Source organism: Pseudomonas sp. JV241A (assembly GCF_900275665.1).
GTDB lineage: Bacteria > Pseudomonadota > Gammaproteobacteria > Pseudomonadales > Pseudomonadaceae > Aquipseudomonas > Aquipseudomonas wadenswilerensis.
Genome location: NZ_OPYO01000033.1, coordinates 228,168 through 285,372, shown reverse-complemented (window position 1 = coordinate 285,372; position 57,205 = coordinate 228,168). Strand labels below are relative to the sequence as shown.

49 protein-coding genes and 1 riboswitch (2 of these 50 only partly in view) are annotated in these 57,205 nt (G+C 63.1%); of the genes, 25 read left to right on the top strand and 24 right to left on the bottom strand.

Annotated elements, in window-relative coordinates; genetic code table 11:
- A protein-coding gene (gshB, locus tag JV241A_RS22950; RefSeq protein ID WP_115089246.1) for a glutathione synthase crosses the window boundary here: on the bottom strand, positions 1-672 show its 5' portion. It extends 282 nt beyond the left edge of the window; 672 of the gene's 954 nt are visible here — the first part of the coding sequence; it begins with the start codon at positions 670-672; its stop codon lies beyond the left edge, outside the window.
- A gap of 314 nt (positions 673-986) precedes the next feature.
- Between gshB and pilG the strand changes: the two genes are divergently transcribed.
- From pilG to JV241A_RS22915, 7 genes are read left to right on the top strand one after another with little or no spacing between them, the layout of a single operon-like run.
- Complete coding sequence (gene pilG / locus JV241A_RS22945) at positions 987-1,397, top strand: twitching motility response regulator PilG (RefSeq protein ID WP_010221498.1); 411 nt, start codon at positions 987-989, stop codon at positions 1,395-1,397.
- Between the two features lie 42 nt (positions 1,398-1,439).
- Complete coding sequence (gene pilH, locus JV241A_RS22940) at positions 1,440-1,805, top strand: twitching motility response regulator PilH (protein ID WP_045193983.1); 366 nt, start codon at positions 1,440-1,442, stop codon at positions 1,803-1,805.
- The gene (locus JV241A_RS22935; RefSeq protein ID WP_115089245.1) at positions 1,802-2,356 is read left to right on the top strand and encodes a chemotaxis protein CheW; all 555 of its coding nucleotides are present in this window, start codon (positions 1,802-1,804) and stop codon (positions 2,354-2,356) included. The genes pilH and JV241A_RS22935 overlap by 4 nt, the downstream gene beginning before the upstream one ends.
- A gap of 15 nt (positions 2,357-2,371) precedes the next feature.
- Positions 2,372-4,417, top strand: a complete 2,046-nt coding sequence (locus JV241A_RS22930) for a methyl-accepting chemotaxis protein (RefSeq protein ID WP_134064602.1) — start codon at positions 2,372-2,374, stop codon at positions 4,415-4,417.
- A 25-nt stretch (positions 4,418-4,442) separates the two neighbouring features.
- Positions 4,443-9,755 (top strand): Hpt domain-containing protein, encoded by a 5,313-nt coding sequence (locus JV241A_RS22925; protein WP_134064600.1) that lies wholly within the window; start codon positions 4,443-4,445, stop codon positions 9,753-9,755.
- A complete protein-coding gene (locus tag JV241A_RS22920) occupies positions 9,748-10,215 on the top strand; it encodes a chemotaxis protein CheW (protein ID WP_115089242.1) in 468 nt (155 codons plus the stop codon). The genes JV241A_RS22925 and JV241A_RS22920 overlap by 8 nt, the downstream gene beginning before the upstream one ends.
- Positions 10,216-10,270: 55 nt before the next feature.
- A complete protein-coding gene (locus JV241A_RS22915) occupies positions 10,271-10,888 on the top strand; it encodes a hemolysin III family protein (RefSeq protein ID WP_115089241.1) in 618 nt (205 codons plus the stop codon).
- Here JV241A_RS22915 and JV241A_RS22910 read toward each other — a convergent pair.
- Entirely contained in the window at positions 10,885-11,604 is a 720-nt protein-coding gene (locus JV241A_RS22910; RefSeq protein WP_115089240.1) for a 16S rRNA (uracil(1498)-N(3))-methyltransferase, read from the bottom strand. The two genes, JV241A_RS22915 and JV241A_RS22910, sit on opposite strands and share 4 nt — an antisense overlap.
- A gap of 108 nt (positions 11,605-11,712) precedes the next feature.
- Entirely contained in the window at positions 11,713-13,119 is a 1,407-nt protein-coding gene (locus JV241A_RS22905; RefSeq protein ID WP_134064598.1) for an adenosylmethionine--8-amino-7-oxononanoate transaminase, read from the bottom strand.
- Positions 13,120-13,310: 191 nt separating this feature from the next.
- On the opposite strand from JV241A_RS22905, the gene JV241A_RS22900 reads away from it, so the two are divergent.
- The 3 genes from JV241A_RS22900 (at position 13,311) to JV241A_RS22890 (ending at position 16,588) form a co-directional block, all read left to right on the top strand.
- Positions 13,311-15,161 carry a flavin monoamine oxidase family protein gene (locus JV241A_RS22900; protein ID WP_115089238.1) on the top strand — a complete coding sequence of 617 codons (1,851 nt, stop codon included), beginning with the start codon at positions 13,311-13,313 and terminating at the stop codon, positions 15,159-15,161.
- A 263-nt stretch (positions 15,162-15,424) separates the two neighbouring features.
- Entirely contained in the window at positions 15,425-15,976 is a 552-nt protein-coding gene (locus JV241A_RS22895) for a cytochrome b (RefSeq protein ID WP_134064596.1), read from the top strand.
- A gap of 33 nt (positions 15,977-16,009) precedes the next feature.
- Positions 16,010-16,588 (top strand): YceI family protein, encoded by a 579-nt coding sequence (locus tag JV241A_RS22890; RefSeq protein WP_115089236.1) that lies wholly within the window; start codon positions 16,010-16,012, stop codon positions 16,586-16,588.
- Positions 16,589-16,652: 64 nt separating this feature from the next.
- On the opposite strand, the gene JV241A_RS22885 is transcribed toward JV241A_RS22890, so the two are convergent.
- The 7 genes from JV241A_RS22885 to JV241A_RS22855 form a co-directional block, all read right to left on the bottom strand.
- Positions 16,653-18,530, bottom strand: coding sequence for a DEAD/DEAH box helicase (locus tag JV241A_RS22885; protein ID WP_115089235.1), 1,878 nt, complete (start codon positions 18,528-18,530; stop codon positions 16,653-16,655).
- 221 nt (positions 18,531-18,751) lie between these two features.
- The gene (locus JV241A_RS22880) at positions 18,752-19,537 is read right to left on the bottom strand and encodes a transporter substrate-binding domain-containing protein (protein WP_115089234.1); all 786 of its coding nucleotides are present in this window, start codon (positions 19,535-19,537) and stop codon (positions 18,752-18,754) included.
- Between the two features lie 65 nt (positions 19,538-19,602).
- Positions 19,603-20,685 carry a hypothetical protein gene (locus tag JV241A_RS22875; RefSeq protein ID WP_134064594.1) on the bottom strand — a complete coding sequence of 361 codons (1,083 nt, stop codon included), beginning with the start codon at positions 20,683-20,685 and terminating at the stop codon, positions 19,603-19,605.
- 110 nt (positions 20,686-20,795) lie between these two features.
- Entirely contained in the window at positions 20,796-21,641 is an 846-nt protein-coding gene (gene metF / locus JV241A_RS22870; protein WP_115089232.1) for a methylenetetrahydrofolate reductase [NAD(P)H], read from the bottom strand.
- A gap of 93 nt (positions 21,642-21,734) precedes the next feature.
- A complete protein-coding gene (ahcY, locus tag JV241A_RS22865; protein ID WP_115089231.1) occupies positions 21,735-23,144 on the bottom strand; it encodes an adenosylhomocysteinase in 1,410 nt (469 codons plus the stop codon).
- A 21-nt stretch (positions 23,145-23,165) separates the two neighbouring features.
- A riboswitch (S-adenosyl-L-homocysteine riboswitch) is annotated at positions 23,166-23,269 on the bottom strand.
- A 99-nt stretch (positions 23,270-23,368) separates the two neighbouring features.
- On the bottom strand, positions 23,369-23,878 hold the full coding sequence (locus JV241A_RS22860) for a hypothetical protein (RefSeq protein ID WP_115089230.1): 510 nt from the start codon (positions 23,876-23,878) through the stop codon (positions 23,369-23,371).
- Between the two features lie 78 nt (positions 23,879-23,956).
- Positions 23,957-24,463, bottom strand: a complete 507-nt coding sequence (locus JV241A_RS22855; RefSeq protein WP_115089229.1) for an inclusion body family protein — start codon at positions 24,461-24,463, stop codon at positions 23,957-23,959.
- A 338-nt stretch (positions 24,464-24,801) separates the two neighbouring features.
- On the opposite strand from JV241A_RS22855, the gene JV241A_RS22850 reads away from it, so the two are divergent.
- Positions 24,802-25,200, top strand: coding sequence for a hotdog domain-containing protein (locus JV241A_RS22850; RefSeq protein WP_115089228.1), 399 nt, complete (start codon positions 24,802-24,804; stop codon positions 25,198-25,200).
- A gap of 90 nt (positions 25,201-25,290) precedes the next feature.
- Here JV241A_RS22850 and JV241A_RS22845 read toward each other — a convergent pair whose 3' ends face one another.
- Positions 25,291-26,526: a sodium:proton antiporter gene (locus tag JV241A_RS22845; protein WP_115089227.1), complete on the bottom strand. Its 1,236-nt coding sequence runs from the start codon at positions 26,524-26,526 to the stop codon at positions 25,291-25,293.
- A gap of 200 nt (positions 26,527-26,726) precedes the next feature.
- On the opposite strand from JV241A_RS22845, the gene JV241A_RS22840 reads away from it, so the two are divergent.
- Both JV241A_RS22840 and JV241A_RS22835 read left to right on the top strand, forming a co-directional pair.
- Positions 26,727-27,560 (top strand): EamA family transporter, encoded by an 834-nt coding sequence (locus JV241A_RS22840; protein ID WP_134064592.1) that lies wholly within the window; start codon positions 26,727-26,729, stop codon positions 27,558-27,560.
- Positions 27,561-27,585: 25 nt separating this feature from the next.
- Positions 27,586-27,972 (top strand): MAPEG family protein, encoded by a 387-nt coding sequence (locus JV241A_RS22835; protein WP_115089225.1) that lies wholly within the window; start codon positions 27,586-27,588, stop codon positions 27,970-27,972.
- A 6-nt stretch (positions 27,973-27,978) separates the two neighbouring features.
- On the opposite strand, the gene JV241A_RS22830 is transcribed toward JV241A_RS22835, so the two are convergent.
- Positions 27,979-29,130: an MltA domain-containing protein gene (locus JV241A_RS22830; protein WP_134064590.1), complete on the bottom strand. Its 1,152-nt coding sequence runs from the start codon at positions 29,128-29,130 to the stop codon at positions 27,979-27,981.
- Between the two features lie 130 nt (positions 29,131-29,260).
- On the opposite strand from JV241A_RS22830, the gene JV241A_RS22825 reads away from it, so the two are divergent.
- Complete coding sequence (locus JV241A_RS22825) at positions 29,261-29,707, top strand: cytochrome c (RefSeq protein WP_115089518.1); 447 nt, start codon at positions 29,261-29,263, stop codon at positions 29,705-29,707.
- 130 nt (positions 29,708-29,837) lie between these two features.
- Here the strand turns inward: JV241A_RS22825 and JV241A_RS22820 are convergent, their stop codons facing one another.
- Complete coding sequence (locus JV241A_RS22820) at positions 29,838-30,233, bottom strand: DUF1090 domain-containing protein (protein WP_115089223.1); 396 nt, start codon at positions 30,231-30,233, stop codon at positions 29,838-29,840.
- 305 nt (positions 30,234-30,538) lie between these two features.
- On the opposite strand from JV241A_RS22820, the gene JV241A_RS22815 reads away from it, so the two are divergent.
- Positions 30,539-30,982, top strand: a complete 444-nt coding sequence (locus JV241A_RS22815) for a hypothetical protein (RefSeq protein WP_134064588.1) — start codon at positions 30,539-30,541, stop codon at positions 30,980-30,982.
- Positions 30,983-31,047: 65 nt separating this feature from the next.
- Here JV241A_RS22815 and ligB read toward each other — a convergent pair whose 3' ends face one another.
- The 3 genes from ligB to JV241A_RS22800 form a co-directional block, all read right to left on the bottom strand.
- Complete coding sequence (gene ligB, locus JV241A_RS22810; protein ID WP_134064586.1) at positions 31,048-32,727, bottom strand: NAD-dependent DNA ligase LigB; 1,680 nt, start codon at positions 32,725-32,727, stop codon at positions 31,048-31,050.
- A gap of 167 nt (positions 32,728-32,894) precedes the next feature.
- Complete coding sequence (gene metK, locus JV241A_RS22805) at positions 32,895-34,085, bottom strand: methionine adenosyltransferase (RefSeq protein WP_134064584.1); 1,191 nt, start codon at positions 34,083-34,085, stop codon at positions 32,895-32,897.
- A 12-nt stretch (positions 34,086-34,097) separates the two neighbouring features.
- Positions 34,098-35,099: a metalloregulator ArsR/SmtB family transcription factor gene (locus JV241A_RS22800; protein ID WP_115089221.1), complete on the bottom strand. Its 1,002-nt coding sequence runs from the start codon at positions 35,097-35,099 to the stop codon at positions 34,098-34,100.
- A gap of 259 nt (positions 35,100-35,358) precedes the next feature.
- On the opposite strand from JV241A_RS22800, the gene tkt reads away from it, so the two are divergent.
- From tkt to JV241A_RS22755, 9 genes are all read left to right on the top strand, one after another.
- Positions 35,359-37,356 (top strand): transketolase, encoded by a 1,998-nt coding sequence (gene tkt, locus JV241A_RS22795; RefSeq protein WP_115089220.1) that lies wholly within the window; start codon positions 35,359-35,361, stop codon positions 37,354-37,356.
- 154 nt (positions 37,357-37,510) lie between these two features.
- Entirely contained in the window at positions 37,511-38,578 is a 1,068-nt protein-coding gene (epd, locus tag JV241A_RS22790; RefSeq protein ID WP_115089219.1) for an erythrose-4-phosphate dehydrogenase, read from the top strand.
- Positions 38,579-38,590: 12 nt separating this feature from the next.
- On the top strand, positions 38,591-39,754 hold the full coding sequence (locus tag JV241A_RS22785; RefSeq protein ID WP_134064582.1) for a phosphoglycerate kinase: 1,164 nt from the start codon (positions 38,591-38,593) through the stop codon (positions 39,752-39,754).
- Positions 39,755-39,784: 30 nt separating this feature from the next.
- Positions 39,785-40,003, top strand: a complete 219-nt coding sequence (locus JV241A_RS22780; RefSeq protein ID WP_115089217.1) for a hypothetical protein — start codon at positions 39,785-39,787, stop codon at positions 40,001-40,003.
- Positions 40,004-40,054: 51 nt separating this feature from the next.
- Positions 40,055-40,381 (top strand): MliC family protein, encoded by a 327-nt coding sequence (locus tag JV241A_RS22775; RefSeq protein WP_134064580.1) that lies wholly within the window; start codon positions 40,055-40,057, stop codon positions 40,379-40,381.
- Positions 40,382-40,478: 97 nt separating this feature from the next.
- A complete protein-coding gene (fba, locus tag JV241A_RS22770) occupies positions 40,479-41,543 on the top strand; it encodes a class II fructose-bisphosphate aldolase (protein WP_115089213.1) in 1,065 nt (354 codons plus the stop codon).
- Positions 41,544-41,756: 213 nt separating this feature from the next.
- Positions 41,757-43,877, top strand: coding sequence for an EAL domain-containing protein (locus tag JV241A_RS22765; protein WP_134064578.1), 2,121 nt, complete (start codon positions 41,757-41,759; stop codon positions 43,875-43,877).
- Positions 43,878-43,916: 39 nt separating this feature from the next.
- Positions 43,917-44,417 (top strand): M48 family metallopeptidase, encoded by a 501-nt coding sequence (locus tag JV241A_RS22760; protein WP_134064576.1) that lies wholly within the window; start codon positions 43,917-43,919, stop codon positions 44,415-44,417.
- Between the two features lie 17 nt (positions 44,418-44,434).
- Positions 44,435-44,731 carry a winged helix-turn-helix domain-containing protein gene (locus tag JV241A_RS22755; protein WP_115089207.1) on the top strand — a complete coding sequence of 99 codons (297 nt, stop codon included), beginning with the start codon at positions 44,435-44,437 and terminating at the stop codon, positions 44,729-44,731.
- Between the two features lie 95 nt (positions 44,732-44,826).
- Here the strand turns inward: JV241A_RS22755 and JV241A_RS22750 are convergent, their stop codons facing one another.
- Complete coding sequence (locus JV241A_RS22750; protein WP_115089205.1) at positions 44,827-45,279, bottom strand: GNAT family N-acetyltransferase; 453 nt, start codon at positions 45,277-45,279, stop codon at positions 44,827-44,829.
- Positions 45,280-45,511: 232 nt separating this feature from the next.
- Here JV241A_RS22750 and JV241A_RS22745 point away from each other — a divergent pair, with 232 nt between their 5' ends.
- Complete coding sequence (locus JV241A_RS22745) at positions 45,512-46,252, top strand: transporter substrate-binding domain-containing protein (RefSeq protein WP_134064574.1); 741 nt, start codon at positions 45,512-45,514, stop codon at positions 46,250-46,252.
- On the opposite strand, the gene yccS is transcribed toward JV241A_RS22745, so the two are convergent.
- The 7 genes from yccS to JV241A_RS22710 all read right to left on the bottom strand — a co-directional run.
- Positions 46,253-48,436, bottom strand: a complete 2,184-nt coding sequence (gene yccS / locus JV241A_RS22740) for a YccS family putative transporter (RefSeq protein WP_134064572.1) — start codon at positions 48,434-48,436, stop codon at positions 46,253-46,255.
- A 118-nt stretch (positions 48,437-48,554) separates the two neighbouring features.
- Positions 48,555-49,736 (bottom strand): NAD(P)/FAD-dependent oxidoreductase, encoded by a 1,182-nt coding sequence (locus JV241A_RS22735; RefSeq protein WP_115089200.1) that lies wholly within the window; start codon positions 49,734-49,736, stop codon positions 48,555-48,557.
- Positions 49,737-49,833: 97 nt separating this feature from the next.
- The gene (gene dbpA, locus JV241A_RS22730) at positions 49,834-51,171 is read right to left on the bottom strand and encodes an ATP-dependent RNA helicase DbpA (RefSeq protein WP_233673590.1); all 1,338 of its coding nucleotides are present in this window, start codon (positions 51,169-51,171) and stop codon (positions 49,834-49,836) included.
- Positions 51,172-51,276: 105 nt separating this feature from the next.
- A complete protein-coding gene (gene mdtD / locus JV241A_RS22725) occupies positions 51,277-52,704 on the bottom strand; it encodes a multidrug transporter subunit MdtD (protein ID WP_115089195.1) in 1,428 nt (475 codons plus the stop codon).
- A gap of 89 nt (positions 52,705-52,793) precedes the next feature.
- Positions 52,794-54,125 (bottom strand): metallopeptidase TldD-related protein, encoded by a 1,332-nt coding sequence (locus tag JV241A_RS22720; protein ID WP_115089193.1) that lies wholly within the window; start codon positions 54,123-54,125, stop codon positions 52,794-52,796.
- Positions 54,125-55,567, bottom strand: a complete 1,443-nt coding sequence (locus JV241A_RS22715) for a TldD/PmbA family protein (RefSeq protein WP_134064570.1) — start codon at positions 55,565-55,567, stop codon at positions 54,125-54,127. Before JV241A_RS22715 ends, JV241A_RS22720 begins: the two co-directional genes overlap by 1 nt.
- Before the next feature lie 32 nt (positions 55,568-55,599).
- Positions 55,600-57,205 carry the 3' portion of an acyl-CoA dehydrogenase gene (locus tag JV241A_RS22710; RefSeq protein ID WP_134064568.1) on the bottom strand. Its footprint extends 197 nt past the window's final position, so 1,606 of the gene's 1,803 nt are visible here — the last part of the coding sequence; its start codon lies off the right edge, out of view; its stop codon occupies positions 55,600-55,602.

Below are 57,205 nucleotides of genomic sequence, written 5' to 3'. Positions count from 1 at the left end.
CAGGCAGTAAGGCACCGGCTCGCCGTCGATCATCAGGATGCGCTTGTCGCCGTCCTTGATGGCCGGCAGGTAGCCTTGCGCCATGATTTGCTGGGTGCCGTTGCCGGTCAGGGTCTCGAGGATTACCGAGAGGTTCGGATCGCCCGGTCGATGGCGGAAGATCGAGGTGCCGCCCATGCCGTCCAGCGGCTTGAGGATGGTGTCGCCCTGCTGGTTGACGAATTCACGCAGGATGTCGGCGCGGCGGCTGACCAGGGTCGGCGGCGTGCACTGCGGGAACAGCGTGGCGAAGAGTTTTTCGTTGCAGTCGCGCAGGCTCTGCGGACGGTTGACCACCAGCACGCCGGCGGCTTCGGCCTGTTCCAGCAAGTAGGTGCTGTAGACGAATTCCATGTCGAACGGCGGATCCTTGCGCATCAGGATCACGTCCAGCTCGCTCAGGGCGCTGTCTTGTTCGGCTTCCAGCTCGAACCAGTGCTCCGGGTCGGCGAAGACTTTCAGCGGGCGCATGCGCGCGCGGGCTTGGCCGGCGCCCTGGTAGAGGTCCTGCTGCTCCATGTAGAACAGCGACCAGCCGCGCTCCTGGGCGGCCAGCAACATGGCCAGCGAACTATCCTTTTTATAGGAAATGCGCGCAATGGGGTCCATGACAATCCCGAGGCGAACGCTCATGGGCTAAATCCTCTCAGCGGCAATGGGCCGCATTGGCTCGAACGAAAAGTGGCGTCAGGGTGGCGCTCACAGCGCTGGCGGTCAAGGGAAAAACGCATCCTGGGCGGTGCTGCGGCGGGCGTCGGCGCGGGCCGATGGAATGCACCCCCCAGAGTGTGCTAAAAAGGCCTGGCACGTGGCCTGCACGGCCGTCTCCAGCTGCAAGCCACAAGGCATAGGCCACAAGAAAAAGCACGCCGCGTTCACCCTGCTTTTTCTTGCCGCTTGAAACTTGTAGCCTGCCGCTCATAGCGAGCAGCGATGGTAGAGCAATTATGGAACAGCCCGGCGCGGCATTGAAGGTGATGGTGATCGACGACTCCAAGACGATTCGCCGCACCGCCCAGATATTGCTCAGCGAAGCAGGATGTGAGGTCATCACGGCCATCGACGGTTTCGATGCCCTGGCCAAGATCATCGACCACCAGCCGCAGATCATTTTCGTCGACGTGCTGATGCCGCGTCTGGACGGCTACCAGACCTGCGCCCTGATCAAGCAGAACAGCACCTTCAAGGACACGCCGGTGATTCTCCTGTCGTCCCGCGATGGCCTGTTCGACAAGGCCCGTGGCCGCGTCGTCGGATCTGATCAATTTTTGACCAAGCCTTTCAGCAAGGAAGAACTGCTGGACGCAATCAAGGCCCATGTGCCCGGATTCGCCGCAGAAGAACAACACGCACCCTGACGCTGCGCCGCCGCAGGCGTCTATTCCTTCATGGGGAACAGCATGGCCCGAGTTCTGATCGTCGACGATTCGCCGACCGAAATGTACAAACTGACCGGTATGCTCGAAAAACACGGGCATGAAGTGCTCAAGGCCGAAAACGGCGCCGATGGCGTGGCCCTGGCCCGCCACGAAAAGCCCGATGCGGTACTGATGGACATCGTCATGCCCGGGGTCAACGGCTTCCAGGCCACTCGCCAGTTGAGCAAAGACCCGGAAACCGCGCACATCCCGGTGATCATCGTCACCACCAAGGACCAGGAGACCGACAAGGTCTGGGGCCAGCGCCAGGGCGCCAAGGACTACCTGACCAAGCCGGTGGACGAAGACACCCTGATCAAGAAACTCAACGACGTGCTCAAAGGTTGACCACCCGGCCCATGGGCGAGTCGCTGACGGCCTTCGAGCTGCTGCTGGACATCGACCGGCGCTGCCGGCTGCTGGCCGCCGACCTGCCGTTGCAGGAAACCCGCCTGCAGAGCTGGAGCGGCATCGGCTTTCGCATCGCCGAGCAATGGTTCGTCGCGCCCATGGGTGAAGTCGCCGAAGTGCTGCACGAGCCGCGCCTGAGCCGCATCCCCGGGGTCAAGCCGTGGGTCAGCGGGGTGGCCAACCTGCGTGGCCGGCTGCTGCCGGTGATGGACCTCTGCGGCTTTTTCGGCCTGGGCCTGTCGGCCCCGCGCAAGCAGCGGCGGGTGCTGGTGCTTGACCACGACGAGCTGTTTGCCGGCTTGCTGGTCGATGAAGTGCTGGGCTTGCAGCATTTTCCGCTGCACAGCCTCGACCTGTCGCCGCCAACGCCGTTGCTCAGCGCTGCCGCGCCCTTTGTTCAGGGGCATTTTCAGCGTGAGCGCAGCTGGGCGATCTTCAGCCCCTTCGCCCTGGCCCAGGCGCCGGGTTTCCTCGACGTCGCGCTGTAAAGGAATGCCACCTCCGTGACCACGACCAAGACGGCTCCATCGACCCAGGGTTCCCGCAGCAGCGCGCAGATCGCGGCGCTGTTCGTGGTGCTGATCCTGTCGATCATCCTGCTGTTCGCCAACTTCGCCTACCTCAACACCCAGGCCAACTACGACAAGCAGTACATCGGCCATGCCGGTGAACTGCGGGTGCTGTCCCAGCGCATCGCCAAGAACGCCACTGAAGCGGCGGCCGGCAAGGCCGTGGCCTTCCGCCTGTTGAGCGAGGCGCGCAACGACTTCGAGCAGCGCTGGGGCTACCTGAAAAAAGGCGATGCCAGCACCGGCCTGCCCGCCGCGCCGCCGGCGGTGCGCAAGGAAATGGACGCCGTGCTGCGCGACTGGGAAAACCTGCGCAAGAACAGCGACGCGATTCTTGCCAGTGAGCAGACCGTGCTGTCGTTGCACCAGGTCGCCGCGACCCTGGCTGAAACCGTGCCGCAGTTGCAGGTGGAGTACGAGAAGGTCGTCGAGATTCTGCTGCAGAGCGGCGCCCCGGCCAGTCAGGTCGCCGTGGCCCAGCGTCAGTCGCTGCTGGCCGAACGTATTCTCGGCTCGGTCAACACCGTACTGGCCGGGGATGAGACCGCCGTGCAGGCCGCGGATGCCTTCGGCCGCGACGCCAGCCGTTTTGGCCAGGTGCTCGAAGCCATGCTTGGCGGTAACGAGGCGATCCAGGTTACCCGCGTGCAGGACCCGGACGCCCGCGCGCGGCTGGCCGAGATCGCCGAGCTGTTTCAGTTCGTCGCCGGCTCCGTGGACGAAATCCTCGAAACCTCGCCTGAACTGTTCCGTGTGCGCGAAGCCACCGGGAGCATCTTCGGCCTGTCGCAAACCCTGCTCGATGAAGCCTCGCGCCTGGCCACCGGTTTCGAGAACCTGGCCAACGGCCGAACCCTGGATACTGTCGGCGGCTACGTGCTGGGCTTGCTGGCGCTGGCCTCGATCATCCTTATCGGCCTGGTGATGGTGCGTACCACGCACCGGCAACTGCGCGAAACCGGCGAAAAGAATGAACGCAACCAGCAGGCAATCATGCGCCTGCTCGACGAAATCGAAGACCTAGCCGATGGCGACCTGACCGTGACGGTCTCGGTGACCGAGGACTTCACCGGCGCCATCGCCGATTCGATCAATTATTCCATCGACCAGTTGCGCGACCTGGTGGCGACCATCAACCTCAGCGCCGAGGAAGTCGCCGCCGCCGTGCAGGACACCCAGAACACCGCGCGTCAGCTGGCCAAGGCCTCCGAGCACCAGGCCCAGCAGATCAGCGATGCCTCGGTGGCGGTGGGCGACATGGCCGAGTCCATCGACCGGGTGTCTACCCACGCCTATGAGTCGGCGAAAGTGGCCGAGCGTTCGGTCGCTATCGCCAACAAGGGCAACGAGGTGGTGCACAACACCATCAACGGCATGGACAACATCCGCGAACAAATCCAGGACACCGCCAAACGGATCAAGCGCCTGGGCGAGTCGTCCCAGGAGATCGGCGATATCGTCAGCCTGATCGACGACATTGCTGATCAGACCAACATCCTTGCCCTCAACGCGGCGATCCAGGCCTCGCTGGCCGGGGAAGCCGGGCGCGGCTTTGCCGTGGTTGCCGACGAAGTACAACGCTTGGCCGAGCGCTCGTCGTCGGCCACGCGCCAGATCGAAGCGCTGGTGCGCACCATCCAGGCCGACACCAACGAGGCGGTGATCTCCATGGAGCAGACCACTGCCGAAGTGGTGCGCGGTGCGCGTCTGGCCCAGGATGCCGGGGTCGCCCTGGCCGAAATCGAAGGCGTGTCGCAGACCCTCGCCGACCTGATTCACAGCATCTCCGATGCCGCCCAGCTGCAGACCTCTTCGGCCGGGCAGATCTCGCATACCATGGCGGTGATCCAGCAGATCACCTCGCAAACCTCGGCCGGCTCTACCGCCACCGCCGAGAGCATCGGCAACCTGGCGCGCATGGCCAGTGAAATGCGCCGCTCGGTGTCCGGCTTTACCCTGCCGCCGACGTCGCCGCGTTGAGGGCATCATGGTGATGGGAGCAGTTATGGCGGATCGGCACGATACGGTGGCGCTGGCCTGGGTCAAAGGGGCGATTGCCGATTGCCTGGGCCAGGCGCGCCTGACCCTTGAACACTTCGCCGCCGAGCCCGGGGACGAAGCCGTGCTCGACGGTTTCGTCGAACAGCTGCATCAGGTGCGTGGCTGCCTGCTGATGCTCGAACTCAACGGCGCGGCCCTGCTCGCCGAAGAAATGGAACAACTGGGCCTGGCCTTGCGTCAGGGCCGCGCCAGCCAGCGCGGTGAAGCGCTGGGCGCGCTGTTTCGCGGCCTGGAGCAGCTGCCGCTGTACCTTGAGCGCCTGCGCAGCGCCCGCCGTGACCTGCCGCTGGTGGTGCTGCCGGTGCTCAACCAGTTGCGCGCCGAGCGCGGCGCCCAGGCCCTGGCGCAGGACAGCCTGCTAGCCAGCAGCCCCGCCGACGCCGAGGAGCTGGCCAACCTCGACCTGTACCTGGGCACCTGGCGCGATCGCCTGCAGGCCGGACCTGACCGCGATGCCTTGCGCTCCGTTGTCGCCGCCCTGTGCGAAGACCTCAAGCGGGTCAAGGAGCGCCTCGACCAGTTCGTGCGCGGGGATCGCCAGCAACTGGATGAACTGGAGCCGCTGCTGGCGCCGTTACGGCAGATCGCCGATACCTTGGCAGTGCTCGGCTTTGGTCAGCCGCGGCGGGTGATCATCGATCAGGTGCTGGTGCTGCAAAGCCTGGCCCAGGGCCAACGTGAGCCGGCCGATGCGTTGTTGATGGATACTGCCGGCGCGCTGCTGTATGTCGAGGCAACCCTGGCCGGGATGGTCGGGCCGCTGGAGCAGAACAGCCAGAGTCCGCTACCGGGCACCGATCTGGCCGAGATTCGCCAGCTGGTGCTGGAAGAAACCTTTGCCGTGATGCAGCAGGTCAAGGACCTGATCGGCGATTGCCTCGACGCCGGCTGGCAGCCCCAGCGCCTGCAGCCGCTGCCGGGCTTGCTGCAACAGGTTCGTGGCGCCCTGGCGATGCTGATGCTGCCGCGCGCAGCGGCGTTGATCGGTCATTGCGGCGACTATGTGCATGAGCAACTGCTGGGCAGTGAAACCCTGACAGATCCTGCTGCCCTGACCGAACTGGCCGAGGCCCTGAGCGCCTGCGAGTGCTACCTGCAATGGCTGATTGCCGACCCCCAGGCCAATCCCTCGCGGTTCCTCGAGGCGGCTCAGCACAGCCTTGCTGCCTTGGGTTATCGCCTTGAGCCAGAACCTGCGGCGCTGGTAGTGCCTGCTGTAGTGGCGCCCGAAGAAACGCCGATCGATGACGAGTTGCGCGAGATATTCCTTGAAGAAGCCAACGAGCTGTTGCCGTTGCTCGATGAAATGTGGGCGCGCTGGCAAGCCGACGGCGCCGATCGCGACGCCCTGATCGAACTGCGCCGGGGCCTGCACACCCTCAAGGGCAGTGGGCGCATGGTTCGAGCGCAGGTCCTGGCAGAGCTGGCCTGGGCGGCAGAGCATTTTCTCAATCGAGTGCTGGAAGGCCGGGTAGAGATTGGTGATGCACCGCTGGCGGCGTTGCAGCAGGCCCTGAACAAGCTGCCAGCACTGCTCGGTGAGTTCGCCCAGGCCCTGGCGCCGGCCCATCCCGAGGTCGAACAACTGGCCGCGCACCTGCATGCACTGGCCATGAACGATCCGCACAGCGAGACCGAGGCCGACGAAGCCATCGACCCGCAACTGCTGGAGATATTCCGCAACGAGGCCCTGGGGCACCTGGACAGCCTCGAAGCCTTCTTGCACGAGGCCGACAAGCACCTGCCGCTGCCGGTCAGCGACACCCTGCAGCGTGCCCTGCACACGCTCAAGGGCAGTGCGGCGATGGCCGGGGTAGTGCCGATTGCCGAGCTGGCCGGTGCCCTGGACTTGCTCGCGCGTGAGTTCAAGGCTCATCAGCTGGCCTTCGATCTGGAGGAAATCTACCTCCTGGAAACTGCAGAGCCGCTGCTGCGCCGTGGCGTGCAGCAGTTATCAAGCACGCCGCTGGCAGCGATAGCCGGGGCGGCGATGCTGATTGACGATGTTCACCAGGTGGTCGATGCACGCCTGCAAGCGTTGCTCGATGCGCCGAGCCAGGGCCTGCGGGTCAAGCGCGACCCGCAACTGATTGCCAGCTTCCTGGCCCAGGGCATGGACATCCTGCTCGACGCCGAGTCGTTGCTGCTGCGCTGGCAGGAGCACCCGGGCGAGCGCCAGGAGCTCAATGCCCTGCTCGATGAACTGACCACCCTCGGCCAGAGCGCGCACCTGGCCGACCTGTGGCAGGTGGATGAATTGTGTGAGGCCCTGCTCGATCTTTATGGGGCAGTGGAAGAAAGCAGCCTGGCGGTCAGCCCGCGATTCTTTAACGAGGCCCAGAGCGCACATGAAGCGCTGATCGACATGCTCGACCAGATCGCCGCCGGCCAGGAAGTCGACCCGCGCCCGGAACGTCTGCAGGCCCTGCGTGAACTGCTCGACGAAGGCCTCGACCCGTCGGCCATGGGCCTGGTCAGCAGCCAGGGCGGAGCCGTCACCGAGCTTGCCAGCGCCACCGCCGAACTAGCGGCCCAGGCTCCGGACTTAGCCATGGTCGAGCTGTTCCTCGATGAAGCCAGCGACATTCTCGACAGCGCCGACCAGGCCCTGGCGCGCTGGCTGCTGGATACCGACAACGCCTCGGCACTGTCGTCGCTGGCCCGTGACCTGCAGACCCTCAAGGGCGGCGCGCAGATGGCTGCCATGGGTGCGTTCGAAGTGCTGGCGCAGGAGCTTGAACTGCTTTACGAGGGCCTGGTGGACCGACGCTTCAGCGCCGGTGCCGAGCTGTTTGCCCTGCTCAAGCGCAGCCATCAGCAATTGGCGCAGATGCTCGAACAATTGCAGCAAGGCCAGGTGCCCGCCGCCCAGGTCGAGCTGCTGGCGGCGCTGTGCGAGTTTCGTCATGACGCACCGCCGCCAACGCCAGTGGACAAGCCAGTCGAAGCGCAGCAGGACGCTGGCGACAAAGAGTTGCTGGAGATCTTCCTCGAAGAAAGCCTCGACCTGGTCGAAAGCTCCAGTGCGGCCTTGCTGCGCTGGCAGGCCGAGCCGCGCAATGGCGTCGAGGTGGAAAACCTGCTGCGTGACCTGCACACCCTCAAGGGTGGTGCGCGAATGGTCGAGATCGCCCCGATCGGCGACCTGGCCCACGAACTGGAATTTCTCTACGAGCTGCTCGCCGCCGGCCAGTTGCAGCCCAGCCCGGCGCTGTTCAGCCTGCTGCAGAACTGCCATGACCGCCTGGCCCACATGCTCGACGCCGTGCGCCTGCAACAGCCGCTGCACGCGGCCACGGCGCTGATCGACTACATCCGCAATTTCAGCAGCGCAGCACTGGCCGACACCGCCGCCAGCCAGGCGCACCCGGACACGGCACCGCCGGAGCTGCCGGTGACCGCGCCTGAACGTGGCGCTGGCGATATGGTCAAGGTGGCCTCGGAACTGCTCGATGATCTGGGCAACCTGGCCGGGGAGAACTCGATCATCCGTGGCCGCATCGAGCAGCAGGTCAACGATGCGCAAGTGGCCCTTAACGAGATGGAAACTACCCTGGAGCGCATGCGCGACCAGTTGCGCCGCCTGGATACCGAAACCCAGGGGCGCATCCTCAGCCGCCAGGCCGATGGCGACGGCCAGGCCTACGACGACTTCGACCCGTTGGAGATGGACCGCCATTCGCAACTGCAGCAGTTGTCGCGGGCGCTGTTCGAGTCGGCCTCCGACCTGCTCGACCTCAAGGAAACCTTGAGCGTACGTGCCCATGACGCGCAGAGCCTGTTGCAGCAGCAGGCGCGGGTCAACAGTGAACTGCAGGAAGGCCTGATGCGCACGCGCATGGTGCCGTTCGAGCGCCTGGTGCCGCGTTTGCAGCGGGTGGTGCGGCAGGTGTCCAGCGAGCTTGGCAAGCAGGTCGAACTGGTGATCGGCAATGCCGAGGGCGAGATGGACCGCAGTGTGCTGGAACGCATGATGGCGCCGCTTGAGCATATGCTGCGCAACGCCGTCGACCATGGCCTGGAGTCGCGTGAGGCGCGCCTGGCGGCCGGGAAGCCGGAGCAGGGGCTGATCTCGCTGAACCTGCTGCATGAGGGCGCCGATATCGTCATCGAGATGACCGACGACGGTGCCGGGGTGCCGCTGGAGGCCGTGCGGCGCAAGGCGATCAAGCGCGGCCTGCTCGACCCTGCCGCCGTGCTCAGCGACCACGAGATCATGCAGTTCATCCTCCAGCCGGGGTTTTCCACTGCCGAGAAGATCACCCAGATTTCCGGGCGCGGCCTGGGCATGGACGTGGTCCATGAAGAGGTCAAGCAGCTTGGCGGTTCGATGATGATCGAGTCGAACCCGGGCAAGGGCGCGCGCTTCCTGATTCGCCTGCCGTTCACCGTGTCGATCAACCGGGGCTTGATGGTTCACTACGGTGACGAGCAGTACGCGATTCCGCTGAACACCATCGAAGGTATTGTCCGCGTGCCACCGGCCGAACTGGAAGCGTGTTACCAGCTCGACCCGCCGCACTACCAGTACGCTGGACACCGCTATGAGCTGCGCTACCTGGGCGAATTGCTGCAGGGCGCGACGCAACCAAAACTTTTGGGCCAGAGCCTCCCGCTGCCGGTGTTGCTGGTGCATTCCCATGATCAGCAATATGCCGTGCAGGTCGATGGCCTGGCGGCCAGCCGCGAGATCGTGGTCAAGAGCCTTGGGCCGCAGTTTGCTGGGGTCCAGGGGTTGTCCGGGGCGACTTTGCTGGGTGATGGCCGGGTGGTGTTGATTCTCGACTTGCTCGGTCAGTTACGCGGTTTGCAGCAGCAGTTGGTCCTGCACCACCGTGGCAGCGATGGTCAGCGTCGGGAAAACCTCGGCAGCGTGCCGGCGAGGCCGCTGCTGGTGATGGTGGTGGACGATTCGGTCACCGTGCGCAAGGTTACCGGGCGCCTGCTCGAACGCCACGGCATGAACGTGCTGACCGCCAAGGACGGGGTCGACGCCATGGCCCTGCTGCAGGAGCATCGTCCGGACATTCTCCTGCTGGACATCGAGATGCCGCGCATGGACGGCTTTGAAGTCGCCACGCAGATTCGCCACGATCCCAAGCTCAAGGACTTGCCGATCATCATGATCACTTCGCGTACCGGCCAGAAACACCGCGACCGGGCCATGGCCATTGGCGTCAACGACTACCTGGGCAAACCCTATCAGGAATCGGTACTGCTGCAGAGCATTGCCCAATGGAGTCGCCGCGATGCTTGAGCAGCCCGCCCGGCATAACCGGCGCAGCAGCCTGACCGGCTTGCTGTTGTCCTTGAGTGACCGCTGCCTGGTGCTGCCCAATGTTGCCGTAGCCGAGCTGATCGGCTTTCAGCCCGGCAGCCCGGCGCTGGAGCCGCCTGAGTGGTTGCTTGGCTGGATCGACTGGCGTGGCCAGCGCTTGCCGCTGCTCAGCTTCGAGTCGGCCTGCGGTGGCCAGCTACAGGTTGGCGAACGGGCGCGGATCGTCGTGCTCAATGCTCTGGGCAGCAGCCCGTTGCGTTTTGTTGCCTTGCTGGTGCAGGGCATCCCGCGTTCGTGCAAGCTCGACAGCCAGCTCAATTATGTCGATGTACCGCTGGCAAGCCTGGAGCTGGCGGCGGTGCAGGTAGGCGAGCAGGTGGCGCGGGTGCCGGACTTGCCCGCACTGGAGCAATTGTTGGTGGACGCAGGGGTGGTTTGAAACATTTGCCTGTGTAGGATGGAAGGCCTGTTTCTGGTCAGGAGGATCCTGCTGCATGTATCACGGTGAACGTTTCAATGCCTGGACCCATCTGGTCGGTGCCGTGCTGGCCTGCATCGGCGCCATCTGGTTGCTGGTGGTGGCAAGCCTGCAAGGCGACCCCTGGAAGATTGTCAGCCTGGCGATCTATGGCTTTACCCTGCTGTTGCTCTACAGCATCTCGACGCTTTATCACAGCGTACGCGGCAAGGCCAAAGTGATCATGCGCAAGCTCGATCACCTGTCGATCTACCTGTTGATTGCCGGCAGCTATACGCCGTTCTGCCTGGTCAGCCTGCGCGGCCCCTGGGGCTGGAGCCTGTTCGGGGTGGTCTGGGGGCTGGCGGTTATCGGCATGCTGCAAGAGATCAAGCCGCGCTCCGAAGCGCGGGTCCTGTCGATCATCATTTATGCGCTGATGGGCTGGATCGTGCTGGTGGCGGTCAAGCCGCTGCTGGCCAGCCTCGGCGCCGCAGGCTTTGCCTGGCTGGCGGCCGGTGGTGCGTTCTACACCATCGGCATCATCTTCTTCGCCTACGACAGCCGCTTTCGCCATTGGCATGGCATCTGGCACCTGTTCGTGATTGCCGGCAGCCTGCTGCACTTCATCGCGGTGTTTTTCTACGTACTCTAGAAGTCGCCCCACAGCTGCTGGGCGACGGCCAGGGCCACCACCGGCGCGGTTTCGGTGCGCAGTACCCGCGGGCCCAGGCGCGCGGCATGGAAGCCGGCAGCCTTGGCCTGTTCGACTTCCGCTTCGCTGAGGCCACCCTCGGGGCCGATCAGAAAGGCCAGGGTGGCCGGCTGCTGATGGCTGACCATCGGTTCTGCGACCGGATGCAGGACCAGCTTGAGGTCCTGGTCGCAGGCCTTGAGCCAGTCGGCGAGCAGTTGCGGCGTGTGGATGATGGGCACGCTGGAGCGCCCGCACTGCTCGCAGGCGCTGATTGCCACCTGGCGCCAGTGGGCCAGGCGCTTGTCGGCGCGTTCATCCTTCAGGCGCACTTCGCAGCGCTCGCTGACGATCGGGGTGATGGCGCTGACGCCCAGCTCGGTGGCCTTCTGGATTGCCCAGTCCATGCGCTCGCCACGGGACAGGCCCTGGCCGAGGTGAACCTGCAGGCTTGAGTCGGCTTGCCCGGCGAAGGCTTCGTCGAGCTGCACACGCACGGATTTCTTGCCGACCTCGAGCAGGTGGCCACGAAACTCCTGGCCACTGCCATCGAACAGTTGCACGGCGTCGCCGACGGCCATGCGCAGCACGCGGCCGATGTAGTGGGCCTGGGCTTCGGGCAGGTCGTGGGCGCCGAGGCTCAGGGGGGCGTCGATGAAGAAGCGGGACAGTCTCATGTACTAACTCTAGAAAATAGGTGGGCAGTTCGGGCGCCATCGCTGGCAAGCCAGCTCCCACAGGATCGGTGAACTCTGTGGGAGCTGGCTTGCCAGCGATGCTTTTTTCTAGCCCGGATCGCGGAAGTCGGGATGGAAATCAGCCGGCACCGCCACACTGACGCTGCTGCTGGTGGCAATGTCGATGCCCTCGGTGGCCACCTCTGCGAGGAAGTCGATCTGCTCCGGGGTGATCACGTACGGCGGCAGGAAGTACACCACGCTGCCCAGCGGGCGCAGCAGGACGCCACGGCCCAAGGCGTGCTCGAAGACCTTCAGGCCACGGCGTTCCTGCCACGGGTAGGCGGTTTTGCTGGCCTTGTCCTGAACCATCTCGATGGCCAGGGCCATGCCGGTCTGGCGCACTTCGGCGACATGCGGGTGGTCGACCAGGTGCGCGGTGGCGGATGCCATGCGCTGCGAGAGGGCCTTGTTGGCCTCGATGACATTGTCCTGCGCGAAGATATCCAGGGTCGCCAGTGCCGCAGCGCAGGCCAGCGGGTTGCCGGTGTAGCTGTGCGAGTGGAGGAAGGCGCGCAGGGTCGGGTAATCGTCGTAGAAGGCGCTGTACACCTCGTTGGTGGTCAGGCAGGCGGCCAGCGGCAGGTAGCCGCCGGTCAGGGCCTTGGACAGGCACAGGAAGTCCGGGCGGATGCCGGCCTGTTCGCAGGCGAACATCGTCCCGGTGCGGCCAAAGCCCACGGCGATTTCGTCGTGGATCAGGTGCACGCCATAGCGGTCACAGGCCTCGCGCAGCAGCTTGAGGTACACCGGGTGGTACATGCGCATGCCGCCAGCGCCCTGGATCAACGGCTCGACGATGACAGCCGCGACCGTGGCGTGGTGTTCGGCCAGGGTCTGTTCCATGGCCGCGAACAGGTTGCGTGAGTGCTCCTCCCAGCCCATGCCTTCGGGGCGCAGGTAGCAGTCCGGGCTCGGCACCTTGATGGTGTCGAGCAGCAGTGCCTTGTAGGTCTCGGTGAACAGTGGCACATCGCCGACCGACATCGCCGCGATGGTTTCGCCGTGGTAGCTGTTGCTCAGGGTGACGAAGCGCTTTTTCTCCGGCTGACCCTTGTTCAGCCAGTAGTGGAAGCTCATTTTCAGCGCCACTTCGATGCAGGACGAACCGTTATCGGCGTAGAACACCCGATCCAGGCCTTCAGGGGTGATCTGCACCAGACGCTCGGACAACTCGATCACCGGCTGATGACTGAAACCGGCGAGGATCACGTGCTCGAGCTGGTCGACCTGGTCCTTGATACGCTGGTTGATGCGTGGGTTGGCATGGCCGAAGACGTTGACCCACCAGGAGCTGACGGCATCGAGATAGCGCTTGCCTTCGAAGTCTTCCAGCCACACGCCTTCGCCACGCTTGATCGGAATCAGCGGCAGTTTTTCGTGGTCTTTCATCTGGGTGCAGGGGTGCCACAGGACCTTGAGGTCACGTTGCATCCACTGTTGGTTGAGGCCCATTTCGATTCTCCTGGCGACGGCGGCTCGGACATGCCGCGCAAGCCTATGCAATGCGTCGGTCGAGAACAACCCATGCGCTGCAATCTGGGTGCGGGCGTTGCTGGCGGGGGCGCTTGGCGTGGCGTATCCTTCGGCTATTCTTTCTGGGGGGATCCCCCCAAACACTTCTGCTTTTATCCGGAGTTCGCCAAATGTCTGCTGGTTGGCTGCGCGCCTGTGCGCTGGTAATGATAGGACTGTTCAGCGGCGCTGCGCTGGCCAAGGACAAGGCCCCGACGGCAATCGTCGTCGGTGGCGGTCTGGCCGGCCTGACAGCCGCCTATGAGTTGCAGAACAAGGGCTGGCAGGTGACCCTGCTGGAAGCCAAGACCGGCATGGGCGGGCGCTCGGGCCTGGCGACCAGCGAATGGATCGGCAACAGCAAGGCCCAGCCGGTGCTCAACCAGTACCTGGACACCTTCAAACTCAGCACCTTGCCGGCACCGGAGTTCGTGCGGACCCCGGGTTACCTGATCGACGGCGAGTATTTCAGCGCTGCCGACCTCACCACCAAGCAACCGGCCACCGCCGAGGCGCTCAAGCGTTATGAGAAGACCCTCGACGACCTGGCGCGTTCGATCGACGATCCGCTGAACCCGGCGGCCAACAGCACCCTGTTTGCCCTCGACCAGCTCAACGTCTCCGGCTGGCTCGACAAGCTGCAGTTGCCGGCCACCGCACGCCAGTTGGTCAATCAGCAGATCCGTACCCGCTACGACGAGCCGTCGCGCCTGTCGCTGCTCTATTTCGCCCAGCAGACCCGCGTCTACCGTGGTGTCAGCGACCGTGACCTGCGCGCCGCGCGCCTGCCAGGCGGCAGCCCGGTACTGGCCCAGGCCTTCGTCAAGCAACTCAAGACCATCAAGACCCAATCGCCGGTCAGCGCCATCATCCAGGACAAGGACGGCGTCACCGTCAAGGTCGGTAGCGTTGGTTACCAGGCCGATTACGTGGTGCTGGCCGTGCCGCTGCGCGCCCTGTCGAAGATCCAGATGACCCCGGGCCTGGACACCAAGCACCTGGCCGCTCTCAAGGGCACCAACTACGGCTGGCGCGACCAGCTGATGCTCAAGTTCAAGACGCCGGTATGGGAAAGCCGCGCGCGGATGTCCGGCGAGATCTACAGCAACACTGGCCTGGGCATGCTCTGGATCGAGCCTGCGCTCAAGGGTGGCGCCAACGTGGTGATCAACCTGTCCGGCGACAACGCGCGTCTGCTGCAAGCCTTTGGCGACAAACAGATGGTCGACCAGGTGCTGATCCGCCTGCACGCCTTCTACCCGCAGGCCCGTGGCGCCTTCACCGGCTACGAAGTGCGCCGTTACAGCACCGACGTCGGTACCGGCGGCGCGTATCTCGCCTATGGCCCGGGCCAGATCAGCAAGTACTGGCGCCTGTGGGAGCGTCCTGTGCAGCGTATTGCCTTTGCTGGCGAACACACCGATGCGATGCACCCGGGGACCCTCGAAGGCGCCCTGCGCAGTGGCCAGCGTGCTGCCAGCCAGGTCCAGGATCTGGCGGCCGGCAAGTCGTTCGAACCGGCCAAGGCTGTTGCCGCTACGGCCGCTGCAGGCACCGCTGCTGCGGCGGCGAGCAAGGGCAACTTCTTCAGCAACCTGTTCAGCGGTTCTTCCGACAAGACGGCCAAGGCCGAGGAGCCGGTGAAGAAGGAAGAGGGCAAGCCTGGCTTCTTCAAGCGCATGTTCGGTGGCGATGACAAACCGGCCCCTGCGGCCAAGCCTGCCGACGTGGCACCGACCTCAGCCCCGGTAGATGCACCAGCACCTGCGGTGGCACCGGTAGCCAAGGAAGAGCCGGCCAAGGCGCCGGTGAAAGCGGCCCCGGCCAAACCTGCGGCCAAGCAGGCACCGGCGAAAAAGCCGGTGGCCAAGGCCCAGCAGCCGAAGAAGACTGCAGCCAAGGCTGCGCCCGCGAAGAAAGCCGCCGCCAAGGCGGAGCCGGTGAAAAAGCCGCTGGCCAATACCCAGGCCAAGGCGCAGTAATGCGCTGACTTCATCGCCGGCAAGGCCGGCTCCCACAGGGTTAAGCACACACCGAACCCGTGGGAGCCGGCCTTGCCGGCGACGGGCCGCGCGGCGGCCCCCAGACCCAACGGGGCTTCCCTTCCCACGTGGTTAATGTTTCCTTAATGGCTCCGCTTCATACTAAAGATCGTATTTCTCGATATTTCAAAGCGAAATTTTCCGCTTTAAATCGATAGATAACTCGTTAGTCTTGAGCACAGTTCTTACAGGGAAACACGGCAATGCAACTGCGCAATTCACCTTCTCGTTATGGCTTTGTCAGCATCGTCCTGCACTGGGGTGTTGCTCTGGCTGTATTCGGCCTGTTCGGCCTGGGCCTGTGGATGATGGGCCTGGACTACTACAGCCCATGGCGCAAAGACGCTCCCGACCTGCACAAAAGCATCGGTCTGGTACTGCTGGGTGTAATGCTGCTGCGTGTGCTCTGGCGCTTTATCAGCCCGCCGCCACCGGCACCGGTCAGCCACGGCTCGCTTACCCGCCTGGCCTCCAAGGCCGGCCACGGCCTACTGTACCTGGGGCTGTTCGCGGTGATGATTGCCGGCTACCTGATTTCTACCGCCGATGGCGTCGGCATCCCGGTGTTCGGTCTTTTCGAAGTGCCAGCGCTGGTCAGCAACCTGCCCGACCAGGCCGACGTCGCCGGCGAGATCCATTTCTACCTGGCCTGGGGGCTGGTGATCTTTGCCGGACTGCACGGCCTGGCAGCCCTGAAACACCACTTTATCGACCGTGACGCGACCCTGATCCGCATGCTGGGCCGCAAAGCTTGATGTTCAACCTCAACTCCAAAGGGATATAGACGCATGTTGAAAAAGACTTTTGCCGCTCTGGCGCTCGGTACCGCACTGCTCTCGGCCGGCCAAGCCATGGCAGCAGACTACAAGATCGACAAGGAAGGCCAGCACGCCTTCGTTGACTGGAAGATCAGCCACCTGGGTTACAGCTTCATCCACGGTACCTTCAAGGATTTCGATGGTTCCTTCAGCTGGGATGCCACCAAGCCTGAAGCCAGCAAGATCGCTGTCGACCTGAAAACCGCCAGCCTGTGGTCGAACCACGCCGAGCGTGACAAGCACATCGCCAGCAAAGACTTCCTCGATGTGAGCAAATTCCCAGAAGCCAAGTTCGTCTCCACCAGCGTCAAATCGACCGGCGAGAAAACCGCTGACGTGACCGGCGACCTGACCCTGCACGGCGTGACCAAGCCGGTGATCTTCAAGGCCACCTTCAACGGTGAAGGCAAGGATCCATGGGGCGGCGAGCGCGCTGGCTTCAACGCCACGACCAAGCTGAACCTGAACGATTTCGGCATCAAGGGCCCGGGTCCTTCTTCGCAGACCCTGGATCTGGACATCTCGATCGAAGGCATCAAGCAGAAGTAATTGCTGCGCAACAAACAAAAACGCCGCCCCTAGGGGCGGCGTTTTTGTTGGCGCGCTCGCTGAATCAGCGGTTACGCGTCAGCAGCGCAGGCTTCTCGCCACGCGGACGGCTTGGCAGCTGTTCGAGCTGTTCGGCAGTCGGGAAGCGGTCGATCTTCGACTCTTTGTGCACAATCTTTGGTTGCGGCTGGCCTTCACGCGGATTGCGTACGGCCGGCTCTTTGCTCGATTGTTCGTCCCGAGCCGGGCGGCGATTGCGACCGCCACCGTCACGGCTGCCACCACCATTACGGGCACCACCACCGCGCTTCTCGCCGTTGGCCGAAGCACCGCCGCCGCTGCGCGGGGCGTTGTTGCTGCGCGGCTGGCCGCCGCGTGGCTGGCCACCGGTACCGGCGCCCGCCTGGGCAGGTGCGCCCGGGCGACGGTTGCGGCCCTGGTTGCCCTTGTTCTGGTAAGGGCTGACGTAGTCGGCGCGGTTACCGAAGTTATCCACTTCGTCATCCAGAAACTCTTCCGGATCACGATTGGCTTGCACCGGCGCAGTGCCTGGCTGGGAGGACTGGGCCTGACGCGGCTTGTTGTCGCGAGGCTTGCGCTCCTGGCGGCCACCAGCGGATTTCTCCGCAGTTTTTTCCTTGTCCTTGTCGCGGCCTTTGTCTTTGCCCTGGTCCTTGCCCTTGTCCTTGCGACCGCCGCTGCCGGCATTGCTGCCATCGGCACGCTGGCCACGGCCACCGCGAGGATTGTTTTGCGGGCGTTCACGGGTTTCGGGTTTTTCTGCTTCGACTTTGGACGCGTCAAAACCCATCAGGTCGCCATCAGGGATCTTCTGGCGGGTGACGCGCTCGATGCTCTTGAGCAGCTTTTCTTCATCCGGGGCGACCAGCGAGATGGCCTCGCCCGAACGACCGGCACGGCCGGTACGGCCGATACGGTGGACGTAGTCTTCCTCGACGTTGGGCAGCTCGAAGTTGACCACGTGCGGCAGCTGGTCGATGTCCAGGCCTCGGGCGGCGATGTCGGTGGCGACCATGATGCGCACGGTGCCGGCCTTGAAGTCGGCCAGGGCCTTGGTGCGCGCGTTCTGGCTCTTGTTGCCGTGGATTGCGGCGGCGGTCAGGCCGTGCTTTTCCAGGTACTCGGCCAGGCGGTTGGCGCCATGCTTGGTACGGGTGAAGACCAGAACCTGTTCCCAGGCACCCGTGGTGATCAGGTGAGCCAGCAAGGCGCGCTTGTGGCTTGCCGGCAGGCGGTAGACGCGCTGCTCGATACGCTCGACGGTGGTATTGGGCGGCGTGACTTCGATGCGCTCGGGGTTGTGCAGCAGCTTGTCGGCAAGGTCCGTGATGTCCTTGGAGAAGGTTGCCGAGAACAGCAGGTTCTGGCGCTTGGCCGGCAGGCGGGCAAGGACCTTCTTCACGTCGTGGATGAAGCCCATGTCGAGCATGCGGTCGGCTTCGTCCAGCACCAGGGTTTCGACGTGGGACAGATCAACGCTGCCCTGACCGGCCAGGTCGAGCAGACGGCCCGGGCAGGCCACCAGCACGTCAACGCCCTTGGCCATGGCCTGAACCTGCGGGTTCATGCCGACACCACCGAAGATGCAGGCGCTGACGAATTTGAGGTCGCGGGCGTAGACTTTGAAGCTGTCGTGAACCTGGGCGGCCAGTTCGCGCGTCGGGGTCAGCACCAGGACCCGCGGCTGGCGTGGGCCATGACGCTGGGACTTGTCCGGGTGACCACCGGGGAACAGGCGCTCAAGGATCGGCAGGGCGAAGCCGCCGGTTTTACCAGTACCTGTCTGGGCGGCAACCATCAGGTCGCGGCCTTGCAACACGGCGGGAATGGCCCGCTGTTGCACCGGAGTGGGCTGGGTGTAGCCCGCTGCCTCGATAGCGCGGACTAGAGCCTCGGAGAGACCGAGGGAAGCAAAGGACATGAGTAATCCTGTTCTAATGGGGGCTGAGCCCGATGGGATAATCTTGCCTGGCGCGACGGGCATCAGGTGATGCTATCGCGTCCGGTCCAGCAGGGTCTTCAATGCGCATCCGGGGCGGCGGGCGGGCTCTTGGCCGCGCTGTCCTGCCGGTCGGGATGCCTTTTGCAAGGCCGAGCGTCCGGGCGTAAGCCTGGCGGGAAGGCCCGAGTATAACAGAGCATTCAGCGCGTGCTGCGTTCCTGCTGCTCAACGGCGGGTTGAAAGTTTTCCCCGGCACTGGCGTAGCGTGCGTGCAACTCGGCATAGGCAGGCTCGCGCTTGAAGCGCCGCAGTTCGGCGGCAAAGCGCTGGGCCAGCAGGTCCATGCCGACATTGCGGCGTACTGCCAGGTACTGGCTCTGGCGGCTGATCACCAGCGGCAGCTCACTGATCTGCTGCTCCAGGCCCAGGTTGCGCACCAGGTAGCGACCCACCCGGCGGTCGGTGATCAGCAGGTCGATGCGCCCACGCTGCAGCTTGCCGAAGTTGGCCTCGTGGGTGGGTGCGGGCTCGCGGGTGAACAGCGGCGAATCGATGAACGCCGCGCCGTAGCTGTAGCCGGGCGAGGTACCGACCGTCAGGCCGCGCAGGTCTTCCAGGCGCTTGACCTTGTGCGGGCGGTCGTTGGCGTAGAACAGGGTGAATTCGACGTCGGACAGCGGCTCGCTGGGGTAGAACAGCTGGCTGTCGCGCTGTTCGGTCTGGAAGATGTCCAGTACGCCATCGGCCAGGCCCTGCTCGATCATGGCCAGGCAGCGCTTCCAGGGCAGGAACTGCCATTCCACCTCGACCCCCAGGCGCTTGAACACCTCGGCGGTCACCTCGTAGTCGATGCCTTTGGCCTGACCGTCCTCAAGGTACACATAGGGCGCCCAGGGTTCGGTGACGATACGCAGCTTCTCGCCGTGGGCAAAGGCACTCAGGCAAGTGAGAAACAGGGCGGTCAACAGGCGGGTGAAATCGGGCATGGCTGGAGATTACGACGTGTGCACGGCTATGGCTAGTAGCCGTGCATGTCGATCCAGCCGGGTTGTCAGCGCTGTGATCGCTTTAACAGGGAGTCACGCACGGTGCCATGCTTGCGGCCCAGCGACAGGCGCATGCCTGGGTGCTCGAACCACTGGTGCAGGGTGTCGGGGCAAATCGGCCGTGGATGGCGGGCCTTGGCGTTGTCGAGGGCTTTGTCCCACCAGGCCGAAGCGCACGCGCGATCGAACTCGTTGGGGTAGTCGTAGCAGCCGTTGAGCAATTCGCGCATGAACTGGCGCTGTTCGGCCGGCAGAGTCAGGCTCAGTGCCTTGTAGCCCAGGCGTTGCAAGGTCGGCGGCTTGGGCAACTGAGCGTTGACCCGGGCGACATCGGCAAGTGCCTCGGCGCTCAACGGTGCTTGCTGGTGCTTGGCCAGCCAGGCCTGGACCTTGGCCCGGAACAGCTGCTTGCGGCTCCAATAGTGATGGATGAGGTCGGTGCACTGGTTGACCTGCATATGCCGGTAGGCCGCGACAGCCAGGCAGAACTCTTCCAGGGTGTAGGCACCCTTGGCATGGGGATAGTACTCGTCCATCAAGGCGATGGAGCGATCGAGCAGCGGCGCGTCTTCCTGCACCAGGCCGATGACTCCGGAGTTCAGCAGCGGCATGTGCTGGTCTGCCAGGTCGCGCTCCTTGAGCATGGATGCCAGGGTCTGGAACAGCGGGCAGTGCGGATCATCGCCGTAGGTGCCGCCGATGGCGTTGCACAGCAGGGTGCCTGGCTTGACCCGGCGAAACAGCTCGATGGGCGACTGATGGAAAAAGGTGTCGGTATCGATCAATACGGCCATGGGCGCGCTGGCCAGCACCTGGCGCAGCACCACGTGCTTGCTGCGAAAGTGATACCCATAGGGCTGGTTCCAGGCTTCACGGGTTGCCTGGTCCAGTAGATGAACGGTTACCGGCAGGTGCTGGTAAGGTTCGGGATTGTCGCTGTAGACCTGGATGTCGAGTGCTTCCCCCGGGGTCTTGCGCAGGTTGGCCAGGGCGCTGACGATGCTGAACTGGGCCTCCTGATGATAGGTAGGTGGCCCGAAGACCAGGTAAACGAGTTGCGGTCGAGCAGGGGTAAGTCCTTGGCGCATGTAGGCACGAAAATCCGTCAGGGGGTGAGAATGCAGAAAAGGCCCTTAGCGTAAGCGAAAGGCCTTTTCAGAATTCTGAAGCAATTGTTACCAGTGGTGTAGCGGGTCGATCAGCGGGGCAACTTGAGGTTGTTCCAGATCGCCAGGCTCGGATCGGCCTGGTTCAGGGTATAGAAGTGCAGCCCTGGTGCGCCGCCTTGCAGCAATTGCTCGCACATGCGGGTGATGATTTCTTCACCGTAGGCCTGAATGCTCTTCACATCATCGCCATAGGCTTCCAGCTGCTTGCGGATCCAGCGCGGGATCTCGGCGCCGCAGGCGTCGGAGAAGCGCGCCAGCTTGCTGTAGTTGGTGATCGGCATGATCCCCGGTACTACAGGAATATCCACACCCATCTGCTGCACGCGTTCGACGAAGTAGAAGTAGCTGTCGGCGTTGAAGAAGTACTGGGTGATGGCGCTGTTGGCACCGGCGTTGGCCTTGCGCACGAAGTTCTTCAGGTCATCTTCGAAGTTGCGCGCCTGAGGGTGCATCTCCGGGTAGGCGGCGATTTCGATATGGAAGTGATCGCCGCTTTCCTGGCGGATGAACTCGACCAGTTCGTTGGCGTAGCGCAGTTCGCCGCTGGCCATGCCCATGCCTGACGGCAGGTCGCCGCGCAGGGCGACGATACGCTGGATGCCGGCTGCCTGGTACTGGGTCAGCAGCGAGCGCAGGTCGTCCTTGCTGTCACCGACGCACGACAGGTGCGGCGCCGCCGGGACTTTCACTTCGCTTTCCAGCTGCAGCACGGTGTTGAGTGTGCGGTCGCGGGTCGAGCCACCGGCACCGTAGGTGCAGGAGAAGAAATCCGGGTTGTAGCTGGCCAGCTGGCGGGCAGTGGCGAGCAGTTTTTCATGTCCAGCATCGGTCTTGGTCGGGAAGAACTCGAAGCTGTAACGACGTTCCTGAGACATAGAAGATTCTCTTCAGCGGCAAGCTACAAGCCGCAAGCGACAAGCAGAAGCGGCGCGAACCGCTTGCAGCTTGCCGCTTGCAGCTACCAACTATCAGTAACGGTAGGCGTGTGGCTTGAACGGCCCTTCAACAGTCACGCCGATGTACTCGGCCTGTTGCGGGGTCAGTTGGGTCACTACGCCACCGAAGCCGCGGACCATTTCCAGGGCCACTTCTTCGTCGAGTTTCTTCGGCAGGACTTCAACGGTCAGGCGCTCGGCTTTCTGAGCGGCTGGCAGGTCGGCATACTTCTGCTCGAACAGGAAGATCTGCGCCAGGACCTGGTTGGCGAACGAGCCGTCCATGATCCGGCTTGGATGGCCGGTAGCGTTGCCCAGGTTTACCAGGCGGCCTTCGGCCAGCAGGATCAGGTAGTCGTCGTTCTGTGGGTCGAAGTCGCCATGGCCGGTACGGTGAATCTTGTGTACCTGTGGTTTGACTTCTTCCCAGGCCCAGTTCTTGCGCATGAAAGCGGTGTCGATTTCATTGTCGAAGTGGCCGATGTTGCAGACCACGGCGCGCTTCTTCAGGGCCTTGAGCATATTGGCGTCGCAGACGTTGACGTTACCGGTGGTGGTCACGATCAGGTCGATCTTGCCCAGCAGGGCCTTGTCGATGCTCGCTTCGGTACCGTTGTTGATACCGTCGATGAACGGCGAGACCAGCTCGAAGCCGTCCATGCAGGCTTGCATGGCGCAGATCGGGTCGACTTCCGAAACCTTGACGATCATGCCTTCCTGACGCAGCGACTGGGCCGAGCCCTTGCCCACGTCACCGTAACCGATGACCAGCGCCTGCTTGCCCGACAGCAGGTGGTCGGTGCCGCGCTTGATGGCGTCGTTGAGGCTGTGACGGCAGCCGTATTTGTTGTCGTTCTTGCTCTTGGTGACCGAGTCGTTGACGTTGATCGCCGGGACTTTCAGCTCGCCCTTGGCCAGCATGTCGAGCAGGCGGTGCACGCCGGTGGTGGTCTCTTCGGTGACGCCATGGACGCGATCCAGAACAGCCGGGTACTTCTTGTGCAGCAGCTCGGTGAGGTCGCCGCCGTCGTCGAGGATCATGTTGGCGTCCCATGGCTGGCCATCCTTGAGGATGGTCTGCTCCAGGCACCACTCGTACTCTTCTTCGGTTTCGCCTTTCCAGGCGAAGACAGGGATGCCGGCAGCGGCGATGGAGGCAGCGGCCTGGTCTTGAGTCGAGAAGATGTTGCAGGACGACCAGCGCACTTCGGCACCCAGGGCAACCAGGGTTTCGATCAGCACGGCAGTCTGGATGGTCATGTGGATGCAGCCGAGAATTTTCGCACCCTTGAGCGGTTGCTCTTCCAGGTACTTGCGGCGCAGGCCCATCAGCGCAGGCATTTCCGATTCAGCAATGATGGTCTCGCGACGGCCCCAGGCGGCCAGGGAGATATCGGCGACTTTGTAATCGGTAAAACCAGCAGGCGTGTTTACAGCGCTCATTGAGAGCCTCCATTCGTAGTGTGCGAATGGGCGCCGTTGTGCGTTTAGTGTCCGCAGGCAGGCCTTGCGGACAACGCCCCATCCGAGCCTGACAGGTTTAACCTGCTGCAGCGCCCCTCGGACAGGTGGCGGGAACGGTGGCCAATGCGGCCACCGTCGAATAATGCCGGGCGATTATAGCCGGGCTTTTCGAGCTTCCCAAGCGATAAAGACAAATCAAAGACTCAGTCTGTCGGCTCCGTCACCACCAGGTCCAGGTGCAGGCTCAGGTGGGCCAGTGGCTCGCAGTCCTGGGCCAGTACCGCGACCTGCCAGGTGAGTTTGAATTCGCCAGGCTGGTCGCTGCGCAGTTGCCAGTGGTAATCGTCGACCTCGCGGCTCGACGGTTGCAGAGGGGCAGAGGCTTCGGGAAGTGCCAGGCGCAGGCTGCGCTGTTCGGTCAGCTCGATAGCCAGCGGCGGCACGCTGGCAGGGCTGTGGCTGAAGAGTATTTCCTCGCCGAGCAGCGCCACCGGGACCACGCGCAGCAGCAGCGTTTTCCCGGCCTCGACGGTCAGTCGCGGCGACTCGACAAGCAAGGGGGCATCCGTTTCCGGGCGGGAGTGCAGGATGCAGAGGTGGCGGGGATCGAGATCGGCGGGCGAGTCGGGGTCAGTGGGTAGCGGGTCGAGATCGGCAAGCAGGCCCTTGGCATCGACGATCAGCAAAACGTGTTCGGGTTTCTCCGTGGTCATGATGAGCTCCTTCCATGAGCACCAATTGGGGCGGACTTTGATGTGCGCCGCCGGCTGGCCGGCGGCGCTTGCCCTGGATCAGTTGGTGATGGTGATGAACGGATCCCATTCGAAGTAGCCACAGCACTTGCAATCACGATCGACGATCATGAACTTGAAGTGGTAAGTGACCTGGCCTTGCGCGAGCAGGTCGCCGCGCCAGTAGTAGTTGTCGTTGACCTGGCATGTCGGCACGGTCTTGTTGTTGGCGTTAGGCACGGCCGTTTGCACTTTGGCCTTCAGTGCGCGAGGGTCTTCCAGCAGTTGGTGATTCGGGTCGGTGGAAACGAACCCATAAAGGATCACCGACTGCTCGAAACCAAACGAAATGCTCGTTTCACGCCAGCGGATAACGTCACCCACACGGCCCTTAAGGTGCAACTCGCCGCCGGCCTGGCCGGCGATGACGTTGTCCTGGTAGGTAACCATGTAGATATGTTCCGGCGGGATGAACGTGGGCTTGTTCGGGTCCTTGCTCGGATTGGGGAATTTCTTGAGGATGGTTTCGGTGTCGAAATTGATGCTGACGTCGATGACTCTGGACATGAGTGGATTCCTTTTCACTGTTCGAGTAGGTCAATGGTGAGCCTCAGTTGCTCTCCACTGGCACTGCCCGGAGCTTCGCTGCCTGCGATGCTGGTTCTGCCGCGCCGTATGCCAAGTTCCGGTTGTCCGACTACCTGGAGTGATCTGCGGATCACATGCTCAGGCTAGACGCATCAAACGGGGTGTCAAAGGGCAACCAGTGGAATTTCCATGGCTACTGACCAATGGTCGTATTGGTCGATTCCACCCTAATGGGACTACCATGTAGAGCGAGGGCCGGAGGGCTGTGTTGCCCTTCGCTGCCCGACTTTCAGAGGCTATGCAGGTCAGGAGTACAGATGAATTTCCACACCCGCAAATGGGTCAAGCCCGAAGACCTCAACCCTAATGGCACCCTGTTCGGCGGCAGCCTGCTGCGCTGGATCGACGAAGAGGCGGCGATCTACGCGATCGTGCAGCTGGGCAACCAGCGCGTGGTGACCAAGTACATCTCCGAGATCAACTTCGTCAGCGCCTCGCGCCAGGGCGACATCATCGAGCTGGGCATCACCGCCACCGAGTTCGGCCGCACCTCGGTCACCCTCAAGTGCGAAGTGCGCAACAAGATCACCCGCAAGAGCATCCTCACGGTCGACCGCATGGTCTTCGTCAACCTGGGTGAAGACGGCTTGCCGGCGCCGCACGGGCGCACCGAGATCAAGTACATCAAGGATCAGTTCGATACCGCGGTAGAGTAACAACAGCATCGCGGGTCAAGTCGGGTCGCCGCACCGCCGCTCCCACAAGGGCCAGGATATGTGGGAGCTGGCTTGCCAGCGATAGCGGCCTCAAGGCTGCTCGGTAACCCCACGCACCACCCGCCCGATCGTCAGGCCCTGCAACAGGATCGACGACAGCACCACGATGTAGGTAATGCTCAGCAACAGGTCGCGCTCGGTACCGGTTGGCAGCGACAGGGCCAGGGCCACCGACACGCCACCGCGCAAGCCACCCCAGGTCAGGACCCGCACGGTGCCACGCGGCACCGGGCGCCAGCGGCGCAGCATGACGATGGCCGGGGCCACGGTCAGCAGGCGCGACAACAGGATCGCCACCGCCAGCACGCCGGCGGCCGCCAGGTGCATCCACGAGAACGGCAGCAGTAGCAGCTCCAGGCCGATCAGGGCGAACAGCAGGGCGTTGAGCATGTCGTCGATCAGTTCCCAGAAACCGTCCATGTAACGACGGGTCATGTCGTTCATTGCCAGGTTGCGGCCAAGGTTGCCGATGATCAGGCCGGCGACCACCATGGCGATCGGCGCCGAAACGTGCAGCTCGTAGGCCATGGCCGAACCGCCGATGACCAGTGCCAGGGTCAGCATGACCTCGACCTGGTACTGCTCGATGCTCTTGATCATGCGGTAGGTGATGTAGCCCACCAGGCCGCCGAACACGATGCCGCCAATGGCTTCGCGGGCGAACAGGATCGCGGTGTCAGCCACCGTTGGTGTTTCGCCGAGTTGGGCGATGCCCAGCAGCACGGTGAACACCACAACGGCGGTACCGTCGTTGAACAGCGACTCACCGACGATGGTGGTCTTCAGTGGCTTGGAAGCATTGGCAGTACGTAGCGCGCCGAGTACCGCAATCGGGTCGGTCGGCGAGATCAGGGCACCGAACAGCAGGCAGTAGAGCAGGCTCACGTGCCAGCCGAACAGGGCGAAAATCCAGTGGGCGAGAAAACCGATGACCACAGTGGCGATCAACACGCCGACGGTCGCCAGCAGGCCAATCGGCCAGCGATAGCTGCGCAGGTCGGCAAGGTTTACATGCAAGGCGCCAGCGAACAGCAGGAACGACAGCATCCAGTGCATCAGCAGATCGTTGAAATCGATCTGGTTCATCAGGCCCTGCACGCGTTCTTCCAGGCCGGGGTAACCGATCACGCTCAGGCCTTGCAGCAGCAGCGAGAACAGCAATGCGGTCACCATCACGCCGATGGTCGGGGGCAGGCCGATAAAGCGGTAATTTACATAGGTGAGGAGGGTGGTCAAACAGATAAACGCAGCAACGAGCTCAAGCATCCTAGGTCCTGTAGTGGCTTCCAAGTCGACACCCGATAACCTCGGGCATTTCTTTGATGACCTGCCGAGGGCTTCGGGACACACTTTTGACTGGATGCGTTGACCGCGTTCAGCCGATTTCGTTTCCAGCACCCGGCGCCGAAGTGGTTATATACCGGCTGGCCATTGATGACCTCTCCTGTCTTGCCAAGGACCTTTGCGTGCTCGCCACTTCACTGGTACTGGTCGCCGCGCTGCTGCACGCGACCTGGAACACCCTGATCAAATTCAGCGGCGAACGCCTGCTGGTGATTGCCAGCATGGACGTGGTGGCGCTGGTGTTTGCCGTTGCCATGGTGGCGTTCGTCCAGGTGCCGCCGGCTGAAGTCTGGCCGTGGGTGCTGGCGTCGGCGCTGTTTGAACTCTTCTATCGTTTTCTGCTGATTCAAGCCTATCGGGTCGGCGACCTGGGGCTGGTCTACCCGCTGATGCGCGGCTTGTCGCCGCTGGTGGTGCTGGCGCTGACCCTGACGTTTGCCGGCGAATCCCTGAGCAGCCAGCAGATTATCGGCATCCTGCTGATCCCCTGTGGCATGGTGTGTCTGCTCTGGCAGGGCGGCGGCGGTGACCGATTGCCCTGGTCGATGCTGCCGGTGGTGGCACTGATTGGCCTGTGCATCGGTTGCTACACCTGGCTCGACGGTCAGGCAATCCGCCTGTGGTCGCAGCCGCTGGACTATCTTGTATGGCTGACCCTGGTCAGTGCCTGGCCGTTTCCGCTGCTGGCAGGGGTGGCCCGACGCGCGCCGTTCATGCTGTTCTGGCGTCTGCAGTGGCGGTTGGGGCTGGCGGTGGGTTTTTGCGTGTTGTTCAGCTACGCCCTGGTGCTCTGGGCCATGCAGTTGGGCTCGGTGGCCGAGGCCGCGGCGCTGCGCGAGGTCAGCGTAATCCTGGTGGTGCTGTTCGGCATGCGCTACCTCAAAGAACCTTTTGGCGGGCCGAGGCTCTTAGCCTGTGCGCTGGTGCTGATCGGCATGCTGATCATGAAACTCTGATAATTCTACTGACAAGGACCTGGCCATGACCGTTGCCTTCTGGTGTGTACTGATTGCGTTGTTCCTGCCCATTGTGTGTACCAGCATCGCCAAGGTTGGCAGCGGGCGCTTCAACCTGCGCCAGAACCACGACCCGCGGGCTTTCCTCGACAAGCTCGAAGGCTTTCCGCGTCGGGCCCACGCGGCGCAATTGAACAGTTTCGAAGCTTTCCCGGCGTTCGCCGCAGCAGTGATCATCGCCGACATCGTCGGCAATGCCGAGCAGGTGACCCAGGACGTGCTGGCGGTGCTCTACATCACCAGCCGCCTGCTCTACATCATCTGCTACCTGGCCGACTGGGCCGCCCTGCGTTCGCTGGTGTGGTTCGTTGGCCTGGGCCTGATCGCGTCGTTCTTCTTCGTCTCGATCTGAACCGTATCATGGCACCTGGGGCACGGCCGGCAGGGCTGTGCCCTTGGGCCACAACAGCCAAATCTGACCCTGCTGCTTCATGTCACCGGCCAGCTTGCCAGCTTCACTGCCGGTGCCCCAGAACAGATCGGCGCGCACCTCTCCGGTGATCGCCCCGCCGGTGTCCTGGGCGGCGACCGGGCGCACTACCGGGGCCCCGTCAGGGCGGGTGGTGGACAGCCACAGCAGACTCCCCAGCGGAATCACCTTGCGATCGATGGCTACGCTGTAACCTGTGGTCAGCGGCACGTTGAGCGAGCCTCGTGGGCCTTCGTTGCTGTCCGGGCGAGTGCTGAAGAATACGTAGCTGGGATTGCTCGCCAACAGCTCCGGTACCCGCGTAGGGTTGCTCTGTGCCCAGGCATGGATGCTGCCCATGGTCACTTCTTCTTTTTTCAACTGCCCCTGTTCCACCAGCCAGCGGCCGATCGGGCGATAGGGGTGGCCGTTCTGGTCGGCGTAACCGATGCGCAGCTGGCGGCCGTCTTCCAGTTGAATGCGGCCCGAACCCTGGATCTGCAGGAACTGCAGGTCCATCGGGTCGGTCAACCAGGCCAGTACCGGTGCCTTGGCGCCCTGGGCATTGATGGTTTCTGCGGTGTCATAGGGTTTGAGCACCCGGCCTTCAAGGCGGCCGCGCAGGCGCTTGCCCTTGAGCTCGGGATAGACGCTGTCCAGGGCTACAACGATCATGTCGTCCGGTACGCCATAGATGGGCACATTGGCGCTGTCGGTCTGGGCCAGGCTGCCGGGGTAGACCGGCTCGTAGTAGCCAGTGATCAGGCCATTGGCGTTGTTCTCGGCCGAACGCATGCTGTAGACGTCCAGCTGCGCCTGGAGAAAACTGCGTACTTCAGCCGGGCTTGAAGGAACGGCTGCCGCTGCCGTGCAGGTGTTGGCCCAGACTGCATCGCGCTTGAGTCGCTCGCAGGCACTGCGCCAGGATTCGAAGCCGGCTACCAGGTCGCTATCGCTGACCTGTGGCAGGTCTTTCCAGGTAGCGCCGACATAGGTGGCCAGCGGGTGTGGCTTTGGTTTTTCCGGCGCGCTGCCGTTGCAGCCGGCCAGCAGGGCCAGCACTGACAGGGTCCAGCCAAGGTGGCGCAAAGGAAGTTTCATCAACGAGGTTCCTCGGCGGTTTGCGGGGCTTCCAGCGTATTTTGCAAACCGTAGTTTTAATAAGGGTATTGGTCTTTGCCGGTGAGGCGAGGATACTGGCCGCCTTTTTCCGTGAGCCGAAGTGATCAAGATGCTCAAGCGACTTTCTGTGGTACTGCTGGCGTGTTTGACCCTGAGTGCCTGTGGCGGGGTCGATCCCAACTCGCCATTGGGCCAGCGCAAGACGATCTTCAAACAGATGCTCAAGACCAGCGAAGACCTGGGCGGCATGCTGCGCGGGCGCCTGGCGTTCGACGGGCAGAAGTTCGCCGATGGCGCGGTCAAGCTCGATAACCTGTCCCGTGAACCGTGGAAGCACTTCCCGCAGGTTCGCGAAGAGGATGATACCAGCGCCCGCACCGATGTCTGGGAGAAGCAGGCGCGCTTCCAGGACCTGGCACGGCAGATGGAAGCCACCACCGCCGAACTGGTGGCGGTGACCCGTGCCCAGCCGCTCAAGGCCGCGCAGCTGACCGAGCCGATGAACAAGGTCGAGGCGGCGTGCAAAGCCTGTCATACCGAGTTTCGAAATCACTGAGTGATCAAGGGGCGCGGGGCGCCCCATCGCTGGCAACGCCAGCTCCCACAGGGTGCACGGCAAGTCACATTGTGGGAGTTGGCTTTGCCGACGATGGGCTGCGTAGCAGCCCCAATGTTCCCGCCTGCTGTTACTTCTCCAACTCATCCAGGGCGTGCTGCAGCTCCTGCTTGGACTCGGCCAGCTTGTCCTTGCGCTTGTTGATCTTCTCGGCATCGCCTTTCTTCATGGCCTTGTCCAGGTCCTTGGTACGCTGGTTCACTTCGTGGCGGGCGTCGAGGACTTTCTGCTCGCGCTCCTTGCGCAGGCCGGCGTCGGTGCAGTGCTCATTCACTTCGCTCAGCGCCTTTTCCAGACCGGCTTGCTGATCGCTGTTGCCATGGGCGCGAGCCTGTTCGATCTGCTCGCTGATGGCTTGCTTCTTGGCTGCGCAACCGGTCAGGCCTGGCTGTTGTTCGGCAGCCAGCAGGGGCGTGGCCAGGAGTGAACAGGCGGTGAACAGGGCAAGCGGGGAAAGCAGTTTCATTGGGGGCTCCGTTGTCGCGGGCTTGGCAGAATCCATGATGCTGCCTTGATCCGGGAAAATTAGAAACCCTCGATTGTGTGTCTGCGCAATTGTTCGGCCACTATTTGCACCCCCGGGAGGCGAAAAATGTCAGTAGCTGTGCGGTGTTAGCTGTAGCGATTGTCTGCCGGCAGGGCTCTCAAATGTCCATAATTCGGCGCTTTCGCCCGAGGCTACCTAGTAAAAATGCCAGTTGTGAGGGCTTATAGAGGGAATAAGCTGATGGGGCAGGAGCAATACCCTTTTTCACAATAGGATGCGCAGAGATGAGCACTCAAGTTAACGATACAGGTGACCAATCGCAACACCCGGATTGGTCGAAGCCAGACAAAGAAACGGATGACGTGGTTTTTGAAGATAAGTTCAAAGGCATACCTGTGGACTCCTCAACATTCGCTCCGAGAGAACTTCGAAGGGTTCGTGTTGAGTCCAAAGGGAAGAACAAAAGAGCAGGCATAAATTTTATTAATCGCGCTGAGGTTGTGCAGTATTCGACGGTTTATTTAAAGGCCGCGTCGGGGACTGGTCGCTTTACTCTGCGTGCTGACCGGGAAGGTACTACCGACTCTAACTACCGAGAGGGCGTTGATGTTAATGCTAACACTTGGTTTAGATTCAATCCAAAAGACATAACTAATAACTTTAATGTCGTCGGAGCCTTTCCTGCGGGAGACAGTGCGGCGGTGACAGTTATTGTTGCCGTTGACTAATCGTGAGGTCGCCCCGGCAGAAGTCTTGCCGGGGCTGCAGCGGTACAAATGATGTGCGTGTACAGCTAGAAGCCACCGATTCGGTGTCTGCGCAATTGTTCGGCCACTATTTGCACCTCCGGGGAGCGGAAAAAAGCCAATAGCTGCGCACTGCGACCCGGGCCTATGCCTAGTTCTGCCAACCACTGCTCGGCATCGCGCTGGAGCAGATCTGCCCAGGTGTGTGTTGGCTTTAACGGGATTGCGGCCGGTATGCCCAAAGCGCTGAGCCAGCGCGCAAAGGGTTGCTGGCGGGCCTGGTCGAAGGCATGCAGCAAGTGCTGGCGGCTGCTTTCGCCAAGTCCAGGTACCGACTGCAAGTCTTCGTCCTGCAGGTCCAGCCAGTCGCCCAGTCCTCGCACATGACCACTGTCGATCAGTTTTTCCCAGGTGCCCGGCCCCAGTCGCGGCATGTTCAGGCCTTGCTTGCCGCTGAGCCAGTTGAGGCGGGCGATGAACTGGCGGCGGCAGCCATCGCTAGGTTGCCAGCAACTGAGCGGGTGGTGCCGGGCAGGGTCCGGAACCGCGAGGTCCATGCGCTGAACACTGCGCAGTACTACCTCATCCAGGCGCGGGATGGTCAGCCCGGCCAGGCTGATGGCAACCTGGTCGCCGGGGCGGATGTCCAGCTGCTGCCAGCGCTGAAAGGAACCGAGGCTGACCTGGCGGATCTGCCGGTCATCCAGTTGCACCGGCTCGATTTGCAGCACCGGGGTGATGCGCCCGGTGCGACCGATAGTGAACTGCACGCCACGGACTTCGGCCAGGGCCTGGGCAAAGGGGTACTTCCAGGCCGTTATCCAGTATGGGTCGCGTGCTTGCCAGCGGGTGCCGTCCGGGCGCTTGCCCTGACGCAGCACAACGCCGTCGCTGGCGAAGGGTAGTGGGCTGCGGTACCAATGCTCACGCCATCTGGCTGCATCGGCAAAGGTGCTCAAGGGTTCGCTGTACCGCTCGCTGTATTCGAAGCCCAATGCACTCAAGCCCTTGAGCCGCTCGCGCTGGTCGGCCGGCCCCAGCGGCCAGGCCCAGACAAACAATCCGACCACAGCGCCCTGTTCGGCACTGATGCGTTTGCGCGCGAGCAGGCCGGCGACATTGCCGCGGGCGTTGAGGCTGCCGGCGTTGGCTTGCACGTGGCCGTCCAGGCGCCAGAACAGTTCGCCCTGGAACACCAGGTCGAGGGGCTCGGGAAGCTGCTGGTTGAGTGTGCCCAGAGCCGGTATGTGCCGGCTCCAGTCATGGCCATGGACGCCATCGCCACGGCTGATCAGTTGCACCAGCTTGCCGCCGCGATAGACCAGGGTGGCGGCCACGCCGTCGACCTTGGGCTGAATCCACAGGTCTTGCTTGTCATGCAGCCAGGCTTTGACTGCGGCATCGTCGGCCAGCTTGCCCAGGCCGGTATGGGGAATCGGGTGGCGCAGAGGGCCGACGGCGTTTTTCAGTGGGTTGCCCTGCGACTTTGTCGGCGAGGGGAAGCAGCTTTGCAGATGCGTCAGGCGCGTACGGCTCTGGTCATAAAGTTCGTCAGCGACCAGCGAGACCCCCTGGCGATGATAGTGGTCGTCCCAGTCGGCAAGGGTTTGCTGGAGCTGGCGGATTTCTGCCCGGGCCTGAACGGGCGTCCAGGCGGGGCAGGTCTGCGCGTGTGCCGGGAGCAGCCAAAAGAAGAGCAGAAGGGACAACAGGGACTTGTGCAGCATGGCGAGCATCCTTGCTCGTGATGGAATGCATAGCCTAGAAAAGTTTGGTGGCGTTAGCAGTCCTCAACTGTCAGGTCATGTTGCGTACTTCATCGCGGGGCAAGCCCGCTCCTACAAAAAAGCCCCAGCCGAGTGACCGGCTGGGGCTTTTTTTACAACTTCAGCTTTTACAGACCGGCAGCGGCGCGCAGGACGTCGACGCGGTCGGTGCGTTCCCAGGTGAAGGTGGTGAAGGTGTCGTCGCCGACGGTCTTCTGTTGCGGGATACGGCCGAAGTGACCGTAGGCAGCAGTCTCCTGGTACATCGGGTGCAGCAGGTCGAGCATGGTGGTGATTGCGTACGGACGCAGGTCGAAGCACTCGCGAACCAACTGGACGATCTTGTCGTCGGAGATCTTGCCGGTACCGAAGGTGTTCAGCGAGATCGAAGTCGGCTGAGCGACGCCGATGGCGTAGGAAACCTGGATCTCGCAACGCTCGGCCAGGCCGGCGGCGACGATGTTCTTGGCCACGTAGCGACCGGCATAGGCGGCAGAACGGTCAACCTTGGACGGGTCCTTGCCGGAGAACGCGCCACCACCGTGACGGGCCATGCCGCCGTAGCTGTCGACGATGATCTTGCGGCCGGTCAGGCCGCAGTCGCCTACCGGGCCACCGATGATGAACTGGCCGGTCGGGTTGATGTGGAACTGAGTGTCCTTGTGCAGCAGTTCAGCCGGCAGGGTGTGCTTGACGATCAGCTCCATCACCGCTTCCTGCAGGTCTTTTTGCGACACTTCAGGGTTGTGCTGGGTCGACAGCACCACGGCATCGATACCGACTACCTTGCCGCCTTCGTAACGGCAGGTAACCTGCGACTTGGCATCCGGGCGCAGCCACGGCAGCAGGCCGGACTTGCGCGCTTCGGCCTGGCGCTCGACCAGGCGGTGCGAGAAGCAGATCGGTGCTGGCATCAGCACGTCGGTCTCGTTGCTGGCGTAACCGAACATCAGGCCCTGATCGCCGGCGCCCTGGTCTTCAGGCTTGCTGCGGTCAACGCCCTGGGCGATGTCTACCGACTGCTTGCCGATGATGTTCATGACCGCGCAGGTCGCGCCGTCAAAGCCGACGTCGGAACTGTTGTAACCGATGTCGACGATCACTTTACGAACGATGTCTTCCAGATCGACCCAGGCCGAGGTGGTGACTTCGCCAGCGATGATCGCTACGCCGGTTTTCACCAGGGTTTCGCAGGCCACGCGGGCGAACTTGTCCTGGGTGATGATGGCGTCCAGCACCGCATCCGAAATCTGGTCGGCGATTTTGTCCGGATGCCCTTCAGACACGGACTCGGAGGTGAAAAGGGAGTATTCGCTCATCTCGACGGGTTCCTAAAATTTACCGATGGTGATGTCGCCAGCCGGTCGCTGAAAATGGCGGACCTGAATCTGGAAACCATTACGTAAGCCCACATAGAGGCTGTCCCCGGGAGCCAGTCCCGCAGCGCTGGCCCAACGGGCCAGGTCGTCCTGCTCGAAGCCCAGCCAGATATCGCCACAGGCCTCTCTGGCCCAGCTCTGGTCGTGGCTGCACAACTCTGTTACCAACAGGCTGCCGCCTGGTTTCACACGGTTGGCCAACTGCCGCAGGGCTTCGGCCGGGGCGCTGAAATGGTGCAGGACCATGTTCAGCACTACGCAGTCGGCTTCCACATCCGTTGCACTGAGTGCATCGGCCAACTGCAGGTTCACATTAGCCAGACCTTCGCGCTCGCAGACCCGGCGGGCCAGGTCGAGCATGGTCGGGCTGTTGTCCAGGGCGGTGACCCGGGTAAAGCGCCGGGCCAGCTCGGGAAGAAATTCGCCATCGCCGGGGCCCACTTCAAGGGCATTGGCGCCGGCTTCAAAACTGAGTTTGTCGAGCAAGGCCAACAGGCTTTCGCGGTACTGCGGCAAGCCGGCAATCAAGTCCTGCTGTGCGCGAAACTTCTCTTCGACTCGCAGGAAAAAGTCCTGGCTGGTGGCCGCCCGACGTTGTTGCACCTGAGCGATACGGGCCTGGACATCATCGGCCAGGGTCAGCCCGTCGACCTCCTCAAGCAATGCCGCATGCAGCTTGCCGCCGAGGCTGAGGCCGTCGGGCAGGGCGCGGCGGTAGAAGATCGCATTGCCTTCGCGGCGGGTCGCCACCAATCCGGCCTGGGCCAGCACCTTGAGGTGGTGGCTCATGCCCGACTGGCCAATGGCGAAGATCTGCGCCAGTTCCAGCACGCCGAACGAATCGCTGGCCAGTGCGCGCAATACGTTCAGGCGCAGCGGGTCGCCGCCGGCTTTGCACAGGGCAGCCAGCGCATCGCTTTGCTCTTGGCGGATCGACGGCACGGGTAGGTTCATGGAGCGGCAGTCTAGTCAGGCAACGATAACGTCGCAAGGCCAATATCAAAAAGTTTTGATATTGCGCGATAGGCGGGGCAATTCGTCGCAGGCTGTGCGACCGATCCGGCTGTTTGCCCGGGTTAACGCCTGATTCTTCTCTCATTCACAGGAAAATCATGCTGCATCGACCATCCGTCATTGCCCCCGGGTACGTGCCTGGGCGAAAATGGCCGCCTTTTTTCGTTTCGTAACTAATTCAACACCCAGGAGATAAGCGATGCCCAGCCGTCGTGAGCGTGCCAACGCCATTCGTGCCCTCAGCATGGATGCCGTGCAAAAGGCCAACAGCGGCCACCCCGGTGCCCCTATGGGCATGGCGGATATCGCCGAGGTTCTTTGGCGTGATTATCTGAAGCACAACCCGACCAACCCGAGCTTCGCTGACCGTGACCGCTTCGTGCTGTCCAACGGCCACGGTTCGATGCTGATCTATTCGCTGCTGCACCTGACCGGCTACGACCTGTCGATCGACGACCTGAAGAGCTTCCGTCAGCTGCACAGCCGTACCCCGGGCCACCCGGAGCTCGGTTACACCCCGGGCGTCGAGACCACCACCGGGCCACTGGGTCAGGGCCTGGCCAACGCCGTTGGTTTCGCCCTGGCTGAAAAAGTCCTGGCTGGCCAGTTCAACCGCAAGAACCACAACATCGTCGACCACCACACCTATGTGTTCCTGGGTGATGGTTGCATGATGGAAGGCATTTCCCACGAAGTCGCTTCCCTGGCCGGTACCCTGGGCCTGGGCAAGCTGATCGCCTTCTACGATGACAACGGCATCTCCATCGACGGCGAAGTCGAAGGCTGGTTCACCGATGACACCCCGAAGCGTTTCGAAGCCTACAACTGGCAGGTGATCCGCAATGTCGACGGCCATGACGCCGACGAGATCCGCACCGCCATCGATACCGCGCGCAAGAGCGAGCAGCCGACCCTGATCTGCTGCAAGACCATCATCGGTTTCGGTTCGCCGAACAAGCAGGGCAAGGAAGATTGCCACGGTGCTCCGCTGGGCAACGACGAAATCGCCCTGGCGCGCAAAGCGCTGAACTGGAACCACGGCCCGTTCGAAATCCCGGCTGACATCTACGCCGAGTGGGACGCCAAGGAGGCCGGCAAGGCCGTTGAAGCCGAGTGGGACCAGCGTTTCGCGGCCTACTCCGCGGCTCACCCTGAGCTTGCCAACGAACTGGTGCGTCGCCTGAGCGGTGACCTGCCGGCTGATTTTGCCGAGAAAGCAGCGGCCTACATCGCTGAAGTCGCGGCCAAGGGCGAAACCATTGCCAGCCGTAAAGCCAGCCAGAACGCCCTGAACGCCTTTGGCCCGCTGCTGCCTGAACTGCTCGGCGGTTCGGCTGACCTGGCCGGTTCCAACCTGACCCTGTGGAAAGGCTGCAAAGGCGTCAGCGCCGAAGACGCCAGCGGCAACTACATGTTCTACGGCGTGCGCGAGTTCGGCATGACCGCAATCATGAACGGTGTTGCCCTGCACGGCGGTCTGGTGCCTTACGGCGCCACCTTCCTGATGTTCATGGAATATGCCCGCAACGCAGTGCGCATGTCGGCGCTGATGAAGCAGCGGGTCATCCACGTCTACACCCACGACTCCATCGGTCTGGGCGAAGACGGTCCGACCCACCAGCCGATCGAGCAACTGACCAGCCTGCGCAGCACGCCGAACCTGGACACCTGGCGCCCAGCCGATGCCGTCGAGTCGGCGGTATCCTGGAAGTTCGCCCTGGAGCGTAAAGACGGCCCGTCGGCGCTGATCTTCTCGCGTCAGAACCTGCAGCACCAGGAGCGTGATGCCGAGCAGATCGCCAACATCAGCCGCGGTGGCTACGTCCTCAAAGACTGCGCAGGCGAGCCTGAGCTGATCCTGATCGCCACCGGTTCCGAAGTCGGCCTGGCGGTTCAGGCCTTCGACAAGCTGACCGAGCAAGGCCGCAAGGTACGCGTGGTGTCCATGCCGTCGACCAGCGTGTTCGATGCCCAGGAGGCTGGCTACAAGCAGTCGGTGCTGCCGCTGGAAGTCGGCGCGCGTATCGCCATCGAAGCGGCCCATGCCGACTTCTGGTACAAGTACGTCGGCCTCGAAGGCCGCGTCATCGGCATGACCACCTACGGCGAGTCGGCACCTGCGTCGGCCTTGTTCGAAGAGTTCGGTTTCACCCTGGAAAACATCCTGGGTACTGCTGAAGAGCTGCTGGAAGACTGATCCCGTTTCCCTGTGGGACTGGCGTCGGCTTCATCGCTGGCAAGCCAGCTCCCACAGGGGCTGCGGTGATCCCTGTGGGAGCTGGCTTGCCAGCGATTGAAGTCAACTCGATTCCCGCAGGTTGCAGATAACGCTTCTGTTCCGTGAGCATCCCATGCCCCAAACGCGTCCTTACAAAGTTGCACTCAACGGCTACGGCCGTATTGGTCGTTGCGTCTTGCGCGCACTCTTTGAGCGGGGGGCGAAGGCGGGCTTCGAGATCGTTGCACTGAATGACCTGGCCGACCAGGCCAGTATCGAATACCTGACACGCTTCGACTCCACCCACGGGCGTTTCCCCGGTGAGGTGAAGGTCGACGGCGATTGTCTGCATATCAATGGCGACTGCGTGAAAGTATTGCGCAGTGCCACCCCGGAAGGGGTCGACTGGGCGGCGCTCGACGTCGATCTGGTGCTGGAGTGTTCCGGTGCCTACAACACCCGCGCCGATGCCCAGCGTTTTCTCGACGCCGGTGCGCCGCGGGTGCTGTTCTCCCAACCCATGGCCAGTGAGGCAGATGTCGACGCCACAGTGGTCTACGGGATCAACCAGGATTGCCTGGATGGCACCGAGAGGCTGGTCTCCAACGCCTCCTGCACCACCAACTGCGGCGTGCCGCTGCTGCGCGTGCTGGACCAGGCCTTTGGCCTGGAGTACGTGTCGATCACCACCATCCACTCGGCGATGAACGACCAGCCGGTCATCGACGCCTATCACCACGAAGACCTGCGCCGTACCCGTTCGGCGTTCCAGTCGGTGATCCCGGTGTCCACGGGCCTGGCCCGCGGCATCGAACGGCTGCTGCCGGAACTTGCCGGGCGAATTCAGGCCAAAGCCGTACGCGTGCCGACCGTTAACGTGTCGTGCCTGGACATCACCCTGCAGACCGCCCGCGACACCACTGCGGCCGAGGTCAACCGGGTGCTGCGCGAAGCCGCCCTGAGCGGCCCGCTGCGAGGTCTGCTGGCCTACACTGAACTGCCGCACGCCAGCTGTGATTTCAACCATGACCCGCATTCGGCCATTGTCGATGCCAGCCAGACCCGCGTTTCCGGCCCCCGGCTGGTCAACCTGCTGGCCTGGTTCGACAACGAATGGGGTTTTGCCAACCGTATGCTCGACGTTGCCGATCACTTTCTGCACGTCGTCAATCAAACCCGCTCCACTTGTAAACAGCCCTGAAGGACTGCATTCATGACCGTGTTGAAGATGACCGACCTCGATCTGCAAGGTAAGCGCGTACTGATCCGCGAAGACCTCAACGTGCCTGTGAAGGACGGTGTGGTTGCCAGCGATGCGCGCATCCTCGCTTCGCTGCCGACCATCAAGCTGGCCCTGGAAAAGGGCGCGGCCGTGATGGTCTGCTCGCACTTGGGCCGCCCGAGCGAAGGCGAATTCTCCGCCGAGAACAGCCTCAAGCCGGTCGCCGAGTACCTGAGCAAGGCCCTGGGCCGCGACGTGCCGCTGGTTGCCGACTACCTCGAGGGTGTCGAAATCAAGGCCGGTGATATCGTCCTGTTCGAGAACGTGCGCTTCAACAAGGGCGAGAAGAAGAACGCCGACGAGCTGGCGCAGAAGTACGCCGCCCTGTGCGACGTGTTCGTGATGGATGCCTTCGGTACCGCTCACCGCGCTGAAGGCTCGACTCACGGTGTCGCCAAGTTCGCCAAGGTGGCTGCTGCTGGCCCGCTGCTGGCCGCCGAACTGGATGCCCTGGGCAAGGCCCTGAAAGCCCCGGCCAAGCCGATGGCGGCCATCGTTGCCGGCTCCAAGGTCTCGACCAAGCTGGACGTGCTCAACAGCCTGAGCCAGATCTGCGACCTGCTGATCGTCGGCGGCGGCATCGCCAACACCTTCCTGGCCGCTGCCGGTCACCCGGTTGGCAAGTCGCTGTACGAGCCAGACCTGATCGACACTGCCAAGGCCATTGCCGCCAAGGTCAACGTGCCGCTGCCGGTGGACGTAGTCGTGGCCAAGGAATTCGCTGAAAGCGCTGAAGCGACCGTCAAGCTGGTTGCCGACGTTGCCGAAGACGACATGATCCTGGACATTGGCCCGCAAACCGCAGCCAACTTCGCCGAGCTGCTGAAGTCGTCGAAGACCATCCTGTGGAACGGCCCGGTTGGCGTGTTTGAATTCGACCAGTTCGGCAACGGCACCAAGGTGCTGGCCCAGGCCATCGCCGACAGCACTGCGTTCTCCATCGCCGGTGGTGGCGATACCCTGGCAGCCATCGACAAATATGGCGTAGCCGAGCAAATCTCCTACATTTCTACCGGTGGCGGTGCATTCCTAGAGTTCGTAGAAGGTAAAGTGCTGCCGGCCGTTGAAATGCTGGAACAGCGGGCCAAGGCCTGATCCATTCGGCCTGGCAAAGGGAGCGACCCGATGGTCAAGCAATTGCCTGTGATTATCCTGGCCGGGCTGCTCGGCGCTTGCTCCAGTAACCCGGAGCAGGCGACGCCAAAGCCCGGCGCGCCGAAAGGTGGCTGTTATCAGTCTGAATGGCAGGCCGAGACGGTACCGGTGATCAACAAAAGGCTGGGCCCGGATGGCCTGGAGAAATACGACGACGAACATCAGCACCGGGCCCCGGGGTGCCCTTGATCGGTTCAGGGCAACCTACCGGCCGGTTTGTGGTCTGCTAGAGGATATTGGATGAAAGCGGTAGTGGCCTTGATGGCCCTGGCAGTACTCGGTGGTTGTGCAAGCCTCAAGCCTGCGCCGGCGCCGACCGACAACTGGACCCGCTGGGTCTGTGACAGCCAGGCTGAAGTACTCTGGCGCTTTGCCGATAGCAGCCAGCAGGATGTGGACGTGCGCCTTGGTGGCGGCGACCAGGTCTACCGGCTCAAGCCGGAGCCCAGTGGCTCGGGTGCGTTGTACAGCGATGGAGTGCTGGCGTTCCACAGCAAGGGTGATGAAGGCCTGGTGTACTGGGTCGCCACCGATGATTTGATAGGGCGGGGCTGCAAGGCGCCGTGACTGGCCGGGCCGCTCGAAGGCCCACACTACTTGAATAGCAACCGCCGCTGCGGCAGGCTTGCACGAAAAACGACGCTTGTCGGGAGAGAGATACACAATGGCACTCATTAGCATGCGCCAGATGCTGGACCACGCCGCTGAATTCGGCTACGGCGTTCCAGCTTTCAACGTCAACAACCTCGAGCAGATGCGCGCCATCATGGAAGCTGCCGACAAGACCGACTCCCCGGTGATTGTCCAGGCCTCGGCCGGTGCCCGCAAATACGCTGGCGCGCCGTTCCTGCGCCACCTGATCCTGGCGGCCATCGAAGAGTTCCCGCACATTCCGGTGTGCATGCACCAGGACCACGGCACCAGCCCTGACGTCTGCCAGCGCTCGATCCAGCTGGGCTTCAGCTCGGTAATGATGGACGGTTCGCTGGGTGAAGACGGCAAGACCCCGACCGACTACGATTACAACGTTCGCGTTACTCAGCAAACCGTTGCCATGGCTCACGCCTGCGGCGTTTCGGTTGAAGGCGAGCTGGGCTGCCTGGGTTCGCTGGAAACCGGCATGGCCGGTGAAGAAGACGGTATCGGCGCCGAAGGCGTGCTGGATCACAGCCAGATGTTGACCGATCCGGAAGAAGCCGCCGACTTCGTCAAGAAGACCCAGGTCGACGCCCTGGCCATCGCCATCGGTACCAGCCACGGTGCCTACAAGTTCACCAAGCCGCCTACCGGCGACGTGCTGGCGATCGACCGCATCAAGGAAATCCACAAGCGCATCCCCAACACCCACCTGGTGATGCACGGTTCGTCCTCGGTACCGCAAGAGTGGCTGGCGATCATCAACCAGTACGGCGGCGACATCAAGGAAACCTACGGCGTACCGGTTGAAGAAATCGTCGAAGGCATCAAGTTCGGCGTACGCAAGGTCAACATCGACACCGACCTGCGCCTGGCCTCCACGGGTGCCATGCGTCGCCTGATGGCCACTAACCCGAGCGAGTTCGACCCACGCAAGTTCTTCGGCGAAACCGTCAAGGCCATGCGCGACGTCTGCATCGCCCGTTACGAAGCCTTCGGCACCGCGGGTAACGCTTCGAAGATCAAGCCGATCTCCCTGGAAGCGATGTTCCAGCGTTACGCCAAGGGCGAGCTGGCCGCCAAGGTCAACTAAGCCTGAACAGAAAAACCCGCAGCGATGCGGGTTTTTTTGTGCCTGCGCGCCAAGGAAGCAATGCGCATGGCCTGGATGGATAGACCGTTAGTCGGCTAACAGGCCTTTCCATGCATGATGGCAATGTGCTGACTTCAGATTTATGGCAGCCGGGTCTAGAGTTACGCACAGATTTCAGCCGAAGTCCGGCATTGGTGTCCTAAGAGAAGCAGCATGGATTGCGCGCAACCTCAGTCACACGATAGCGGCTCAGTACTGCTGGTCGTTGATGATTACCCGGAAAATCTGATCAGCATGCGGGCCTTGCTGGCCCGCCAGGATTGGCAAGTACTCACCGCGAGCTCGGGGATGGAAGCCCTGAGCGCGCTGCTCGAACATGAAGTGGACCTGGTGCTGCTGGATGTGCAGATGCCGGGCATGGATGGTTTCGAGGTTGCGCGCCTGATGCGCGGCAGCCAGCGCACGCGGCTGACGCCGATCATCTTCCTCACGGCCAACGAGCAGTCCCAGGCCGCCGTGCTCAAGGGGTATGCCAGTGGGGCGGTGGACTACCTGTTCAAACCCTTCGACCCACAGATCCTCAAGCCCAAGGTTCAGGTCTTGCTCGAGCAGCAGCGCAACCGACGCTCGTTGCAGCGCTTGAGCCGCGACCTGGAAGCGGCGCGGGCTTTCAATGCATCGGTGCTCAACAATGCCGCCGAAGGCATCCTGGTGGTGGGTGAAAACGGCGAGATTACTTTTGCCAATCCGGCCATCTCACAGTTGCTCGAAGCGTCGGTAGAGGTGCTGCAAGGTGCCAACCTGCTGGATTTCGTGCAATCGCCGGGGATGACGTTGTGGAGCGATTCGGCTTTCTACCAGGCCTACCTGGATCGGCAGATCTTCCGCTTGCACGACGCCCTGCTGCGCACGGCGGGTGGCCAGCCGGTGCCGGTGGCGCTGTCGTGCTCGCCGTTGACCGATGGCCAGCGCGCCATGGTGGTCACGGTGCTGGACATGTCGGTGGTGCGCAACCTGCACCAGCAACTGGAGTTCCAGGCGGTCACCGACCCCCTGACCGGGCTGCTCAACCGCCGTGGCTTCTATCAGGCTGCCGAAAGCGCCTTGGTGCGCAACGAGCGCAGCGACAAGACCCAGGCCCTGATGTACCTGGATCTGGATGGCTTCAAGCGCATCAATGATTTTCTCGGCCATGAGGCCGGCGACCGGGTGCTGCATTGGGTGGCTGAACAGCTCAAGGATTGCCTGGGCGCCAGTGCGATCCTCGCGCGCATGGGCGGCGACGAGTTCACCGCGCTGTTCGATGCCCTGGAATACCCTGAGCAGGCCGCGCGCTTTGCCGAGCGGGTGATCGAGCGCATGTCGATCTGCCAGCAGATCGAGGGCATGGAAGTGACCCTGGGTGTGAGCATCGGTATTGCCACCTACCCCGATTGCGGCGCCAACCTCGACGGCCTGTTGCGCGCGGCCGACGCTGCGATGTATGCGGCCAAGCAGGCTGGGCGCCAGCAGTACCGCTATTACGACCAGGACCTCAACGGCAGGGCACGCTCACGCCTGATGCTCGAAGACTCGGTGCGCGGTGCCATTGAACACAAGGATTTCAGCCTGGTCTACCAGCCTCAGGTCGCCTTTGCCGACGGGCGTCTGCGCGGCTTCGAGGCGCTATTGCGCTGGCAGCATCCCAGCGTCGGCGATGTACCGCCAGGGTTGTTCCTGCCCTTGCTGGAAGAGGCGCGATTGATTTCGCGCCTGGCCAGCTGGATCTACGCCCAAGGCGTGGCGCAGCGGCGTGACTGGCAGGAATGCTTCGAGCCGGGCCTGGTGCTGGGGATCAGCCTCAGCCGCGTGCAGTTTGCCATGCCCAACCTGGTCGAGGAGCTCGGACGGGTGATTGCCGGCCAGGGCCTTGACCCGGCGCAGCTTGAGGTCGAGGTTGCCGAGACTTCGTTGATGGTCAACAACGATGTGGCCTTGAAGCAGCTGCACAAGCTACGTGAGTTGGGCGTGCGTATCGCCCTCGACGATTTCGGTGCTGGCGATTGCTCGCTGCGCATGTTGCGCGACCTGCCGATCGACACCCTCAAGCTCGACCGCCATCTGGTCGCCCGGTTGCCCGGGTCGCAAGCGGACGCGGCCCTGGTTCGCTGTGTGATTGACCTGTGCCGACAGTACGCGATCAGCGTCATCGCCGAAGGCGTCGAAACCCGCGAGCAGGCGCAATGGCTGCAGGCCAACGGTTGTGAGTATGTGCAGGGGTTTCTGGTGGCGCGGCCCATGACACCAGGGGACGCCGGGGCGTTTCCGGGCTTTTTTGACTGGCAGCGGGTGTAGTTCGGTACACTGGGCGTTTTATCGTCAACCGTTTTGGCCATGACCGCACTCAAGTACCTGCAAGCCTACCCGCCCGCCCTGCAAGACCAGGTTCGCCAGTTGATTGCCAGCAATCGCCTGGGCGACTTCCTGCAGCAGCGCTATCCGGACAGGCACGCGGTGCAGAGCGACAAGGCGCTGTACACCTATGCCCAGGCGCTCAAGCAGGAGCACCTGCGCAACGCGCCGAACCTCGACAAGGTGCTGTTCGACAACCGCCTTGACCTCACCCATCGCGCGCTCGGGCTGCATACGGCCGTGTCGCGGGTACAGGGCGGCAAGTTGAAGGCCAAGAAGGAAATACGTATCGCCTCGTTGTTCAAGGAGGCGGCGCCGCAGTTTTTGAAGATGATCGTGGTACACGAGCTGGCGCACCTGAAAGAGTCCGATCACAACAAGGCGTTCTACCAGCTCTGCGAATACATGCAGCCGGGCTACCATCAACTGGAATTCGACCTGCGGGTTTACCTGACCTACCGCGAGCTGCCCGCCAGCCTGTAGGCCCTGAGGATTTGCCAATGGAAGTGAGCAAGACCAAGAGCAGTTTCTACCGCCGGCTGTATGTCGCCTGGCTGATCGACAGCCAGACCGCCAGCACTGTCCCGGCCTTGATGGAAGCCACCGGCATGCCCCGGCGTACCGCCCAGGACACCATTGCCGCCCTGGCTGACCTGGATATCGTCTGTGAGTTCGAGCAGCAGGCAGGGGCGCGCAATCATGCCGGGCACTACCGGATTCGCGACTGGGGAGCGATCGACAAGCAGTGGATCATTCAGCATTTGCGCAGTGTTCGTGAGGTGCTTGGCTATCCCTGAGGGCCCCATCGCTGGCAAGCCAGCTCCCACAAGGTTCTGTGTGACTCCTGTGGGAGCTGGCTTGCCAGCGATGGGCTGCGCAGCAGCCCTGAATTTCAGCCGCGACGCATACCGATATGCGGGATATCGTCTTCCAGGTATTCCTCTCCCGCCACCTTGAAACCATGGCGCGCATAGTAGTCCTGCAAGTGCGCCTGGGCTGACAGGTACACCGGCACTTCAGGCCAGTAATGCTCTGCGTACTTGAGCCCATGCTCCATCAGTTCATGGCCCAGGCCGCGGCCGCGTGCTTCGGGGGCGATCAGTACCCGGCCAATGACCACGTCACCACCCTGGGCTTGCGGGTCCAGCAACCGCAAGTAAGCCAGCAGGTTGTCACCTTCCCAGGCCATCAGGTGGCAGGTATCGCCCTCCAGGTCCTGGCCGTCGACTTCCTGGTAGGCGCATTTCTGTTCGACCACGAAGACTTCGGTGCGCAGTCGCAGAATGGCATAGAGTTGTTCCTTGCCAATGTCACTGTGGTGTTTGCAGATCCAGTCGATAGCCATGGGCGTCTCTCAAGTGGTTGATACCCCTGATCATGGCAGACAGCCGCGCGAGGGTCTAATTGCGCCAGGTCAATACAGGCTCGAAGTCGACCGGAATAGAGGCCATTTGATATCATTTGCCTCTGCCCGAGTACTTCTTCTTTGTGTAACCTGCAATGGCTGATTGGCACTGAACATTCTCAAGCAGTTGAAATCAACGGCGCGAACCAGGGGTTCGCTAAAGGATTTGAGCATGCGGCCATTGCTTCGAGTCTTGGCTTTGCTGGGAATACTGCTACTGGCGAGCACGACGGCGCAGGCCGCCACACTGCGCCTGGTTGCCGACAGCTGGCCACCTTTCACCGATGCCAACATGGCCAACGGTGGCCTTGCCACGGCCATTGTCACCACCGCCCTGACCCGTGCCGGTTATACCAGCCAGTACCAACAGGTGCCCTGGGCGCGGGCGCTGCTGGGGGTGGGGGACGGGCGCTACGATGTGCTGGTCAATGCCTGGTACAACGACTCGCGAACCGAAATCGGCCAGTTCTCCGCTGGCTACCTGACCAACCGTATCCGCCTGCTCAAACGCAAGGGCGATGCGGTGCGCTTCAATGCCCTCAGCGACCTGTACCCGTTCCCCGTCGCCGTGGTGCGCGATTACGCCTACTCACCCGAGTTCGACAGCGACGCTAACTTGCAGAAAATTCCGGTACGCAGTTTTTCCGTCGCCGTCGGCATGCTGGCCGCCGGCCGCGTGCGCCTGGCGCTGGAAGATGAGTTTGTTGCCGGTTACTACCTCAAGCGCGAACCGAAAGAGGTGCGTGAAGCTGTGGAGTTCTTTGACAAGCCCGTCAGCGAGAACAGCCTGCATATTCTCGTCAGCCTGAAGAACACCGAGCACCAGCAGATCGTCGCCGGCTTCGATCGTGCCATCGCCCAGATGAAAGCCGATGGCAGCTACGCCCGGTTGCTCAAGCAGCACGGCATGTAATCAGGCCGGCGTGCTGTCCTTGATCAGGTGCGCGGCGAGGGTGCGCAGCGGCCCCAGCTGCCGGCAGATCAGCGCCAGCTGGGTTTGCACCAGACGTTGGTTTTCGTCGAGCTCTTCGGGCATCTGCTCAAGGTCGTTGGCCAGGGCTTCTTCGGCATCGCTGTGGATCGCCACCGGCAGTTTGCTGGCCAGGCCTTCGGCAATCTCATCCAGGCTGTTGGCCAGGCTCGCCCCGGCGCCATCGATCAACTGCTCGCGAACCGCGGCATCCAGCGCGCTGTCGCGGTGTGCGCCCAGGCCCGAGAGATAGCTGAGCAAGGTGTGCGAGAGCACCAAAAAGCGAAAACCGACATCCGCCTCCTTACGAAAATGCCCCGGCTCCATGAGCATGTTGGCCAGGGTGGTCGACAGCGCTGCATCGGCGTTGTGGGCGTTGCGCCGGGCCAGGCGGTAGGCCAGGTCGTCGCTCTTGCCCTGGGCGTACTGCTGCATGATCTGGCGCAGGTAGGTGCTGTTGCAGCTCAGGGTGTTGGCCAGCACCTTGTTCAGGCGCCGGCCCTGCCAGTCCGGGAGGAACAGGAACACCGCCAGGATGGCGATCAGGCTGCCCACCAGGGTATCGAACAGCCGTGGCAGGAACAGCCCGTAGCCATCGCCGATCTGGTTGAAGCAGAACAGCACCATCAGGGTGATCGCCGCCGTGGCCAGGGTGTAGCGGGTGGTGCGGTTGACGAAGAACACCACCCCGGCGGCCACGGCGAACAGCGACTGGACAACCGGGCTTGGGAACAGGTCGAACAGCGCCCAGCCGACGGTCAGGCCGATGGCGGTGCCGATGATCCTTTGTACCAGCTTGCGCCGCGTGGCGCCGTAGTTGGGCTGGCAGACGAACAGGGTGGTGAGGATGATCCAGTAACCCTGGGTCGGGTGAATCAAATGCACCATGCCATAGCCGATCGACAGTGCCAGGGGCAGGCGCAGGGCGTGGCGGAACAGCAGCGAGGTCGGTGTCAGTTGCTGGCGCAGGCGGCTCCAGACGTCCTTGAAGTTACGCGGCGAACGGTCGAGCAGGCTGCTGTCGCTGGCATCGGCGAGGTTGTCGGGGTTGCTGGCGTCGCTGAGCAGGCGGTCAAGAGTCGCCAGGTTCGCCGCCAGTGCGCGCAGCGAACGCAGTAGGCCACGCCAGGCCGAGTTGCTCTGGATGCGCAGGTGCTCGAGCGAAGCGTGCAGGTCTTCCAGGGCCTGGGCGAAACTGGTGTCGTAGGTGAACGGCTGGCGCAGCTGGATGGATTCGGACAGTTGCTGGCAAGCCACGCCCTGTTGGCGCAGCAGGCGCTGGCAGCGGAACAGCACATCGCTGTGGAAGAAGGCTTCGGTCAGGGCGTTGTACGGGTAGTGCGAAGAACTGGCGCGCTCGTGGATGTCCTGGGCGAGGAAGTACAGCTTCAGGTAGCGGCTGACCTTCGACCCCGGCCGGCCATTGCCGACCCGGTGCAGGATGATCTCCTTGGCTGCGTTGAGCGCGGCCACCACCCGGCCGTTCTGCTGCGCCAGCTCCAGGCGGCGGGCTTCGACGTCCAACTGGCGAATCGGCTCGAACAGGGTGGCCTTGAGCTTGAGGTAACGGCCCAGTTCGCGGAACAGCCGGGCCAGGCTCTGCTGCACCGGCTGGTTGGAGAACAACGCCTGCCACAGCACCGAGAGCAGGCCGTACCAGGCGGCGCCGGCCACCAGCAGCAGCGGCTCATGCCAGAAATCGGTGACTTCGCCGCCGCGCTGGTCGACGCCGATCATGGTATAGACCGACAGGATCAGGGTCGCCGAGGCAATCGCGCCGTAGCGTTCACCGAGGGCGCCGAGCATGGTCAGGGCGAAGCTGGCCAGGGCCAGGGCGCAGCCGAAGATTATCGGGTAGGGGAACAGTAGTTCCACCGACAGCGCGGCGATGGTGAAACACACCAGGGTGACTGCCAGGGCATTCAGGCGCCCTTGCCAGCTGTCGTCGGTCTCGGCCAGGGCGCTGGCGATAATCCCCAGGAACAGCGGAATCAGCAGGCTCATTTCGTCCTTGTACCAGCACAGCAGCATGCTGCCGGTCAGGGCGATAAGAACGCGGATGGCGTAGCTGAACTTGTCCAGGGCCCAGAGGCGGCGCAACGATTGGCTGAACGAGGAGGATGACATGTCGGGTGGGCAGGCCTTGGGCGATGATCGAAATTGAGCCAATCAGATGGCAGCAGTGTTACCGCTGCCATCTGACCAGCAAAATTTGTTCCTTGATGCGCTGATTCTACCGCGAAGGTTAGACGAACTGCGCGGCCGCGTACGCCGAGGCCCAGGCCCACTGGAAGTTGAAGCCGCCCAGGTGGCCGCTGACGTCGAGCACTTCGCCGATAAAGTACAGGCCCGGGCTTTTCAGTGATTCCATGGTTTTCGACGAGACCTCGCGGGTATCGACGCCGCCCAGGGTCACCTCGGCCGTGCGGTAGCCTTCGGTGCCGGCCGGCACCACCTGCCAGGCCCCGAGCTTGTCGCTGACCTGGGCCAGTTCCGCCGGGGTGTACTGCTTCATCGGCTTGGAGACGAACCAGTGCTCGGCCAGCAGGTTGGCCATCTTCTTGGTGAAGATCTCCCCGAGCAGGGTCTTGAGCTCGCTGTTGGGGCGCTCGGCCTGTTGCTGTTGCAGCCAGCTCAGGGCGTCGTGCTCTGGCAGCAGGTTGATCTCTAGCGTGTCGCCGGCCTGCCAGAACGAAGAAATCTGCAGGATCGCCGGGCCGCTCAGGCCGCGGTGGGTGAACAGCAGGTTTTCCCGGAAGGCGGTGCCGTTGCAGCTGGCCACGCAGTCCACCGAGGTACCGGACAGTTCAGTGCAGATCGCCTTGAGCTGTGGTTCGGTGATGGTAAACGGCACCAGGCCCGCGCGGGTCGGCAGCAGGGTGTGGCCGAACTGGCGGGCGACCTGGTAGCCGAAACCGGTGGCGCCCAGGGTCGGGATCGACAGACCGCCGGTGGCGATCACCAATGACTGGCAGCGGAACTGTCCGGCGCTGGTTTCCAGCAGGTAGCCGCTGTCGAGTTTTTCGATCTGCTCGATGCGGGTATCCATGCGCAGCTCGGCGCCGGCGCTGGCGCATTCGTCGAGGAGCATGCCGAGGATGTCGCTGGACTTGTTATCGCAGAACAGCTGGCCGAGCTTCTTCTCGTGGTAGGGCACGCTGTGCTTGCCGACCATCTCGATGAAGTCCCACTGGGTGTAGCGGGCCAGGGCCGACTTGCAGAAGTGCGGGTTGTGCGAGAGGAAATTGCCCGGCTCGGTGTACATGTTGGTGAAGTTGCAGCGGCCACCGCCGGACATGAGGATTTTCTTGCCCGGTTTGTTGGCGTGGTCGAGCAACAGCACCTGACGGCCGCGTTTGGCGGCGCTCAAGGCGCACATCAGGCCGGCGGCGCCAGCGCCGATGATGATCACTTCGGTGGAACGCACTGCAAAATCCTCGAAATTCGATGGTGAAGCTATCGCGGGGCAAGCCCGCTCCTACAGCGATGGTGTGTAGGAGCGGGCTTGCCCCGCGAAAAGGTAATTAGACGATCCGCACCCGCAACGACCGCCCCTTGATCTTGCCGCTGTTGAGCCGCTGCAGCGCCTGCTTGGCCACCGCCCGCTCGACGGCGACAAATGCCTGGAAATCAAAAATGGCAATCTTGCCGACCTGCGTGCCCGGCAACCCGGCGTCACCGGTCAAGGCACCGAGGATATCGCCAGGGCGCAGCTTGTCCTTGCGCCCGGCAGCAATGCACAGGGTGCTCATGGTCGGCAGCAGCGGTGCACCATTCTGGGCCTTGAGGCTGTCCAGCTGTTCCCAGCGCAGGGCGGCCTTCTGCATGTCTTCGATGGCCTGGGCGCGATGACCTTCAGCCGGGGCCACCAGGCTCACCGCCAGGCCCTTCTCGCCAGCCCGGCCGGTACGGCCGACGCGGTGTACGTGGATCTCGGCATCGCGGGCCAGCTCGACGTTGATGACCATATCCAGGGCATCGATATCCAGGCCGCGTGCGGCGACATCGGTGGCCACCAGCACCGACAGGCTGCGGTTGGCGAACAGGGTAAGGACCTGGTCACGGTCGCGCTGCTCCAGGTCGCCATGCAGGGCCTGGGCGGCAATGCCCTTGGCCTGCAGGTGCTCGACCAGCTCCTGGCACTGCTGCTTGGTGAAGCAGAACGCCACGCACGACTGCGGACGGAAATGGTCGAGCAGCTTGCTCACCGCTTCCATGCGCTGGTCCGGGTTGATCTCGTAGAAGCGCTGCTCGATCTGGCTGTCGGCGTGCTGCGACTCGACCTTGACGGTCTGCGGGTCGCGCATGAAGGCCGAGGCCAGCTGCTTGATGCCGGCTGGGTAGGTGGCGGAGAACAGCAGGGTCTGGCGACGCTTCGGGGTCTGGCCGATGATGTCGGCGATGGCGTCGTAGAAGCCCATGTCGAGCATGCGGTCGGCTTCATCGAGCACCAGGGTGTTGAGGCCATCGAGCACCAGGGTGCCCTTGCTCAGGTGCTGCTGCACGCGGCCCGGGGTGCCGACGATGATGTGCGCGCCGTGCTCCAGCGAGGCGATCTGCGGGCCGAGGGACACGCCACCGCACAGGGTGAGGATCTTGATGTTGTCTTCGCTGCGGGCCAGGCGGCGCAGTTCTTTGGCCACCTGGTCGGCCAGCTCGCGGGTCGGGCACAGCACCAGCGCCTGGCAACCGAAGTAGCGCGGGTTGAGCGGGTTGAGCAGGCCGATGCCGAAGGCGGCAGTCTTGCCGCTGCCGGTCTTGGCCTGGGCGATCAGGTCCATGCCCTTGAGCATCACCGGCAGGCTCTGGGCCTGGATCGGGGTCATCTGGGCGTAGCCGAGGGCGTCCAGGTTGGCCAGCATGGCGGCGGACAGCGGCAAAGTGGCGAAGGCGGTGGCAATGGTGGTCACGAGACTGGCCTGCAAAACAAAATGTCGCGCAGTGTACCAGCCTCATGGCCTTTAGCCCTAAGGCTCGATCTCCGGTTCCGGACGAGGGGCACGCCTTCCGTCAGCCCTGGACAGCTGCATGAAGATCGCCGCCGCCAGCATGGCCATCAGGCCGATGGTCACGAAGGTCAGCTGGAACGCCCCGAGGGTACTCTCCACGCCCTCGGCGCTGCCCGCTGCGGTAAAGCCGCCAAGCAGGGCGCCGGCGCAGGCCACGCCGAGGCTCAGCGACAATTGCGCGACCACCGACAGCAGGCTGTTGCCACTGCTGGCGTTGTTGTCGTCCAGATCGATCAGGGTCACGGTGTTCATCGCCGTGAACTGCATCGAGTTGACCGCGCCCAGCAGGCCCAACTGCAACAGCAACAGGGCGTAAGGCGTCTGCTCGTCGACCAGTCCCAGGCTGGCCAGCAGCAGGCCTAGCAGCAGGGTGTTGCCGGTGAGAATGTTGCGGTAGCCAAAGCGCTCGATCAGCGGCCGGGCAATCGACTTGGCGACCATCGCTGCAGCGGCCAGCGGGATCATGCTCATGCCGGCCTGGGACGGTGAATAGCCCAGCGCCACCTGCAGCAACAGCGGCACCAGAAACGGCAGCGCGCCGCTGCCCAGGCGGGCGAACAGGTTGCCGAGGATGCCCACCGAAAAGGTCCGGGTGTGGAACAGTTTTGGCGAAAACAGCGGGTTGTCGATGCTACCCGCACGTAGCCAGTAGGCGGCCAGGCAGGCCATGCCGGCGAACAGCAGCAGCATCACCCGCAGGTGCGGCAAATGCAGCTCGCCCAGGCCTTCCATGGCAATGGTGATCAGTACCATCGCCGCGCCGAACAGCACGAAGCCGATGCCGTCGAAGCGGGTACGTTCCGAGCCGCGCAGGTCGGGGATGAACTTCCACACCGCATAACAGCCGATGGCGCCAACGGGCAGGTTGAGCAGGAAGATCCAGTGCCAGCTGAGAATCTCCACCAGCCAGCCACCCATGGTCGGGCCCAGCAGTGGGCCGAGCAGACCGGGGATGGTGATGAAGCTCATGATCCGCACCAGCTCCGAACGCGGGTAAGCGCGCAGTACGACCAAGCGCCCGACCGGCAGCATCAATGCCCCGCCCAGGCCCTGGATCACCCGCGCCGCCACCAGCATGCCGAGGCTGCTGGCCAGGGCGCAGAGCAGTGAACCGAGGCTGAACAGCAGGATCGCGCCAAAGAAGATGCGTTTGGTACCGAAGCGGTCGGCGATCCAGCCTGAAGCCGGGATCAGCAGGGCCACGGTGAGCATGTAGGCGATGATCACCGACTGCATGCGCAGCGGGTCCTCGGCCAGGTCGCGGGCCATGGCCGGCAGGGCGGTGTTGAGGATGGTGCCGTCGAGCGACTGCATGAAGAAGGCGATGGCCACTACCCAGGGGATCCAGCGGGCGGTGGTCGGGTCCAGCGGGGCGCGGTTGGGCATGGGTTTGCGTGTAGTCCTTTAGGGCCTCTTCGCGGGGCAAGCCCGCTCCTACCGGATCGTAGGAGCGGGCTTGCCCCGCGAAAGGCTAATCACAGTGTCAACGTCAGGCGTTTGACCAAAGCTCCCGGCAAATGGCTCGAACTGGTCTGGCGCTGCCCGTAGGTGCTGGTCGACAGAATCAACTCGCGCTCTGCGGTCAACGCTTCCAGCTGCGACCCCAGCAAGCTGTAGACGCTGTCGTCAAAGCGCATGGTGCTCACCGGCGCCTGGATCTCGCCGTTCTCGACCCAGAAGGTGGCAAAGCGGGTCAGGCCGGTCATGCGCGCGGCGGGCAGGTCCGAGTAGTTCAGGTACCAGAGGTTGCTGATGTACAGGCCGGTGCCCAGGCGGGCGAGGATTTCGCTGTGCGCAAGCAAACCCGGCGCCATGCTCAGGGCGCACGGCGACTCATAGCTATCGGCACCGTTGGCCGCCAGTTCGAACTCGGCGGCGCTGCGGGCGCAGATCAGCCGGTCAAGGGCCTGGCCCTGATCGATCAGGCGCAAGTCGCTGCGCAGCAAGCCTTCGTCAGAGAACGACGGGCTCAGCGAACCGCTGACCTGCTCGGCAATGCTGGTCAACGGGCTCAGGCTGGCATCGCCGCTGTACAGGCGTTGCAGCGGGCTGTTCTTGGTGGCGATGGCCTGGGCCGAGAAGCCCCCCCAGCAGAGCATGCCCATGATTTCGTCCAGCGCCGCCGGTGCCAGGTAGGCGCGGTACTGGCCGGGGGCGAGCTTTTTCAGCGGGCGGCCGAGGTAGTCCAGTTGCTCGCGGGTCTGCTGCAGGCGCGCGGCGAAGGCCTCGTGGTCCCAGGTTTGCCCGGCATAGTTGGCTTTGACCGCCTCGCCGTTGCTGTGGAACAAGCTCCAGTCGAAGTTGAAGCTGTTGGCCTGGTGCCAGCCAAAGGCCCCGAACGAGCTGGCGAAGCCCCGGCAGATCGGGCCCGCGGCGTAGATGCCAACCAGGTCCAGATCACCCGCGCCTTGCTCGATCTGCGCCAGTACCTCGGCGCTGTCAGGCAGCGGTTGATCCTGCACGCTATGGCTTTGCCAGGCGCTGTCGTTGAGTTGCAGGTAAGGGTCGGGTTCGAGCAGCGGCAGGGTCTGGCGTAGTTGCTCCAGAGCCTGTTGCAAGCGCAGTTGGTCGACTTCGGCGTCGTTGCCGAGGGTGAACTGCAACTCGGCCTGACGCCCGTCGGCGATCAGCTTGAGCACGCAACTGGCCTGTTGCACTTCACCGGCCTGGCGTACCTTGGCGTGGTTGAAACGGATGAACTGCGAGTGTTCGCCGCTGTAGCTGAGGGTGAAATGCTCGGGGGCGCGTACTGCGTCGCGCAGGCTGGCGACCAAGTGCTGGAAGCTTTGCAGTGGATTGGCAGCCATCAGGCGTCTCCTCCGAATACGTCGATCTGGCTGAATATGCAGGCGGGAGAGGCGTGGCCTACCCGTACCACCTGGTTCGGCTCGCCCTTGCCGCAGTTCGGTGTACCCAGTACCTGCAAGGTGCTGGCGTCACCGACGGCGCTGAGGTTGCTCCAGAACTGTGCGGAGATCCCGCGGTAATTGGGGTTCTTGACCACACCCTTGAGCTCGCCGTTTTCGATCAACTGACCCCACTCGCAACCGAACTGGAACTTGTTGCGCGCATCGTCGATCGACCATGAGCGGTTGGTACGCATGAGGATGCCCTGCTCGATGCCGCCGATCAGTTGCTCAAGGGTCTTGTCCCCCGGCTCGATGTTGAGGTTGGCCATGCGGTCGATTGGCGCGCGGTTCCAGCCGCAGGCGCGGCTGTTGGCCACCCCTTCAAGGCCTGAGCGGAACTGCGACAGGGCGCCACCCAACGGGCGAATCAGCAGGCCGTCCTTGATCAGGTACTGCTTGTGCGCGGCGCTGCCGTCATCGTCATGGCTGTAGCTGGCGAGCTCCTCGCGGATCGACGGATCGAAGGTTACGTTGAGCAGTTTAGAGCCGTATTGCAGGCTGCCGAAGTCGCTGGCCTTGACGAAACTGGTGCCGGCGTAATTGCGCTCGTCGCCGAGGATGCGGTCCATTTCCAGCGGGTGGCCGATGGATTCATGGATCTGCAGCATCATCTGGTCGGGCATCAGCAGCAGGTCGCGCACACCGCTCGGGGTGTTCGGCGCCAGCAGCAGTTGCAGGGCCTGGTCAGCGACCTTGGCCCCGGCACCGACCAGGCCGCAACGCTCAATCACGTCCAGGCCGCCCTGCTGGCCGAAGTTGTCCCGGCCCAGGGTGCGGGTCTGGCTGTCCTGACCGTCGAAGGCGGTGGTGCTGAAGCCTGGGTAGATAAAACGCTGGGCCTGGCGCAGTTCGGCGCCGGCGGTGTTCAGGTAGATCTGCTCGATGTTGCTGACGCCAAGGCTGGCCTGCCAGTTCACCAGGCGGCTGTCATTCGGCACGCTGGCCGACTCTTGGGCGAGCAGGGCGTAGCAGTCGCCCAGAGACGGGAAAGCTTGCTCGAGGTTGGGTGAGCAGTAGTCGGAGCGGCCGGTGGCCACCGGTTGTTCGCGCAGGTCGAGCAGGGCGCGCCCGGCGATCTGCCGGGCCAGTGCCTCAGCCTGCTCCAGAGCGCGTTGCAAGCCGGATTGCGACAGGTCGGCGGTGGCCGCGTAGGTTTCCACGCCATTGAGGCGCACGGTGAGCATTGCGCCTTCGTCGCGGCCGAGGAACGGCGGCTCGGCGATATTCTTGCGCACCGACAGGTGCTGCTGGCTCTGCTGCACATAACGCAGGGAGAAAAATTCGCCACTGCTGCGCAGGGCGGCGAAGCGCTGACGCAGCAATGCGGTCAACTCGAACATGCGGGAACCTCCGTGTGCGCGGTGGTTCCCCCTCAGAACCACTCGTCGTGCATGCTCAGGCAGGTATCGTCACGGGCCGCGAGCAATGCCAGCTCATTATGGCAGCCCGGCACTTCCCAGGTCAGGAAATAACGCGCCGCCTGCAATTTGCCCAGGTAGAAGTCGCGATCGGCCGGGTTGCCGCGGGCCAGACCCTGTTCGGCACGGACCGCCTGCTCCAGCCAGCGCCAGCCGATCACGCAGTGGCCGAAGGCCTTGAGGTACAGCGCCGAGTTGGCCAGGGCAGTGTTGACCTGACCCTGGGCCAGATCAGCGAGCAGGCCCAGGGTCACTTCCTGCAGGCGGTTGAGCAACTGCTCCAGCGGTACCCGCAGGCGATCCAGGCTGCTGTGTTGGTGGGCTTGCTCGCAAGTCGTGGCGATCAGGCGGACCAGTTGCTTGAGCCCGGCACCACCGTTCTGTGCCAGTTTGCGCCCGAGCAGGTCCAGCGACTGGATACCGTGGGTGCCTTCGTGAATGGGATTCAGGCGGTTGTCGCGGTAGTACTGTTCGACCGGGTACTCGCGGGTGTAACCATGGCCGCCAAGAATCTGGATGGCCAGCTCGTTGGCCTTCAGGCAAAACTCCGAAGGCCAGGATTTGACGATCGGCGTCAGCAGGTCGAGCAGTTCCTGGGCCTGTTGGCGAACCGCTTCGCTCCCGCCGCTCTGAGTGTCATCAAACAGCCGCGCCGCGTACAGGCCCAGGTCGAAGGCGCCTTCGACGTAGGCCTTCTGGGTCAGCAGCATGCGTTTCACATCGCTGTGGCTGATGATCGGCACGGCGGCGGTGGCCGGATCCTTGTTGTCTGGCAGGCGTCCCTGCGGCCGCTGACGGGCGTACTCCAACGAATACAGGTAGCCGGCATAACCGAGCATCACCGCGCCCATGCCGACGCCGATGCGCGCCTCGTTCATCATCTGGAACATGCAGGCCAGCCCCTGGTGCGGCTTGCCCAGCAGATAACCGACGCACTGACCGTTGTCGCCGAAGTTCAGCGCTGTCGAGGTAGTGCCGCGCCAACCCATCTTGTGGAACAGACCGGCCAGCAGTACATCGTTGCGCGGGCCCAGGCTACCGTCGGCATTGACCAGGAACTTGGGCACGATAAACAGCGAAATGCCCTTCACCCCGGGCGACGCATCCGGCAGCTTGGCCAGGACCATATGCACGATGTTTTCCGACAGTGGATGGTCGCCGGCGGAAATGAAAATCTTGTTGCCGCGCAGCCGATAGCTGCCATCGCCAGCCGGTTCGGCGCGGGTGCGGATATCGGCCAGGGACGAACCGGCGTGCGGCTCGGTGAGGGCCATGGTGCCGAAGAAACGGCCTTCGATCATCGGCTGCAGGAACAGGCGTTTCTGCTCGTCGCTGCCAAAGCTTTCAATCAGGTTGGCGGCGCCCATGGTCAGGAACGGGTAGGCCGTGGTCCCGGCGTTGGCGGCCTGGAAGTGGGCGAAGCAGGCTTGCGACAGCAGGGTCGGCAACTGCATGCCACCGGCTTCGAAGTCACGGCAGGCATTGAGAAAGCCGGCCTCAAGGAAGGCATCCACCGCAGGCTTAACCTCGGGAATCAACACGGCTTCGCCATTTTCAAAA

Bases quoted from the DNA above. Each gene is read 5' to 3' on its own strand.
- pilG (WP_010221498.1), top strand. From the start codon at position 987: ATGGAACAGCCCGGCGCGGCATTGAAGGTGATGGTGATCGACGACTCC.
- pilH (WP_045193983.1), top strand. From the start codon at position 1,440: ATGGCCCGAGTTCTGATCGTCGACGATTCGCCGACCGAAATGTACAAA.
- JV241A_RS22925 (WP_134064600.1), top strand. From the start codon at position 4,443: ATGGCGGATCGGCACGATACGGTGGCGCTGGCCTGGGTCAAAGGGGCG.
- JV241A_RS22920 (WP_115089242.1), top strand. From the start codon at position 9,748: ATGCTTGAGCAGCCCGCCCGGCATAACCGGCGCAGCAGCCTGACCGGC.
- JV241A_RS22915 (WP_115089241.1), top strand. From the start codon at position 10,271: ATGTATCACGGTGAACGTTTCAATGCCTGGACCCATCTGGTCGGTGCC.
- JV241A_RS22910 (WP_115089240.1), bottom strand. From the start codon at position 11,604: ATGAGACTGTCCCGCTTCTTCATCGACGCCCCCCTGAGCCTCGGCGCC.
- JV241A_RS22905 (WP_134064598.1), bottom strand. From the start codon at position 13,119: ATGGGCCTCAACCAACAGTGGATGCAACGTGACCTCAAGGTCCTGTGG.
- JV241A_RS22900 (WP_115089238.1), top strand. From the start codon at position 13,311: ATGTCTGCTGGTTGGCTGCGCGCCTGTGCGCTGGTAATGATAGGACTG.
- JV241A_RS22895 (WP_134064596.1), top strand. From the start codon at position 15,425: ATGCAACTGCGCAATTCACCTTCTCGTTATGGCTTTGTCAGCATCGTC.
- JV241A_RS22890 (WP_115089236.1), top strand. From the start codon at position 16,010: ATGTTGAAAAAGACTTTTGCCGCTCTGGCGCTCGGTACCGCACTGCTC.
- JV241A_RS22885 (WP_115089235.1), bottom strand. From the start codon at position 18,530: ATGTCCTTTGCTTCCCTCGGTCTCTCCGAGGCTCTAGTCCGCGCTATC.
- JV241A_RS22880 (WP_115089234.1), bottom strand. From the start codon at position 19,537: ATGCCCGATTTCACCCGCCTGTTGACCGCCCTGTTTCTCACTTGCCTG.
- JV241A_RS22875 (WP_134064594.1), bottom strand. From the start codon at position 20,685: ATGCGCCAAGGACTTACCCCTGCTCGACCGCAACTCGTTTACCTGGTC.
- metF (WP_115089232.1), bottom strand. From the start codon at position 21,641: ATGTCTCAGGAACGTCGTTACAGCTTCGAGTTCTTCCCGACCAAGACC.
- ahcY (WP_115089231.1), bottom strand. From the start codon at position 23,144: ATGAGCGCTGTAAACACGCCTGCTGGTTTTACCGATTACAAAGTCGCC.
- JV241A_RS22860 (WP_115089230.1), bottom strand. From the start codon at position 23,878: ATGACCACGGAGAAACCCGAACACGTTTTGCTGATCGTCGATGCCAAG.
- JV241A_RS22855 (WP_115089229.1), bottom strand. From the start codon at position 24,463: ATGTCCAGAGTCATCGACGTCAGCATCAATTTCGACACCGAAACCATC.
- JV241A_RS22850 (WP_115089228.1), top strand. From the start codon at position 24,802: ATGAATTTCCACACCCGCAAATGGGTCAAGCCCGAAGACCTCAACCCT.
- JV241A_RS22845 (WP_115089227.1), bottom strand. From the start codon at position 26,526: ATGCTTGAGCTCGTTGCTGCGTTTATCTGTTTGACCACCCTCCTCACC.
- JV241A_RS22835 (WP_115089225.1), top strand. From the start codon at position 27,586: ATGACCGTTGCCTTCTGGTGTGTACTGATTGCGTTGTTCCTGCCCATT.
- JV241A_RS22830 (WP_134064590.1), bottom strand. From the start codon at position 29,130: ATGAAACTTCCTTTGCGCCACCTTGGCTGGACCCTGTCAGTGCTGGCC.
- JV241A_RS22825 (WP_115089518.1), top strand. From the start codon at position 29,261: ATGCTCAAGCGACTTTCTGTGGTACTGCTGGCGTGTTTGACCCTGAGT.
- JV241A_RS22820 (WP_115089223.1), bottom strand. From the start codon at position 30,233: ATGAAACTGCTTTCCCCGCTTGCCCTGTTCACCGCCTGTTCACTCCTG.
- JV241A_RS22815 (WP_134064588.1), top strand. From the start codon at position 30,539: ATGAGCACTCAAGTTAACGATACAGGTGACCAATCGCAACACCCGGAT.
- ligB (WP_134064586.1), bottom strand. From the start codon at position 32,727: ATGCTGCACAAGTCCCTGTTGTCCCTTCTGCTCTTCTTTTGGCTGCTC.
- metK (WP_134064584.1), bottom strand. From the start codon at position 34,085: ATGAGCGAATACTCCCTTTTCACCTCCGAGTCCGTGTCTGAAGGGCAT.
- JV241A_RS22800 (WP_115089221.1), bottom strand. From the start codon at position 35,099: ATGAACCTACCCGTGCCGTCGATCCGCCAAGAGCAAAGCGATGCGCTG.
- tkt (WP_115089220.1), top strand. From the start codon at position 35,359: ATGCCCAGCCGTCGTGAGCGTGCCAACGCCATTCGTGCCCTCAGCATG.
- epd (WP_115089219.1), top strand. From the start codon at position 37,511: ATGCCCCAAACGCGTCCTTACAAAGTTGCACTCAACGGCTACGGCCGT.
- JV241A_RS22785 (WP_134064582.1), top strand. From the start codon at position 38,591: ATGACCGTGTTGAAGATGACCGACCTCGATCTGCAAGGTAAGCGCGTA.
- JV241A_RS22780 (WP_115089217.1), top strand. From the start codon at position 39,785: ATGGTCAAGCAATTGCCTGTGATTATCCTGGCCGGGCTGCTCGGCGCT.
- JV241A_RS22775 (WP_134064580.1), top strand. From the start codon at position 40,055: ATGAAAGCGGTAGTGGCCTTGATGGCCCTGGCAGTACTCGGTGGTTGT.
- fba (WP_115089213.1), top strand. From the start codon at position 40,479: ATGGCACTCATTAGCATGCGCCAGATGCTGGACCACGCCGCTGAATTC.
- JV241A_RS22765 (WP_134064578.1), top strand. From the start codon at position 41,757: ATGGATTGCGCGCAACCTCAGTCACACGATAGCGGCTCAGTACTGCTG.
- JV241A_RS22760 (WP_134064576.1), top strand. From the start codon at position 43,917: ATGACCGCACTCAAGTACCTGCAAGCCTACCCGCCCGCCCTGCAAGAC.
- JV241A_RS22755 (WP_115089207.1), top strand. From the start codon at position 44,435: ATGGAAGTGAGCAAGACCAAGAGCAGTTTCTACCGCCGGCTGTATGTC.
- JV241A_RS22750 (WP_115089205.1), bottom strand. From the start codon at position 45,279: ATGGCTATCGACTGGATCTGCAAACACCACAGTGACATTGGCAAGGAA.
- JV241A_RS22745 (WP_134064574.1), top strand. From the start codon at position 45,512: ATGCGGCCATTGCTTCGAGTCTTGGCTTTGCTGGGAATACTGCTACTG.
- yccS (WP_134064572.1), bottom strand. From the start codon at position 48,436: ATGTCATCCTCCTCGTTCAGCCAATCGTTGCGCCGCCTCTGGGCCCTG.
- dbpA (WP_233673590.1), bottom strand. From the start codon at position 51,171: ATGCTGGCCAACCTGGACGCCCTCGGCTACGCCCAGATGACCCCGATC.
- mdtD (WP_115089195.1), bottom strand. From the start codon at position 52,704: ATGCCCAACCGCGCCCCGCTGGACCCGACCACCGCCCGCTGGATCCCC.
- JV241A_RS22720 (WP_115089193.1), bottom strand. From the start codon at position 54,125: ATGGCTGCCAATCCACTGCAAAGCTTCCAGCACTTGGTCGCCAGCCTG.
- JV241A_RS22715 (WP_134064570.1), bottom strand. From the start codon at position 55,567: ATGTTCGAGTTGACCGCATTGCTGCGTCAGCGCTTCGCCGCCCTGCGC.